Genomic DNA, 55,324 nt, shown 5'->3' with positions numbered 1-55,324 from the left:
CGCGCTGTTGCAGGTCATCGAGCACGCGCAGCTGGTGATGCAGGTCCAGCGCACTGGTGGGCTCGTCGAGCAGCAGCAGTCGGGGCTCGCGGATCAGCGCCTGGGCGACGGCCACGCGCTGGCGCTGCCCGGTGGACAGCTGGGCCAGCGGGCGCTCGGCCAGTGTGTCGAGTTCGAGCTGGTGCAGCATGGTCCGGATGCGCTCGAGGGTCGCGGGGGCGTCGGCAGGACAGCCCCGGGTGCGCAGGGCCAGCAGCAGGGTCTCGAACACCGGCAGGCGGCTGGCGGTCGCGGTGTTGGGTGGCAGGTAATAGAGGTGGCGGGCAAGACGAGCCAGCGGCTGGTGGCGCAACGAGGCGCCGTCGAGCCGGATCTCGCCGCCGGCCGGCTGGTGGCCCGCGATGCTGCGCAGGAGCGTGGACTTGCCGGCCCCGTTGGGGCCGATCAGGGCGGTGATCTCGCCGCCACGGGCCTCGAGCGGGCCGACGCCGTCGAGCACCGGGCGGCCGTCGCGACGGCAGTACAGGGCGTCGACCTGCAGGCTCATCCCCAGGGCTCCGTGCGGCTGCGCAGGATCAGCGAGACGAAGAACGGCAGGCCGATCAGCGCCGTGATGAGGCCGATCGGCACCACCAGGCCGGGGACCACGGACTTGGCCAGCGTCGCGGTGACACTCATCAGCAAGGCCCCGCACAGGGTCGCCATGGGCAGGAACACCCGCTGGTCCTCGCCCACCAGCAGCCGGGCGATATGCGGGCCGACCAGGCCGACGAAGCCGATGGTGCCGACGCAGGCCACCGTGGCCGCGGCCAGCAGCGAGGCGCCCAGCAGGGCGCGCAGGCGCAGCGTCTGGGTATCGATGCCCAGCGAGTGGGCATGGGCCTCGCCCAGGCCGAGGGCGGTGAGCTGCCAGCGTCCGCGCGCGAAGCCGATGCCGCAGACCGCAAGCACCACGGCGACCAGCGCCACCGCGGGCCAGTCGGCACGGCTCAGGCTGCCCAGCGACCAGAAGGTCAGCTGCTGCAAGGCCTCGGCGGAAGCGACGAACTGCAGCAGCCCCAGCAGGGCGTTGAAGAAGAACATGATGGCGATGCCCAGCAGCACCAGCCCCTGGACGCCGACGCCGCGCCAGCGGTTGACGGCCCACAGGGTCAGGGCCGCGGCCATGGCCATCAGGAAGGCGTTGCCGGCGATCAGCCAGGGGCCCACCAGCGGCACCAGTTGCACGCCCAGCACCAGGCTCAGCGCGGCGCCGACGCTGGCGGCGGAGGCGATACCCAGCGTGAAGGGATCGGCCAGCGGATTGTTGAGCAGCGTCTGCATCTCGGCGCCGGCCATGGCCAGGCTGGCCCCGGTCAGCACCGCCATCAGCGCCACCGGCAGGCGCACCTCCCAGACGATGGCGCGCAGCGTGGGCACGGCCCGGTCCGGGGTCAGCAGCGCGCTCAGCACGTCGTCGAGCGGGTAGCCGCCGGGCCCGGTGGCCACTTCCACCAGCAGGGCGAGCAGCGTCAGCCCGGCCATGCCGGCCAGCAGGCGCCGCTGGCGACGCCGCCGCGCGTGGTAGCGCGCGACGCTGTCGTGCGTATCGGCACTGGCGCTCGGCGAAGTGGCTCTCATGACGGGGCGCTCCGCGGGCCGATCATGCGTCGAGGGCCTCCATCAGGCGGGTGATCTTGGCCAGGGTTTCCTGATACTCGGCTTCCTCGTCGGAGTCCGCGACCAGCCCGCCGCCGCCCCAGATGTGCAGCCGATCGCCGTCGGCCACCACCGTGCGGATGGCGATCGAGGTATCCATGTGACCGCGCACGTCCACGTAGCCGAGACTGCCGCAATAGACGCTGCGCTGGCCGGGCTCGAGTTCGTCGATGATCTGCATGGCGCGAATCTTGGGGGCGCCGGTGATCGAACCGCCGGGGAAGGCGGCGGCCAGCAGGTCGAGCGCCGACCGGCCGGCGGCCAGTTCGCCCCGGACCACGCTGACCAGATGGTGCACGTTGGCGTAGCTCTCCAGCCCGCACAGCTGCGGGACCCGCACGCTGCCCGGCCGGCAGACCCGGCCCAGGTCGTTGCGCAGCAGGTCGACGATCATGACGTTCTCGGCGCGATCCTTGAGACTGCCGGTGAGCGCCTCGGCCTCCCGGCGATCCGCCTCGGGCGTGGCGCCCCGCGGCCGCGTGCCCTTGATGGGCCGCGTCTCGACCCGGCCGTCGCGCACGGCGATGAAGCGTTCCGGCGAGACCGACAGCAAGGCCTTGTCGTCCCAGGCCAGAAAGCCGCCGAAGGGCGTGGGCGTGGCCCGGCGCAGGCGCTGGTAGGCGTCCCACAGGCTGCCGCGGAAGGGCGCGCTGAAGCGCTGGGCCAGGTTGATCTGGTAGCAGTCCCCGGCGCGAATGTAGGCCTGCACGCGGCGGAAGCGCTCGCCGTAGGCGTCGCGGTCGAGTTCGGCGGCGAAGGGCGCGTCGAGAGCGAACGGCGCCGCGTCCGGGGACGCCCGGGTGAGCCAGTCGAGAACCTGGGCGCGGCGCGTGGCGCCGGCCACCAGCCAGGCGCGGTGCTGCTGATGGTCCTCGATGATCGCCCAGTCGTAGAGGCCCACGCGGCTCAACGGTAGGTCGGTAACAGGGCGGGCGCGGCCCTCGAGAGGGGCGAGGTGGCGGTTCAGATCATAGCTCCAGTAGCCGATCAGGCCGCCGAGGAAGGGCAGCTCGCTGTCGGGCACATCGCTCGGCAGCCGTTGCAGCAGTGCCTGCTGGGCGGCGAAGGGACTCTCGGGCAGGGGGCTGCCGTCATCCGCCGTGACCCGACCCGCGGCATCCACGCTCAGCGTGGTCAGCGGGTCGCTGGCCAGGATGTCGAAGCGCCCGCTCGGGGCCTCGGGCCTGCCGCTGTCCAGCAGCACCGCGCCGGGCCGGTGGCGCAGTGCGGCGAAGCGGGCCATGGGGGTGCCATGATAGGGCAGCGGGGTGATGTCGAGTCGGTCGGTCATGCGCGGCGGTCTGGCGTGGGAAGGGGCGTATTCTATCAGGCACCGGGGCGCGGCGTCGTTGATCGTGGAGCGCGCTTATTGTCGACAATGCTGTTGCAAGCCCCGGAGAGGTGACTCACCAAAGGTCTAACAGCCGGAAGCAAACGGGGTGTTGACGCTCATCGACGGGCTGACTAGAGTGCAAGACAATCCAGATTGTCGACAATGGCGAGCATGACATGCAGGACACTCCCGTTCCCGAAGTTCGCACCCTCGCCGAGCGCGTATTCAACCAGCTGCAGGATGCCATAGTGCGCGGCGAACTGGCACCCGGCACCAAGATCACCGAGCCGGGCCTGGCCAAGACCTACGGCATTTCGCGAGGGCCGCTGCGCGAGGCGATGCGCCGGCTCGAGACCCATCGGCTCATCGAGCGCGTCCCCCACGTCGGCGCGCGCGTGGTCAAGCTCACGATGCGCGAGCTGCTCGAGCTGTTCGATGTGCGCGAGGCCATGGAAAGCATGGCCGCGCGGCTGGCGGCGCGCCACATGACCGCCGAGGAGATCGCCGGGCTGCGCGAGGTGCTGGCGTTTCACGAGCGCCAGTCGGACCTGTCCCGCGGCGAGGCCTACTACCAGCGCGAGGGCGATCTCGACTTCCACTATCGCATCGTCCAGGGCAGCCACAACCGCATGCTGATGACCCTGCTCTGCGACGACCTCTACTACCTGGTGCGGCTGTATCGCACCCAGTTCAGTGCCAGTGGCGCGCGCCCGCGGCGGGCCTTCGTCGAGCACCATCGCATCGTCGACGCCATCGAGGCGGGCGACGAGGAGCTCGCCGAGCTGCTGATGCGCCGCCATGTCAGCGCCTCCCGCGAGAACGTGGCCAAGCGCTACGCCGCCGTGCTCGAGCAGGAAGCCGAACAACCGCCCGTGCCCCCCCTCCAGAGGAAGACACCATGACCCGACTCACCCCCGGGGCGCGCTTTCGCGCCGCCCTCGACGCGCAGCGCCCGTTGCCCATCGTCGGCACCATCAATGCCTATTCCGCGCTGATGGCGGAAAAGGTCGGCCATTCGGCGATCTACCTGTCCGGCGGCGGCGTGGCCAACGCCTCCTTCGGCCTGCCCGACCTGGGCATGACCACCATGAACGACGTGGTCGAGGACGCCCGGCGCATCACCGCCGCCACCGACGTGCCGCTGCTGGTGGATATCGACACCGGCTGGGGCGGGGCCTTCAACATCGCCCGCACCATCCGCGAGATGGGTCGAGCCGGCGTTGCTGCGGTCCATCTCGAGGACCAGGTGGCCCAGAAGCGCTGCGGGCACCGCCCCAACAAGGCGATCGTCTCTAGGCAGGAGATGGTCGACCGCATCAAGGCCGCCGCCGATGCGCGCCTGGATCCGGAGTTCTACCTGATCGCCCGTACCGATGCCTTCCAGAAGGAAGGGCTCGAGGCGGCCGTCGACCGCGCCAATGCCTGCATCGAGGCCGGCGCCGACGCGATCTTCGCCGAGGCCGTGCATTCCCTCGAGGATTACCGCGCCTTCTGTGAAGGGGTCGACGCCCCGATTCTCGCCAACATCACCGAATTCGGCGCCACGCCGCTGTTCACCCAGCAGGAGCTGGGCGAGGTGGGCTGCCGGATGGTGCTGTACCCGCTCTCGGCGTTCCGCGCCATGAACGCCGCGGCGCTCAAGGTCTATCGCAGCATCCACGAGCAGGGCCACCAGCACGACGTGGTCGAGCTGATGCAGACCCGCGATGAACTCTACGACTTCCTCGATTACCACGCCTTCGAGCGCAAGCTCGATGAGCTGTTCGACAAGGATCGCTAAGCGCTGCCCCGGGCGGTTGCCGGACATATCCGGCGCCCGGGCAGGGATTGTGTAAAGAGGCTGACAGCATAACAAGGCAAGGAGACACGTCATGGCAGAGACTGCGTCCAACACCGCCGGCCTGCGCGGCCAGAGCGCCGGCAGCACGGCGCTTTGCACCGTGGGCAAGAGCGGCTCGGGGCTGACCTATCGCGGCTACGATATTCACGACCTGGCCGAGCATGCCCGCTTCGAGGAGGTCGCCTACCTGCTGCTCAAGGGCAAGCTGCCCAATCAGGCCGAACTCGACGCCTACGTGGCGCGGCTCAAGGGGCTGCGCGGCCTGCCCGATGCGCTCAAGACGGTGCTCGAGCAGATTCCCGCCGACGCCCATCCGATGGACGTGATGCGCACCGGCTGCTCGATGCTCGGCAACCTCGAGACCGAGGAGAGCTTCGACGAGCAGCAGGACCAGAGCGACCGCATGCTGGCGGCGTTCCCGTCGATCATCAACTACTGGTACCGCTACTCCCACGACGGGGTGCGCATCGACACCGAGACCGACGACGAGTCGGTGGGCGGGCACTTCCTGCACCTGCTGCACGGCAAGCCGGCCTCCGAGCTGCATGCCCGGGTGATGAACGTCTCGCTGATCCTCTACGCCGAGCACGAGTTCAACGCCTCGACCTTCACCGCCCGGGTCTGTGCCTCGACGCTGTCCGACATCCACAGCTGCGTGACCGGGGCCATCGGTTCGCTGCGCGGGCCGCTGCACGGCGGTGCCAACGAGGCGGCCATGGCGATGATCGAGGACTGGCAGAGCCCCGACGAGGCCGAGCGCGAGATCCTCGGCATGCTCGAGCGCAAGGAGAAGATCATGGGCTTCGGGCACGCCATCTACCGCGAGTCCGACCCGCGCAATGCCATCATCAAGCACTGGTCGCAGCGGCTGGCCGAGGACGTCGGCGACACCCGGCTGTACCCGGTTTCCGAACGGGTCGAGGCCGTCATGTGGCGCGAGAAGAAGCTGTTCTGCAACGCCGACTTCTTCCACGCCAGCGCCTATCACTTCATGGGCATTCCCACCAAGCTGTTCACGCCGATCTTCGTCTGTTCGCGGCTGACCGGCTGGTGCGCGCACGTCTTCGAGCAGCGCGAGAACAACCGCATCATTCGCCCGAGCGCCGACTACACCGGGCCGGAGAAGCAGGAATGGTTGCCGATCGAGCAGCGTCAATAAGCGCCCCCCTCAACCGGCAGAGGAGATGGGCTTTCCCGGCGGCAAGGCTTCGCGAGGGCGCTGTAAACCCCTCCCTGGGCGCTACCTTTGCCATCCATGGCAAAGGACCCTCGCTTTGCCTTGGCCCCCGGCGCCCGTCATTCCGAGAGTTTGGAAACGAATTCCAATGCGGCTTCGCCCCCTCTACATCAAGGAACCACGATGAGCGCCAACGTTGAACAGAACCAGCGTCCGGACTACGACGCCGAACTCCAGCAGATCGCCGATTACGTGCTCGGCTACCGGATCGACAGCACCGAGGCTCTGGATACCGCCCGCAACTGCCTGATGGATACCCTGGGCTGCGGCCTGCTGGCCCTGCGCTTTCCCGAGTGCACCAAGCACCTGGGCCCGCTCGTCGAGGGCACGGTGGTGCCGCACGGCGCCCGCGTGCCGGGTACCTCGTTTCGTCTCGACCCGGCCAAGGCCGCCTGGGACATCGGCGCGATCATCCGCTGGCTGGACTACAATGACACCTGGCTGGCCGCCGAGTGGGGCCACCCCTCCGACAATCTGGGCGGCATCCTCGCCGTCGCCGATCATCTCTCGCAGCAGCGTGTCGCCCGGGGCAAGGCGCCGCTGACCATGCGCGAGGTGCTCGAGGCGATGATCATGGCCCACGAGATCCAGGGCGTGCTGGCGCTGGAGAACTCCTTCAACCGCGTGGGGCTGGACCACGTGGTGCTGGTCAAGGTGGCCTCCACCGCGGTGGTCGCCAAGCTGATGGGCGCCGATCGTGAACAGCTGCTCTCGGCGCTGTCGCATGCCTTCGTCGACGGCCAGAGCCTGCGCACCTACCGTCACGCGCCCAACGCCGGCTCGCGCAAGTCCTGGGCGGCGGGGGACGCCACCTCGCGGGCGGTGCGCCTGGCCGACATCGCCCTGCGCGGCGAGATGGGCATTCCCGGGGTGCTGTCCGCGCCGCAGTGGGGCTTCTACGACGTGCTGTTCTCCAAGACCAACAAGGACCAGGCGCTCAAGCCGGAGGACCAGCGCCGCTTCAACCTGCCCCAGGACTACGGCACCTACGTGATGGAGAACATCCTGTTCAAGATCTCCTTCCCCGCCGAGTTCCACTCCCAGACCGCCTGCGAGGCGGCGGTGCGGCTGCATCCCGAGGTCAGGGACCGGCTCGACGAGATCGACAAGATTGTCATCACCACCCACGAGTCGGCGATTCGCATCATCTCCAAGGAAGGGCACCTTGCGAACCCCGCCGACCGCGACCACTGCCTGCAGTACATGACCGCGGTGCCGCTGGCGTTCGGGTCGCTGACCGCCGAGCACTACGAGGACGCCTTCCACGAGGCGCACCCGATCATCGACGAGCTGCGCGGCAAGATGGTGATCGAGGAGGACCCGCGCTATACCCGCGAGTACCTGGAGGCCGACAAGCGCTCCATCGCCAACGCGGTACAGGTGTTCTTCAGCGACGGCAGCAAGACCGACAAGGTGGAAGTGGAGTATCCGGTGGGCCATCGCCGCCGCCGCGCGGAGGGCATCCCGCTGCTCGAGGCCAAGTTCCAGGCCAACCTGGCCACGCGCTTCCCGGCCGGGCGCTGCGAGCGGATCTTCGGCCTGTGCAAGGACCAGGCGCAGCTGGAGGCCACGCCGGTGCATGAGTTCATGGATCTGTTCGTGATCTGAGGAAACACTGACTAAATGCCTGCGCGGGTGCATCGCTTCGTTGCGCGGTGCTCGGAATCCTCACCTATACCCCATAGGCTCCGGTTCCTGTGCTCCGTGCGCCTTGCGCTGCACTCCGCTCGGCGATTTATTCAGCGCTTCCTGAATCGAAGCGAGGACTACAGGCTCAGCGGTTATCGCCGCCGCGCTCCAGGCGGTCGATCAGCGCATCGAGGTCGGCTTCGTCCATGGCCGGTTCGCCGGCGATGCGGTGGGATTCGTCGGCCCAGGCGCCGAGGTCGAGCAGCCGGCAGCGCTTGGAGCAGAATGGCCGGTAGGGGTTGTCGGCCGACCACACCACCAGGGTTCGGCACTGCGGGCAGGCGACTTCCAGCGGGCGTTGTCGGGTCGGGTTGCGGGTGTCGTCGCTCATGATGATCCTTCGTCGGTTGAAGAGGCGGCGGCCAGCGCCCGGTAGCGGGCGTCGAGTTCCGCCACCCGGCGCGCGAGTGCCTCGTGATCCCCCTGATTGTCGATGACATCGTCGGCCCTGGCCAGACGCTCGTCGCGTGGCATCTGCGCGGCGATGACGGCGCGGGCCTGGGCCTCGTCCACGTCGTCGCGGGCGGTGGTGCGGGCGACCTGCACGGTTTCCGGCACGTCCACCACCAGGCAGCGGTCGGCGAGGCGCGCCTGGCCGGACTCGAACAGCAGCGGCGAGACCAGCAGGTGGTAGGGCGCGCCGCCGGCCCGCAGGCGTTCCAGATGCGTCAGCAGGCGTTCGCGGATCCGCGGATGGGTCACGGACTCCAGCCAGGCACGCTCGTCGGGCTCGTCGAACACGATGGCGCGCAGGGCCCGACGGTCGAGGCGCCCTTCGGCGTCGAGTACCTCGGGGCCGAAGTGCTCGGCGATCTCGGCCAGCGCCGGGTCGCCGGGCTCGACGATCTCGCGGGCCACGTGGTCGGCATCCACCCAGGGGATGCCGAGCTCGGCGAAGGCGTTGGCCACGGCGCTCTTGCCGGCGCCGATGCCGCCGGTCACGCCGATGGTCAGCGGTGACGTCATGTCATGGGTCTCCTGAAGCCGGGAATACGTATCACGTCAGCAGCAGCGCCTGGTAGGCGGCCAGCAGCGGGGCACCGAAGAGCAGGGCGATCCAGCCGGCCAGCGCCAGGAAGGGGCCGAACGGCATCGGCTGGCCGCGCAGGCGCGGCACGGCGAGCTGGGCGAGGATGCCGACCACCGCACCCGCCCCGGCGGACAGGATCAGCAGCAGCGGCAGGGCCTGCCAGCCCAGCCAGGCACCCAGGGCGGCGAGCAGCTTGAAGTCACCATAGCCCATCCCTTCCTTGCCGGTGATCAGCTTGAAGCCCCAGTAGAAGAGCCAGAGGATGCCGTAGCCGAACATGGCGCCGAGCACCGCATCGCCGAGCATCAGCGGCTGGAACAGGAGCTGGTAGAGCAGACCCGCCCACAGCAGCGGCAGGGTCAGCACGTCCGGCAGCAGCTGGGTGCGCAGGTCGATGACCGCCAGCGTGAGCAGGGTCAGGCAGGCGCCGAGCAGGGCCAGGCCGGCCGGGTCGACCCCGTGAATCGCCGCGACCGCCACGGCCAGCGCCGCCCCGGCCAGTTCCACCAGCGGGTAACGCAGGCTGATCGGCAGTTGGCAATGGGCGCAGCGCCCGCGTCGCTTGAGATAGCCCAGCAGCGGGATGTTGTCGTGCCAGGCGATGGCGGTCCCGCAGCGCGGGCAGTGCGAGCCCGGGCGCCACAGGTTGAGGGGCGGCAGTTTCGCCACCTCCGGGTCGGGGTCGCGATCCAGGGCCGCGCAGGCCTCCTCGTGCCACTGGCGCATCAGCATCGGCGGCAGGCGCGCGATCACCACATTGACGAACGACCCGAGGCACAGGCCCAGCACCGCGACCAGCGGCCACAACAGCAGAGGCGGAAAATCGGCCGGCAAGGGAGACTCCTGTAATGGTCGGCGAGTATCGGCGCCAGACGGTACCACAGCCGCGCTTTTCTGGCATGGCAGCAGTCGAGGTGCGTCACGAGCGACGGCGAGACAGGGCGACCTTCATCGAGGCAGCGCGAGTTTAGCAGCGCTAAATGAGTGTGCCGAGATGAAGGTCAACGCCGTATCGTCGAGCGCAGTAGCACCGTTGCCTATATCGCGTTGCCCAATTCGAAGATCGGCAAGTACATCGACACCACCAGTCCGCCGACCAGCACCCCCAGCACCACGATGATGAAGGGTTCGAGCAGCGAGGTCAGGGCATCGACCCTGTTGTCGACCTCTTCCTCGTAGAAGTCGGCCACCTTGTTGAGCATGGTGTCCACCGAGCCGGCCTCCTCGCCGATGCTGACCATCTGCACCGCCATGGTCGGGAAGCGGCGGGAGTTGCGCATGGCGAAGTGCAGCTGCTGGCCGTTGGAGACGTCGTCGCGGATGCGCAGCACGGCGCGCTCGTAGACCTGGTTGCCGGTGGCGCCGGCGGCGGTTTCCAGCGACTCCACCAGCGGCACGCCGGCGGCGAAGGTCGTCGCCAGGGTGCGCGAGAAGCGCGCCACGGCGGACTTGTCGAGAATGTCGCCGACCACCGGCAGGCGCAGCGCCAGCGCGTGCAGCCGATAGGCGAAGGCCGGGGAGCGCCGGGCGGCCAGCCGTGCGGCGACGGCCGCCGCCAGCAGTGCGCCCAGTCCGGGCAGCCAGTAGGTCTGGGCCAGCTCGGACAGCGAGATGGTCATGCGGGTCATCGCCGGCAGCTCGGTACCGAAGCCGCGGAACAGGCTCTCGAACTGGGGCACCACCTTGATCAGCAGCAACGCGGTGACGCCGATGCCCACGGCGATGACCGCCGTGGGATAGTAGAGCGCCTTGCGGACCCGAGCCTTCAGGGACTCGACCTTCTCCTGGTAGGTGGCGACCCGGTCGAGCATGCGGTCCAGCGACCCGGACTGCTCGCCGGCCTCCACCATGTTGGTGAACAGGCGGTCGAAATGGCGCGGGTACTGGCGCAGCGCGTCCGAGAAGCTCGAGCCGGCCGCCACGTCGTCGGCCAGCTTCTGCACCAGGTTGCGCATCGCCGGGTTCTTGAGGCTTTCGATGACCACGCTGAACGCCTGCAGCACCGGCACGCCGGCACGGATCATGGTCGCCATCTGGCGCGAGAAGAGCATCACGTCGCGTGGCCTGATGCGCCCCACGCCGCCGAACAGGCTGCTCTTGCGGCGAATGGTCTTGACGATGATGCCCTGCCGGGCAAGCTCGCGCTCGACCTCGCCGCGATGGCCGGCGATCAGTTCGCCGTCGACCTTCCTGCCCTTGTTGTTCTTGCCGGTCCAGCGCCACCGGTAGAGTGGCGTGCGCTCGTGCGGCTTGCGTCCCTTGCGCGATTTGTCACGGCGAGAGCCGTACGTCGTTGTCGTGGCCATGGCTGGTTCCCTGCGTCCCGGGGGATGACTTGCGTTGCGTACCGTCAGGGCCGCCGTGGCGGCCGTTCGTCATCCCTCTGCGGGGACTGTTTTGCAATTCCTGTCTGTCAATCCTTGGTGACGCGGCTGATCTCTTCGAGGCTGGTGGTGCCGTCGAGTACCTTGCGCAGGCCGCTGTGCCGCAGGTCCGGGTAGCCCTGCCGGCGAGCGACGGCGGCGATGTCCAGGGCGCTGGCCTCGGCCAGGATCAGGCGGTCGATCTCGTCGTCGACCGGGACCACCTCGTAGATCCCGATCCGACCGTTGTAGCCCAGCGTGCACTGCTGGCAGCCCACCGGCCGATAGAGCCGGGCACCGGCGATCTCGGCCTCGGTGAAGCCGGCTTCGAGCAGCACCTGGCGGGGAATGTCGGCAGGCTCGCGGCAGTGGCGGCAGAGCTTGCGGGCCAGCCGCTGGGCGATGATCAGCGAGACCGAGCTGGCGATATTGTAGGGGGCCAGCCCCATGTTGCGCAGCCGGGTCAGGGTCTCGGCGGCGGAGTTGGTGTGCAGCGTCGACAGCACCAGGTGGCCGGTCTGCGCGGCCTTGACGGCGACCTCCGCGGTTTCCAGGTCGCGGATCTCGCCGACCATGATCACGTCCGGGTCCTGGCGCAGGAAGGCGCGCAGGGCGGTGGCGAAGTCCAGGCCGATCCGCGGCAGCACGTTGACCTGGTTGACCCCCGGCAGCTTGATCTCGACCGGGTCCTCGGCGGTGGAGATGTTGCGCTCGGCGGTGTTGAGCTGGTTGAGCCCGGTATAGAGCGTCACCGTCTTGCCGCTGCCGGTGGGGCCGGTGACCAGGATCATGCCCTGGGGCGCGGCCAGCGCGTTCTCGTACATCACCCGCTGCTCGGGCGTGAAGCCCAGGGCGTCGATGCCCAGCTTCGCCGAGGTGGGGTCCAGCAGGCGCAGGACGATCTTCTCGCCGTACACGGTGGGCAGCGAGTTGACGCGGAAGTCGATCGAACGGTTGCGCGACAGGCGCAGCTTGATGGCGCCGTCCTGGGGCAGCCGGCGCTCCGAGATGTCCAGCCGCGCCATGATCTTCAGGCGCGCGGCGATTTGCGTACGCAGGTTGAAGGGCGGCTGGGCGACCTCGAGCAGCATGCCGTCGATGCGATAGCGAATCCGGTAGGTGCTCTCGTAGGGCTCGAAGTGGATATCCGAGGCGCCGCGGCGGATGGCGTCGAGCAGGATCTTGTTGACGTACCTGACCACCGGGGCGTCGTCGCCGGCAGTGCTGGCGTCGAGGGTGCGCTCCTCGTCGAGCGGAATCGTCTCGGCCTCGAGCTCGTCGAGGCCGGTGGCATCGTCCAGCGCCTCGAGCATGCTGTCGGCGTTGCCCTGAGCCAGGTAGTTCTCGACGGCGGGCTCGAGCTGGTCGATGGGGGCCAGCACGCCGTCCACCGACAGGCCGGTGGCGAACTGCAGCTCGTCCAGCGCGGCCAGGGTGGAGGGGAAGGGCACCGCCACGGTAAGGCGATGCTCGACCCGCATCAGCGGCAGGATGTGGTGCTGGCGCAGGACGTTTTCGGGCATGCCCCGCGACGGCGGGAAGCGGTCGCGACGCAGGGCGTTGAGATCGATTACCGGCAGTCCGTATTCGCGGGCGGCCGCCTGGGTGGCGTCCCGCGCCGTGACCAGGCCGGTATCGATGATGTGCTTGAGCAGCGAGGTTTCATTGGCCCGGGCCTCTTCCTCCGCCCGGTGCATCGCCGCCTCGCTGATCCGCCCCTCGGCGATCAGCCGCCGGGAGAGGCCGCGCAGCCCGTCCGAATGCCCCGCCGAGGCGCGGGCCAGGGTGGAGTGGGTCGGCGCTGCGTCGTCCGCCGGGGCGTCCGGCGTGTCGACGGTATCGGGGGCGTAGGGGGGCTGGTAGGAAGACATGGCGTCGGGCGTTCTGCCTCTCGTTGCGGTCGCGTTCCTGCGCGGGGCACCGATCAGCCAGGATGCCGACCCGTGCCACCATGAAATACGGTACTCTCGGCAGGGCGTTTCTAGTGTAAAATAATGTAGTCTATTTCAACGCCGGTGGTGCAGGCCTGCCACCGCGCGCATGACGATTGTCAAGGTGAGCGGGGCCGTTGGCTCATGCCGCGTTGACGCGCGAGGGTCCACGAGGCCGTCCGGGCTGTGGTAGCGTCGGAGGGCGTCGGCAACGGGCCGACACGGTACGCATGGATTCGAGGGAGCTGGAAATGACGAAGACGATGACCCGGACGGCCCGGGCGCAGGGTGGCTTTACGCTGATCGAGTTGTTGATTGTGGTGGCGATTATTGGTGTCTTGGCAGCTATCGCAGTGCCACGTTATCAAGATTATGTTGAACGTTCTCAGCTATCTGCTGGTCTGGCGACCATAAGGGGTGTTGAAACTCAGGCAGAGGACTTGATTTTGCGTGGGCAAACTTTAAGTGTGGCAGATGGTGATACTGGAAATCTAGGCATTGCAGCCACCCAAGAGTATGGGCAGGTATCAGTTGTGAATGAATCATCCCAGACGCCATCGATTATTTATACGTTCAATTCTGATGCGGCTCTTGCAGAAAATAGTGCGATATGGGTTACACGTGACACTAATAATGGATGGTCGTGTTCTACCAGCTTGTCAGGGACTAACGTGGTCCCTGCTTCCTGTACTGGAGGAGCAACAGCGCCTACCGGTAAATAGTAGGCGATAAATATTAAGATGCACTTTAACCATTAGCAGGTGCGCATAAAGCGCACCTGCTTTCTTAATAAAGCGCCTTCTCCTCACTCACCACTTCCTTCAGCAGTTCCAGAAAAAGCTTATCCGCTTCCGAATAGGCCTCCGGATCATCCGGAATATGAATGCTGGTGGTGTCGCTGATCTCGTTGGCAATCTGCGCCAGGGCCGCCGGGCCGCTGTCCTGATCCAGGCGCTGGCGGGCGATGACGAGCGACTGCTCGAGGATCGCCGGGTCCTGCAGCAGCTTCTTGATGAAATCCCGCAGTTCGTTGATGACACGGACTTTCTGCATTTCCGAGCTGGCCATGTCGGTTTTCTCCCCGTCGACGAATAGCATTAGGCTTTGAACGAAAACTGCCTGCGCTCGGCAATACGGCGTTAAAAATCGGCTCAAAGTACTCATTTACAGCGCGTAAACTCCGCCTTTTCACCGATTTTTGCCTTGTCTTGCCTTCGCTCGCCGACTTTTCGTGCAAACCCTCGAGGCGAAAGATACCACGAGCCAGGCGATGCGTCAGGCCGGCGTGAGTGGCCGCAGGCTCAGGCGCGCCCCGGCCCGCGCCACACGCGCAGCTGGCCCAGCCAGGGCAGGGTCTCGCCGGCATGGCGCAGGCGCTCGGCCTGGTGGTTCAGGTCGTGCGGGGCGAGGCTCTCGTCGATGTACAGCGAGACGTCGATGCGGCTGTCCAGGTAGTGCAGATCCAGCGCCACGCGGGACTGCCAGCAGTCCAGCCGCCCCCAGGCCTGCTCCAGGGCGTCCTCCACGTCGGCCCTCAGCGGCAGGCCGTCGTCGGCATCGGGGCGGGCGTCGTGGGAGTCGTCCTCGGGGTCGACGTGGAAGGTGATGTCCTCCAGCCGCGGGTAGGCGGCGTAGAGCTCGCGGCAGACCTGGTTGCCGATCTCGTGGGCCTCGGAGACGGTCAGCCGCGGCGCCACCACCAGGTGCAGGTCGAGCAGCACCTGCTCGGCGACGGTGCGGGTGCGCAGCTGGTGCACGTCGCGCACGCCGGGCACCGCCATGGCCAGCTCGCGCATGCGCCGCTGGTCCGCCTCGGGCAGGGCGGTGTCGACCAGCTCGCGGCCCGCTTCCCAGAGCAGCTCGACGCCGATCTTGCCCACCAGCAGGCCGACCACTACCGCGGCGACGGCGTCCAGCCAGCCGGCGCCCAGCTGGCTGCCGATCAGGCCGACCAGCACCGCCACGGTGGACAGGGCGTCGCTGCGTGAATGCCAGGCGTTGGCCTCGAGCAGGCGTGAGCGAATGCGTCGCGCCGCCTTCAGGGTATAGCGGAAGATCCACTCTTTGCCGAGCAGGGCGACCACCGCCAGGCCGATGGCCCAGAAACCGGCCGGCGGCACCGGGGTGCCGGCCAGCAGCCGGCTGAGGCTGGCCCAGGCGATGCCGCCGGCGACGAACAGCAGCACGCTGCCCAGCAGCAGGGTGCCGAGTGTTTCGATGCGACCGTGGCCGTAGGGGTGATTGTGGTCGGGCTCCTGTCGTCCGAAGTGGGTGGCGATGACCACGAAGACGTCGGTCAGCAGGTCGGAGAAGGAGTGGATGCCGTCGGCGACCAGTGCGGCGGAACCCACGGCGAGACCGACGAGGATCTTGGCGATGCCCAGCAGGGTGTCCAGGATGGCGCCGATGATGGTGACGCGGTGGGCGAGACGGGTCTCTTCGGCACGAGTAAAGGCTTGTGTCATGCGGTGTTTTCCGGGAAGCGAGTTCAGTTGTACGTTATAGTTGCCGCCCGCACACTGGGATGCAAGGGAACGAACGCAATGGCTTCACTCGTGATGCCGCGGCTGTCGCTCAGCTCGTGGGCGCCGGTCTTCAAGGTACTGGCCGTACTGTGGATGGTACTGGCCGCCTTCATGGTCGTGCCGTGGCTGGTGCTGCTGGCCGAGGGGGACCCGGATGCTCACGCCTTCGCGCTGTCGATGGCGATCGTGCTGGCGACGGTGGCGAGCGTGCTGCTGCTGACCCGCCATGTGCCCATCGCCCTCAAGCCGCGCCAGATGTTCGTGCTGACCACGCTGAGCTGGCTGACGGTGAGCGGCTTCGCCAGCCTGCCGCTGGTGCTGGGGGCGCCGCAGCTGTCGTTCACCGATGCCGTCTTCGAGTCGGTGTCGGCGATCACCACCACGGGGTCGACCATCCTGGTGGGCATCGAACGCCTCTCCGACGGCCTCAAGCTGTGGCGGGGCATGATGCAGTGGCTCGGCGGCATCGGCATCATCGTCATGGCGATCGCCATCCTGCCGTTTCTCAAGGTCGGCGGCATGCGGCTGTTCCACACCGAGTCCTCGGACTGGTCCGACAAGGTGATGCCGCGCACCGGCAGCATCGCCAAGGCCACCATGAGCATCTACCTGGGGCTGACGGCACTGGCCGCCCTGTGCTACTGGCTGGCGGGCATGCTGCCGCTGGATGCGGTGGTGCTGGCGATGACCTCGCTGTCCACCGGCGGCTTCGCCAATTCCGACGCCTCCTTCAGCGCCTATGCCCACCAGCCGGTGCTGCTGTGGCTGGGCTCGCTGTTCATGCTCAGCGGCGCCTTGCCGTTCGTGCTCTACATCCGCGCGATGCGCGGCACGCCGGGCGTGCTGTGGCGCGATCAGCAGGTGCGCGGCATGCTGGTGCTGCTGGCGCTGGCGATCGGCGTGCTGACCGCCTATCGCGTGCTCGGTGGGCTGCCGGTCTTCGAGTCGCTGAGCCAGGTGACGTTCAATGTCGTCTCGGTGGTGACCACCACCGGGTACGCGTCCGACGATTACACCCAGTGGGGCGCGCTGGCGATCGTGGCGTTCTTCTACCTGACGTTCGTCGGCGGCTGCAGCGGTTCCACCAGCGGCGGCATGAAGATCTTCCGCTTCCAGATCGCGCTGCTGATGCTGCGCAACCAGCTGCGTTTCCTGATTCACAGCAACGGGGTGTTCGCCCAGCGCTACAACGACAGCATCCTCAGCGACGAGATCGGCCGTGGCGTGGTGGCGTTTTCCTTCTTCTTCTTCCTGACCGTGGCCGGGCTGGCGCTGGGCCTGTCGATGCTGGGGCTCGACCTGGTCACGGCGCTGTCGGGGGCGGCCACCGCGGTAGCCAACGTCGGTCCGGGGCTGGGCGACATCATCGGCCCGGCGGGCAACTTCTCCACGCTGCCCGACGCGGCCAAGTGGCTGCTGTGCGTGGGGATGCTGATGGGGCGGCTGGAGATCCTGACGGTGCTGGTGCTGCTGACGCCGATGTTCTGGCGGAAATGAGCGGCGAGTCGCGGGCGCCGAGCTGCGAGCTACATTCAGCCCGTAGCCCGTAGCCCGTAGTCCGTAGCCCGTAGCCTGTAGCCCGTAGCCCGCAGCCCGTAGCCCGTAGCCCGTAGCCCGTAGCCCGTAGCCCGTAGCCTGTAGCCCGTAGCCCGCAGCCCGTAGCCCGTAGCCCGTAGCCCGTAGCTATTCTTCGTTGATTCGCCCGGCGCGATTGAGCACGGGGTTGGCGTACTGCGCCAGCCACCATTCCCGCAGGGGCTCCGGTACCGTCGCCAGCCGTTCCTCGAAGCGCTGGCGGTCGGCCGCGGTGACCTCGCTGAGATCCACGAGGTCCGGGGCCAGGCCGCTGGCTTCGAGCGCCAGGTAGTGGCTGGGAAACAGGTGATAGCCTGCCAGCACCTGACGGTCGATCTCCCCGGCCACCGCGTCGGGGGTGGCAAAGCCGCCTTCCAGCGGGGTGCCGAAGGTCAGCTTGATGCGTCCCTTGTAGCCGGTGATGCCGGCGACGATGGAACGGATGTCCTCGAACTCCACTTTCTCGTAGCGGCCTTCGGTGTGTACCGCGTAGAGCTCGCGGGCCTTCTGCAGGTCGCAGGGGTCGTACTCGTAACTGATCGACACCGGCACCAGGCGCAGCTCGCGGATCGCCTCGGCGAAGTCGGCGTGCTTGTCTTCCTGGCGGCGGGCCATGGTCAGCATCTTGACGATGGCGCTGTCGGCGCGGTCGATGCCGTCCTTGGCGCGGCCCTCGCGCTGGGCCAGCCAGACCGGGTGGTTGTCGACGGTGATCGAGTGGCGGATATAGCTCGACAGGGTCTGGTAGGCGGCCAGCATGGCGCGCTTGCCCTTGGCGCTGCGCGGCACGATGAAGCTCTTGTTGAGCCGCATCAGGTCGGTGACGAACGGCTTCTGCAGCAGGTTGTCGCCGATGGCGATGCGCACCGTGTTGCGCCCGGCCTGGTAGAGCGCGTAGTTGACGAAGGCCGGGTCGAGGGCGATGTCGCGGTGATTGCCGATGAACAGGTAAGCCCGTTCGGGGTCCAGCTTGTCGATGCCCTCGACGGTGAAGGCATCGGTGGTGGTGGCCAGCATGCGCCGCATGTAGGCGGCGATGTGGGACTGGAAGTCGGCGACGCTGGCCACGCCGCGCATCTGTCGCTGCAGGGCGAAGGCGGCCAGCCGGCGGGCGAGCCAGGGCGCATGGCGCGACAGACGCGGCAGCCGGTAGCGGGTGATGGCGTCGAGGAACTCCCGGTTGTGGGCCAGGCGGTCGAGAACGCCGGCCACCTCGTCGTCGTGATAGGGGCGGATCTTTTCGAAGGCGTCGGGGGAAAGCAGTTGTGTCATGGTGTCGGTGTAGCGGGGGAGGCTTCGCCGCCCAGCCAGTCGATGAGTTGTTCGATGGAGCGGGCCAGCACCTGGGTCATCAGCAGGAAGTCGGTCTCCAGGCGCAGTTCCGGGTCGTCGCCGGTCTCGTTGGCGGCGGCTTCGTCGAGGACCGCATCGGCGAAGCGCAGCGATTTCAGCGCCAGGTCATCGTGCAGTACCAGCGACAGGGCGTCCTGAATGGTGAACGCCAGCCGGGTGGCCTGGCGGCCGCTTTCGAGCGCGGTCTGTATGTCCTCGCCGTCGAGGTCGACCTGGCGGCCGCGCAGCACGCTGTCGTCGCCGGTGGTCGACTTCAGTTCCACCTGGTCGCCGAGCTCCAGGCCGGCGGGCCGGGCCGACGGCTGCGAGAGCCATTCGGTCATGGCACGGGTGGGCGTCGACTTTGTGGCCAGCGGCGTGACCTTGAGCGAGCCCAGCGTCTGGCGCAGCAGGTCGAGGGCGTCCTCGGCACGGGCCCGGCTCGAGGCGTTGACGCCGATCAGCGCATTGCGCGTGTCCCACCACAGGTCGATGCGCTGGGTGCGCACGAAGGCGCGGGGCAGGAACTCCTCGTAGACCTGCTCCTTGAGGGCCTGCTTCTCCTGGCGGCGCAGCGGCCGGCCCTCGGCGGTCTCGCGTTCGGCGGCGCGGGCCTCGACCGCTTCGCGTACCACCGAGGCGGGCAGCAGGCGTTCCTGGCGGGCCACGGTCAAGAGGCGCTGCCCCTGGAGTTCATGCAGACGGCGGGAACCACCGTTGCCGGCCGGCGCCTGCCAGCCCAGGCGTTTGGCTTCGCTCTCGCCGAGCGGGCGAAAGGCCTGCTCATCGAGGGCCGCCAGCAGTTCATCGGCGGTCAGCGACGGCGCGTCGTGCAGGCGATACAGGTGCAAGTGCTTGAACCACATGGCGTCGTCCCGTTGCAAAGGAGACACATTATGGCGAATTGGTCTGGCGGGTACCAGTCGTCGCGTGGCGACGTCGTCCCCGGGAAACATGCGCCGGCAGTTTCAAACTACCGTTTGTTACCTGGATTGGGGGTGGCTAGAATCGGGTCATTTCTCTTTTTGTTGCTCAAGGATTGTCGGCTCATGGATAACCGCATCGCTCGTTCGACCCTTCGCGTGAGAGGCTTTCACCTCGACGGGTACGCTCATGTCAACAATGCCCGTTACCTGGAATTCCTCGAGGAGGGGCGCTGGGCCTATTTCGAGCAGCAGTTCGATCTGGCCGAGCTGTTCAACCAGGGGCTGGCGGCGGTGGCGGTCAACCTCAATATCAACTACCGACGGGCCGCGGTGATTCACGACGAGCTCGAGATACTCACCTCGCTGGCCGGGCTCAATCACCGCAGCGCGATCATCCATCAGGAGATCAATCGCGTCGCCGACGGCAAGCGCATCGCCGACGCCGACTTCACCTTCGTGCTGCTCGATACGCACACCGGGCGCACCATGGCCATCGAGGGCGAGTTGCGCGACACCCTGACCCCCTACGTGCTGAGCCCGGCGCCCGATCGCGCCTGATCCGGCGCTGCTTAACCGCCGGGCGGATGGTATAATCGCCCGATCATCGGCGTCCATCGGCTCGCCGGGGGCTCCGCGGTCTGTCGGGTCACGGGGACCGCTTGCTGGCTGTTCGGCCAGCGTTCATCAGTCGCAGTGCAAAGGATTTGACGACACATGGGTGACATCGCCAGAGAGATTCTGCCAGTCAATATCGAGGACGAGCTCAAGCAGTCGTATCTCGATTACGCGATGAGCGTGATCATCGGCCGTGCGCTGCCTGACGTGCGCGACGGGCTCAAGCCCGTTCACCGGCGTGTGCTGTATGCCATGCACGAGCTGGGCAACGACTGGAACAAGCCGTACAAGAAGTCCGCCCGTGTCGTCGGCGATGTCATCGGTAAGTACCACCCCCACGGCGACAGCGCGGTCTACGACACCATCGTGCGCATGGCCCAGGACTTCTCGATGCGCTACGTGCTGGTCGACGGTCAGGGCAACTTCGGCTCGATCGACGGCGACAGCGCGGCGGCGATGCGTTACACCGAGGTGCGCATGGCGCGGCTCTCCCACGAGCTGCTCGCCGACCTGGAGAAGGACACCGTCGACTGGGTCGACAACTACGACGGCACCGAGCGCATCCCCGACGTGCTGCCGACCCGCGTGCCGAACCTGCTAGTCAACGGCGGCTCGGGCATCGCGGTGGGCATGGCCACCAACATTCCGCCCCACAACATGACCGAGGTGATCGACGGCTGCCTGGCCCTGATCGACGACTACACGCTCTCGGTCGACGACCTGATGGAGTACATCCCCGGCCCCGATTTCCCCACCAGCGGCATCATCAACGGCCGGGCCGGCATCCTCGACGCCTACCGCACCGGGCGCGGGCGCATCTACGTGCGGGCGCGCCACACCATCGAGCATGACGACAAGAGCGGCCGCGACCACATCGTCATCACCGAGCTGCCCTATCAGGTCAACAAGGCGCGGCTGATCGAGAAGATCGCCGAGCTGGTCAAGGACAAGCGCATCGAGGGCATCGCCGAGCTGCGCGACGAGTCCGACAAGGAAGGCCTGCGCGTGGTGATCGAGGTCAAGCGCGGCGAGTCCGGCGAGGTGGTGGTCAACAACCTGTTCGCCCATACCCAGCTCGAGACGGTATTCGGCATCAACATGGTGGCGCTGGACAACGGTCAGCCCAAGACCCTCAACCTCAAGGAGATGCTCGAGGCCTTCGTGCGTCACCGCCGCGAGGTGGTCACCCGGCGCACGCTCTTCGAGCTCAAGAAGGCTCGCGAGCGGGGCCATATCCTCGAGGGCCTGACGGTCGCGATTTCCAACATCGACGAGGTCATCGAGCTGATCAAGGCGTCGCCGTCGGCGGCCGAGGCCAAGGACAAGCTGATCGAGCGCTCCTGGCGGCCGGGGCAGGTGCTCGACATGCTGTCCCGCGCGGGGGCCGAGTCCTGCCGGCCCGAGACGCTGGAGGAGGGCTTCGGGCTTTCCGACGACCGCAGCGAATACCGCCTGTCGCCGGCCCAGGCCCAGGCGATCCTCGAGCTGCGCCTGCATCGCCTGACCGGGCTCGAGACCGAGAAGCTGCTCAACGAATACTCGGGCATCCTCGAGCGGATCGCCGAGCTGTCCGCCATCCTGGCCTCCGCGGATCGCCTGCTGGAGGTGATCCGCGAGGAGCTGATCGCGGTGCGCGACCAGTACGGCGATGCGCGCAAGACCGAGATCCAGACCAGCCGGCTCGACCTGACCATCGAGGACCTGATCAGCGAAGAGGACATGGTGGTCACCATCTCGCGCTCGGGTTATGCCAAGAGCCAGCCGATCAGCGACTACCGGGCCCAGCGCCGCGGCGGGCGCGGCAAGTCGGCGACCAGCATGAAGAACGAGGACGTCATCGAGCATCTGCTGGTGGCCTCGACCCACGACACCGTGCTGCTGTTCTCCAACAAGGGCAAGGTCTACTGGCTCAAGGTCTACGAGATTCCCGCCGCCAGCCGCGGCTCGCGGGGCAAGCCGCTGGTCAACCTGCTGCCGCTGGACGACGACGAGGCGATCAACGCCATGCTGCCGGTGCGCGAGTACCGCGAGGACAGCTACATCTTCTTCGCCACCGCCCGGGGCACCGTCAAGCGCACCTCGCTCGAGCAGTTCTCGCGGCCGCGCAGCGTCGGCCTGATCGCCATCGACCTCGACGAGGGCGATCGCCTGGTCGGGGCGGCCATCACCGGCGGGACGGATCACGTCATGCTGCTGTCCTCCAACGGCAAGGCGATCCGCTTCGACGAAGGCGACGTGCGGGCCATGGGGCGTACCGCCCGCGGCGTGCGCGGCATGCGCCTGTCCGACGACGCCGAGGTGATCAGCCTGATCATTCCGCGCTCGACCCGCATCGACAGCGAGGAGAGCGCCGCCGAGGATACGGGTGCCGGCGATGGCGCGGCGGCGCCCGAGGCGGAGCAGGCCTACATCCTCACCGCCTCCGAGCACGGCTACGGCAAGCGCACCCGGCTGGAGGAGTTCCCGCTGCGCGGTCGCGGCGGCCAGGGGGTCATCGCCATGCAGACCAGCAACCGCAATGGCGACCTGGTCTCGGCGATCCAGGTGCATGGCAGCGACGAGATGATGCTGATCACCGATCGCGGCACCCTGGTGCGTACCCGGGTCGAGGAAGTCTCGGTGACCTCGCGCAACACCCAGGGCGTGATGCTGATCCGCCTGGGCGAGGCCGAGGCGCTGGTCAAGACGGTGCGCGTCGACGAGCCCAGCGACGATGAGGAGGGCGTCGACGAGACGGTCGAGGACGGGGCGGCCGAGTCGGGCACCCCGGATGTCGCCGAGTGAGCGCCTGATCCCCCGCGACCGCCGCGATCACGGCGGTCGCCTTTCACGGACTTGTGAGACGCAACGCTGATGACACGCCATTACAACTTCTGTGCCGGGCCGGCCGCGCTGCCGACCCCGGTCCTGCAACGCGCCCAGGAAGAGCTGCTCGACTACCACGGTCGCGGCCTGTCGGTGATGGAGATGAGCCATCGCAGCGCCGACTTCACGGCGATCGCCGAGGCCGCCGAGGCCACCCTGCGCGAGCTGCTGGCGATCCCCGACAACTACCGGGTGCTGTTCCTGCAGGGCGGGGCCTCCTCGCAGTTCGCCATGGTCCCCTACAACCTGCTGGGCCGCGGCGGCACGCCCAACTACCTGTACACCGGCATCTGGGGCAAGAAGGCGATCGCCGAGGCCCGTCACGTCGCCGGCGCGCACATTGCTGCGTCGAGCGAGGACAACGGCCTGCGCGAGGTGCCGCGTCCCGAGGCCATCGCCCTGTCGTCGGACGCCGCCTACCTGCACTACACCGACAACGAGACCATCGGCGGCCTGGCCTTCGACTACATCCCCGAGGTCGAGGTGCCGCTGGTCTGCGACATGTCCTCGTCGATCCTCTCGGCGCCGCTGGATGTCTCGCGGTTCGGGATCATCTACGCCGGCGCCCAGAAGAACATCGGCCCGGCCGGGCTGACGCTGGTGATCGTGCGCGACGACCTGCTCGACCGAGCCCGGCCCGACACCCCGACCATGTTCAACTACCGGGTCATGGCGGAGCATGGCTCGATGTACAACACGCCGCCGACCTATGCGTGGTACCTGGCGGGCCTGGTGTTCGACTGGCTCAAGCAGGACATCGGCGGGCTGGAAGCGATGGACGCCATCAATGCGCGCAAGGCCGAGAAGCTCTACGGCGCCATCGACGCCAGCGGCTTCTACAGCAATCCGATCGCGCCGCGCAATCGCTCGCGGATGAACGTGCCGTTCGTGCTGGCCGACGACGCGCTCAACGCCGACTTCCTGCGCGAGTCAGAAGCGGCGGGGCTGCTCAACCTCAAGGGGCATCGCAGCGTCGGCGGCATGCGGGCCAGCCTCTACAACGCCGTGCCCGAGGCGGCGGTGGATGCACTGGTGGCCTTCATGGCCGATTTCGAACGGCGTCACGGCTGAGCGCGAGGGAGACGATGAGCGACATACCGACCAACCTGGATGAACTGCGCCAACGCATCGACCAGATCGACGGCGAGATCCTGCGGCTGATCAGCGAGCGGGCCGAGTGCGCCCAGCAGGTGGCGCGGGTCAAGCTGGCCGATGATCCCGGGGCGGTGTTCTACCGGCCGGAGCGCGAGGCCCAGGTGCTGCGGCGCATCATGGCGCTCAATCAGGGGCCGCTGGATGCCGAGGAGATGGGGCGGCTGTTCCGCGAGATCATGTCGGCCTGCCTGGCGCTGGAGCAGCCGGTCAAGGTGGCCTATCTCGGTCCCGAGGGCACCTTCACCCAGCAGGCGGCGCTCAAGCATTTCGGCGAGAGTGCCGTGAGCCTGCCGATGGCGGCGATCGACGAGGTGTTCCGCGAGGTCGAGGCCGGCGCCGTCAACTACGGCGTGGTGCCGGTGGAGAATTCCACCGAGGGGGTGGTCAACCATACCCTCGATTCCTTCATGGACTCGTCGATGCACATCTGCGGCGAGGTAGTGCTGCGCATTCACCATCACCTGCTGGTGGCGCCCACCACGCGGCGCGACAAGATCTCGCGGATCTACTCGCATCCGCAGTCGTTCGCCCAGTGCCGCAAGTGGCTCGACGCCCACTACCCGCATGCCGAGCGGGTACCGGTGTCCTCCAACGCCGAGGCGGCGCGGCTGATCAAGAGCGAATGGCACAGCGCGGCCATCGCCGGCGACATGGCCGCCAAGCTCTACGAGCTGGAAAGGATCGCCGAGAAGATCGAGGACCGGCCCGACAACTCCACGCGCTTTTTGATCATCGGCCACGAGTCGGTGCCGATGTGCGGCGACGACAAGACCTCGCTGGTGGTGGCGATGCGCAACCAGCCCGGTGCCCTGCACGACCTGCTCGAGCCGTTCCATCGTCACCAGATCGACCTGACGCGACTGGAGACGCGGCCGTCCCGTTCCGGCGTGTGGAACTACGTGTTCTTCATCGACTTCAAGGGGCATGTCGATCAGCCGGAAGTGGCCGCGGTGCTCGACGAAGTCAGTCTGCGCTCGGCGGAAATGAAGGTGCTGGGCTCCTACCCGCAGGGTGTGCTGTAGATGACGGACGCGCAGGCGCCCCGGGTACTGATCGTCGGGCTGGGCATGATCGGCGGCTCGCTGGCCGCGGCGCTCAAGGCCGGCGGCTTCGCCGGCCGCGTCGTGGCCTGCGACCGGGACCCGGACGAGATCGACCGCGGGCTGTCGCTCGGGGTCATCGATGCCGGCGGCACCGAGGTGGCAGATTGGGTCGCCGACAGCCAGCTCATCGTGCTGGCCGTGCCGGTGCTGGCGATGGAGTCGGTGCTGGCACGGCTGGCGCCGCTGCTCGACGGTCAGGTGATTACCGATGTAGGCAGCACCAAGCTGGCGATCCGCGCCGCCGCCGAGCGGGTCTTCGGCACGTTGCCGCCGCGCTTCATTCCGGGGCACCCGATCGCCGGATCCGAGAAGAGTGGCGTGGCGGCGGCCAATCCCGATCTCTATCGTCACCACAAGGTGATCCTGACGCCCGGGCCGGACAGCGATCCCGCGGCCCTGGCGCAGGTGCGGGCCATGTGGCAGGCCTGTGGTGCCGAGGTGGTGGACATGGCGATCGAGCGCCATGACCAGGTCCTGGCGCGCACCAGTCATCTGCCGCACCTGCTGGCCTTCTCGCTGGTCGACACCCTGGCGCGGCAGGATGAACGCCTCGAGATCTTCCGCTACGCGGCGGGCGGTTTTCGCGACTTCACGCGCATCGCCGGCAGCGACCCGGTGATGTGGCGGGACATCTTCACCGCCAACAAGGACGCGGTGCTCGCCGCGCTGGACGATTTCGAGGCCGGCGTGGCCCGTCTGCGCCAGGCGATCGTCGCGGGTGACGACGATGCCATGCTGGCGACGCTGGACCGGGCCAGCCATGCCCGACACTATTTCGATACGCTATTGAACAAGACGAGATATCAGGCGATGGAACAACGCAATATCCGTTACCGGGTCAGTCCCGGCGGCGGCGTTCTTGGCACGATCCGAGTGCCCGGGGACAAGTCGATCTCGCACCGCTCGATCATGCTGGGTGCGCTCGCTGACGGGGTTACCGAGGTTTCGGGCTTTCTGGAAGGCGAGGACAGCCTGGCCACGCTGCAGGCCTTCCGCGAGATGGGCGTGGCCATCGAGGGGCCGCACCAGGGGCGCGTGACCATCCACGGGGTCGGCCTCCACGGTCTCAAGGCGCCCGCCGGGCCGCTCTACGTCGGCAATGCGGGTACCGCCATGCGGCTGTTCGCCGGGTTGCTGGCCGGCCAGGCCTTCGATACCGAGCTGACCGGCGACGAGTCGCTGACCAAGCGTCCGATGGGGCGGGTCGCCGATCCGCTGCGCGAGATGGGTGCGGTGATCGAGACCGCCGAGGGCGGACGGCCGCCGCTGACGATCCGCGGCGGGCAGCGCCTGAAGGGCATCGATTACGACATGCCGATGGCCAGCGCCCAGGTGAAGTCCTGCCTGCTGCTGGCCGGGCTCTATGCCGAGGGCACCACGCGGGTGCGTGAGCCGGCGCCGACCCGGGACCACACCGAGCGCATGCTGGGCGGTTTCGGTTACCCGGTGCATCGCGACGGCGATCTGGCCTGGCTCGAGGGTGGCGGCCGGCTGACGGCGGCGCCAATCGATGTGCCGGCCGACATCTCCTCGGCGGCCTTCTTCCTGGTGGCGGCGGCGATCACCCCGGGCGCCGACCTGACGCTCGAGCATGTCGGCATCAACCCGACGCGGATCGGCGTGATCAACATCCTCCAGGCGATGGGCGCGGATATCCGCATCGACAACGAGCGCGAGGTGGGCGGCGAGCGCGTGGCCGATCTGCGCGTGCGCCATGCGCCGCTCAAGGCCATCACCATCCCCGAGGACCAGGTGCCGCTGGCCATCGACGAGTTCCCGGCGCTGTTCATCGCCGCCGCCAACGCCGAGGGCGTGACGCGGCTGCGCGGAGCCGCCGAGCTGCGGGTCAAGGAGTCCGACCGTCTCAAGGCCATGGCCGATGGCCTTTCCGTGCTGGGGGTCGAGAACACCCTGCACGAGGACGGCATCGATATCGTCGGCCACGGCGGCGAGGCGTCCAATTACGGCGGCGGGCGCATCGACAGCCTCGGCGACCACCGCATCGCCATGGCCTTCGCCATCGCCGCGCTGCGGGCCCGCGAACCCATCGTCATCGATGACTGCAAGAACGTCGCCACGTCCTTCCCCGGGTTCGTCGATCTGGCACGTCGTGTCGGTCTGACGCTCGACGAGGAGGCGTCATGACGGCGGACGGGTCTCTGTTGGCGGTGCTGGCCATCGACGGGCCCGGCGGGGCCGGCAAGGGCACGGTGAGCCGGCTGGTCGCCGAGCGCCTGGGCTGGCACCTGCTGGATTCCGGTGCGCTGTACCGGCTGACCGCGCAGGCCGCGCTCAAGCACGGGGTGGCGCTCGACGACGCGGACGCCCTGGCGCGGCTGGCGGGCTCTCTGGATGTGGCCTTTCTCGCCGAGGCGGGCGAGGCCCGGGTGCTGCTCGAGGGCGAGGATGTGACCCGGGCGATCCGCACCGAGACCATGGGCGAGAACGCCTCGCGCGTGGCGGCGGTGCCCGCGGTGCGCGAGGCGCTGCTGGCGCGCCAGCGCGAGTTCCGCCAGGCGCCGGGGCTGGTGGCCGACGGACGCGACATGGGCACGGTGGTCTTCCCCGAGGCACCGCTCAAGATCTTCCTCACCGCCTCCGCCGAGGAGCGGGCACGACGGCGCTACCGTCAGTTGCAGGACGCGGGTGTGGATGCTAGTCTATCGAGTCTTTTGGAAGAGATTCAGGCTCGGGACGCGCGCGACATGCAGCGCAGTGTGGCCCCGCTGAGACCGGCGCACGACGCCGTCGAGCTGGACACCACCGAGCTGACGATACCGGATGTGGTGGATCACATTCTGCGGCTGATTGAAGACCGGGGCCTCATGTCCCAGCTTTGACGAGTCCCGATGCGATAACGCTTCCGGCGCCCCCGGCCCGACGTGATGACGTGGCCCGGCAACCTGAGAGTGATGCCGAGAGCCGGACCAGGTCGAACCAGCGCCAACGTCCCCGGGGATATGTAGAGAAGGCCCGCACTCGCTGGTGGTGCGGAGAGGGCGAAAACCGCCATCAACGTTGATCACGTAGGATGCTCATGAGCGAAAGCTTTGCTGAACTGTTCGAACAGTCACTTCAAGACATCAACATGGAACCCGGTGCCATCGTCATGGCGACCGTGGTGGACATCGAGGGTGACTGGATCACCGTCAACGCCGGTCTGAAATCCGAAGGACAGATCCCCGCCGCCCAGTTCCGCGACGAGAACGGCGAGCTGACCATCGGCGTCGGCGACGAAGTCAAGGTCGCCCTGGAAGCCGTCGAGGACGGTTTCGGCGAGACCCGCCTGTCCCGCGAGAAGGCCAAGCGCGCCGAAGCGTGGAAAGAGCTGGAAGCGGCCTTCGAGAAGGACGAGATCGTCAAGGGCGTGATCAACGGCAAGGTCAAGGGCGGTTTCACGGTCGACGTGTCCTCCATCCGTGCCTTCCTGCCGGGTTCCCTGGTCGACGTCCGTCCGGTGCGCGACACCACGCACCTGGAGAACAAGGAACTCGACTTCAAGGTCATCAAGCTCGACCCGAAGCGCAACAACGTGGTCGTTTCCCGCCGTGCCGTTCTCGAAGCCGAGAACAGCGCCGAGCGTGAAGCCCTGCTGGCGACCCTCCAGGAAGGTCAGCAGATCCAGGGTATCGTCAAGAACCTCACCGACTACGGTGCGTTCGTCGATCTGGGCGGCGTCGATGGCCTGCTGCACATCACCGACATGGCGTGGAAGCGCATCAAGCACCCGTCCGAGATCGTGGCCGTGGGCGACGAGATCAACGTCAAGGTGCTGAAGTTCGACCGCGAGCGCAACCGCGTCTCGCTGGGCCTCAAGCAGCTGGGCGAGGATCCCTGGGTCAACATCAAGGATCGTTACCCGGAAGGCACCAAGGTCAACGCCCGCGTCACCAACCTCACCGACTACGGCTGCTTCGCCGAGCTTGAAGAGGGTGTCGAGGGTCTGGTCCACGTCTCCGAGATGGACTGGACCAACAAGAACATCCATCCGTCCAAGGTCGTTCAGGTCGGCGACGAAGTTCAGGTCATGGTGCTGGATATCGACGAGGAGCGTCGTCGTATCTCCCTGGGTATCAAGCAGTGCACCACCAACCCGTGGGAAGACTTCAACGCGCGCTACAACAAGGGCGACCGCGTTTCCGGCACCATCAAGTCGATCACCGACTTCGGTATCTTCATCGGCCTGGAAGGCGGCATCGACGGCCTGGTTCACCTGTCCGACATCTCCTGGTCCGAGACCGGCGAGGAAGCGGTGCGCCAGTTCAAGAAGGGCGACGAGGCGGAAGCCGTCATCCTGTCCATCGACCCGGAGCGTGAGCGCATCTCGCTGGGCATCAAGCAGCTCGAGACCGACCCGGTTTCCGAGTTCCTGGCCGTCAACGACAAGGGCTCGATCGTCACCGGTCGCGTCGTCGAGGTCGACGCCAAGGAAGCCCACGTGGAGCTGGCGACCGACGTCATCGGCATCCTCAAGGCCTCCGAGATCAGCGCCGATCGCGTCGAGGATGCACGCAACGTGCTCAACGAAGGCGACAGCGTCGAAGCCCGGATCGTCGGCGTGGATCGCAAGAACCGCGCGATCAACCTGTCGGTCAAGGCCAAGGACCAGGCGGACACCCGCCGCAACATGAGCCGCCTGCGCGAGCAGGAAGTCGAGACCGGTGGTCCGACCACCATCGGCGACCTGATCAAGCAGCAGATGGGTCAGGACTGAGCGCCTGACGCCATTCCGGCGTGCTGATCGAAACCGCGGCCCTCGGGCCGCGGTTTTTGTTTGTGGGGCGCTGGCGGGTCGGGCGCCGCTCAGCGGGACTCGGGCAGGTGCGACTCCAGGGCGCTCAGCAGGCCGCGCAGCAGCGAGAGCTCCTTGCGGCTGGGCTGGGCCCGGGCGAACAGGGCATGCAGGTGCTCGCTGGTGCGGGCATGCGGCTGATTGAGGAAGCCGCTGGCGCTCATGACCCGCTCGAGATGGGCGTGGAAGTGCTGCAGCTGGGCCTGGTCGGGCAGGGGGCCGCGGCCGGGCTGCGGCGCCGTGCGGCCCGCCTGCCGACGCCAGGCGCGATAGACGTCGTAGGCCAGCACCTGCACGGCCTGGGACAGGTTGAGCACGCCGTAGTCGGGATTGGCGGGGATGCTGACCTGATGCGTGCAGTGACGAATCTCGTCGTTGGTCAGGCCGAAGCGCTCGCGCCCGAAGACCAGCGCCACCGGCCCCTGGGCGGCGTGCGCGATGACCTCGCCGGCCATGGCGTCGGGTTCGTCGTAGTGGGGCAGCGGCAGGCTGCGCAGCCGGGCGCTGGCGCCGATGACTTGCACGCAGTCGCCGACCGCCGCTTCCAGGCTGTCGACGACCCGCGCCGCGGCCACCACGTCGTCGGCCCCGGCGGCCAGGCGAGTCGCCTCGTCGTCGGGAAAGGCGCGCGGGTTGACCAGCGTCAGCTGCGTCAGGCCCATGGTCTTCATGGCGCGGGCCGCCTGGCCGATATTGCCGGGATGGAAGGTCTGGACGAGGACGATACGAATATTGTCGAGCATGGGACCGGGTTTCATGGCGCAAAAGCCGCCAGTGTACGCCAGCCGTCCCGGCGGCACGAGGGGTGGCTTGTCGCTGCCCGGGCGGCTCGCTAGACTGCTGGGCCTTTCAGGGGAGACGACATGACACAATCCGCGCAACTCGTGCCTCGCGAGCTGCTCTTCTACTGCCGGGCCGGCTTCGAGCGGGACCTGAGTGCCGAGATTCAGGACAAGGCCGCCGCCCTGGGCTGGGCGGGTTATCCCGTCGCCGAGCCGGGCGCTGCCCAGGTGCGCTTCGTGACGCTCGACGAAGAGCCGGCCAACGCCCTGCATCGCCAGTTGCCGCTGGAGGCGCTGGTGTTTGCGCGCCAGTCGCTGGTGGCGCTGCCGGTGCTCGAGGCGCTGTCCCGCGAGGATCGCCTGACGCCGATCATCGAGCAGGTGATGGCCAGCGGCTGGAGCTTCGAGTCGCTGTGGCAGGAAACCCCCGACAGCAACGAGGCCAAGGCGCTGGCCGGGTTGACCAAGGCCCTGCAGCGCCCGCTCGAGGCCGCTCTGCGCAAGCGGGGCGCGTTGCGCCGCAAGGCCCAGGGGCGGCGCCTGCACCTGTTCTGGAGTGCCGGTGACCGGGTCCAGGTGGCGATGAGCTTTCCCGGCAACCGCAGCGAGCAGCCCGGCGGCATCCGGCGCCTGCGTTTCCCGCGGGAGGCGCCCAGCCGCTCGACCCTGAAACTCGAGGAGGCCTGGCACGTCTTCGTGCCGCGCGATGAATGGCCGGAGCGTCTGCATGAGGGCATGCAGGCGGCCGATCTGGGGGCGGCGCCGGGCGGCTGGACCTATCAGCTGGTGCGGCGCGGGATGCACACCTATGCCATCGATAACGGGCCGATGGATCGCCATCTGATGGCCACCGGCCTGGTCGAGCATCTGCGCGAGGACGGCTTCACCTGGGAGCCGCCGTACCGGCTCGACTGGCTGGTCTGTGATATCGTCGACAAGCCCATGCGGGTGATCGACATGGTGGAACGCTGGCTGATCCGGCGCTGGTGCCACGAGGCGGTGTTCAATCTCAAGCTGCCGATGAAGCAGCGCTGGGCCGAGGTGGAGCGCTGCCTGTCACGCCTGGCCGCGTCGCTGGAACGGGCCGGCGTGCAGGCCGAGATCGCCTGCAAGCAGCTCTATCATGACCGCGAGGAAGTCACGGTGCATGTCAGGCTGGACTGACCCGCCGGGGTTCCCGGTCGTTCGCTATGGAGGAGTGATGGACGCAACACCCGATTTCGATGCCGAGCTCGACACCAGCGGGCTCTACTGCCCCGAGCCGGTCATGCTGATGCACAACAAGGTGCGTGACATGCAGCCCGGCGAGGTCCTCAAGGTGGTCGCCACCGACCCGGCGACCACCCGCGACATTCCCAAGTTCTGCAATTTCCTCGGGCACGAGCTGGTAACGCAGGACACCGGCGGCGAGACCTACCTCTACTTCATTCGGCTGGGGGGATGAGGCGGGCCTGACTACCCGTCCTGGCCGACCATGCAGGCCAGCGCCTCCAGCGTGTCCGGGTCCTCCTGGCGGATGCGGTTGGCGATCGCCCGCTGGAAGAAGTACACCACCGCGTGGCGGCTGTGGCCGGCGTACAGGCAGGCATCGCCGGCCACCACCGGTGTCGATTCCACGCGGCTCTCGTCGACCAGCAGCGCCTCGACCTCGCCGTTGCTGTAGAGCCGCCAGCCGAACACCAGCTTGAGCTGCCAGCTCGCCTGGCTGTCGTCGAGGCACAGCGCATGCGTGCCCAGCGTTTCGGGCAGCTGCTGGAGCAGGGTGGTTTCCGCGCTGTCCTCGTAGTCGAAGTAGGCGGCGGCATGCTCGAGTTCGAGCACCTTGTGCTCGGGTGCGGAGAGGAAGACGTCCTCGGTTTCCGGATCGCGATAGCCGACGAAATGGCCGTGCTCGGGATCGTCGAGTTCGTGGCAGGGAGTCAGGGCCTCCATCCAGGGCACCATGCCCACCACTTCGCCATCCTCGCGCAGCCCCCAGGCAAGAATCGGCATCCCGTACAGGGTGTCCGGGTCCGAGGCTAGGTGGTAGACCATTTCCAGGCCATCCAGCTCGGGCGCCAGGCGGATCAGGCGGCGTCTAGCCCTCAACCGATGGCGGGCGGTGTCCAGATCGATGACCTGGGCGGAACGGGGAGACGTCGAGCTACCCATGGCTACCCTCCTCAGCGGCAATGTGTCGGCCTGGGCCACGCCTCACTATTAGCACAGCCCGACGGCGAAATTAAGCCCCGTCGGTCATCGACGGGGCGGAGGCGCTCGGTGTGGTGCAGTCCTTGCGCAAGGCGTCGATCCGTGCCGCGTGGCGGGTGAGGGCGGCGTGAAACCGGGGCCAGGGCGCGGCGGGGTTGTCGAGCGACAGCCAGCGTCGGCGATAGCGAGTGATGGCCGGCCGGGTTTCCGGGTAGGCATCGAGCAGGGCGTTCACGGCCGTCAGCCAGCGCCTGCCCTGTTCGGTCAGCCGGTCGAGATAGGCCCGGCCCCGCTGTACCGCCGGCGAGGCCAGCGCTTCGTTCAGGGAGGCGGCGCCGGCCGGGGGGCAGGTGGCTTGGGCCAGCCGCCCATCCAGCGCTTCGAGACGCTGCGTGGCCAGCAACAGACCGCGTAAAACCTCGGCGGTGAAGGGCGCCTGGCGCAGGGCCTTGAGATGCCCCTCCAGGTCGGCCGAGGTTGGCGTCCAGCGAGGGTCGAACTGATGCACCACCATCCGGCGCAGATAATCCAGTGCGACCAGGGCGCTTTGCAGGTCGCCGTCGGGCGGCAGTGGCGAGCTGGCGCGCGAGAAGGTGCCGACCCACTCTTCGGCATCGAACAGGGCGTTCCAGCTCAACCGCGGCAGCTGGCGGGTCTTGCGTTCCAGCAGGTGGCCGAGGCGTCGGCGATCCTCGGCGGCGAGCGCCTGTGCGGCCGGGCCGTTCCAGCAGGCCTGCAGGCGCCGCCAGAGCGTCAGCTCGTAGAGCCAGTGCTGGCTGGCCGGCGCCACCTTGCCCAGCTGACTGTTGCGCCGGGCGACCAGCTTGACGATGTCGCAGCGACGCAGGGCGTACACGTCCAGCAGGCCTTCGCGGGTGTCCTCGATGGAGAACAGGCGGGCATCGCGCTCGGGAAAGGCGCCGATGTTGGGCGGCGAGGCGTTGGCCGGCGAAGGGAGGTCCAGTGCCTGTGTGATGGCGTCCTGCCAGGCGGCGAGCCGTTGTTCGGCGGCCGGGTCGCCGCACCCGCTCATGCTCAACAGGACCAGGCCGAGCAGGACACGGCCCAGCGGGTGCCCGGCCGTGCGGCGCTCAAGGACCATGCGCATCGGCCCGGCGAGGCAGGCGGCTGATGACATGCAGGCGCCACCCCAGCAGTGCGGCGGCGACACTCAGCCCGGCCGTCAGGCCGAGCCAGTAGCCCCGGACACCCAGCGGTGCGAGCCCCGGCCAGTGTCCGCCGGCCAGCAGCCAGCCGCCCCCCAGCCCCACCAGCCAGTAGGCGACGAGCGTGATGGCCATGATGATGCGGGTATCCTTGTAGCCGCGCAGCGCACCGGCCAGGGTCACTTGCAGGGCGTCCGAGACCTGATAGATCAGCGCCAGGCCGATCAGCGACAGGGCCAGTGACTGCACCCCGGGATTAGGCGTGTAGAGCGCAACCACCGGACCGGCGGTCAGCCACATCAGCAGATCGTTGAGCAGCGCCGCGACAATGCCTACTCCCAGGCCGACGAGGGTGACGAAGCGGGCGCGCTCGGGCTCGCCGCGCCCCAGGGTGTTGCCGACGCGTACCGTCAGCGCCATGGCCAGCGACAGCGGCAGCATGAACAGGATCGAGGTGTAGTTGAGCGCGACCTGATGCGCGGCTACCGTGACTTCGCCGAGCCGCGCGACCAGCAGTGCGATCAGGGTGAACAGCGTGACCTCGACGAAGATCGCCACACCGATCGGCAGCCCCACCTGGAGCAGTTCGGCCAGCTGGCGGCGCTGCGGCGGGCACAGGGTCCGCCATAGTCGTACCGGGGCGAGAACCCGGCTGCGGCGAGTGTAGGCGAACATCGTCAGACACATCGTCCACATGGCGATGGCCGTGGCCACGCCGCACCCCCGGGCGCCGAGGGCGGGCAGCCCGGCCAGTCGAGCGGGCGTGGCGCCGCCCAGCACGGCCTCGATGCCGGCGCCGCCGTAGATCAGCACATAGTTGCTGGGGATGTTGACGGCCAGCCCCACCAGGCTGATCCAGAGGGTCGGGCGGGTGTGGTTCATGCCGTCGGCAAAGGCACGCAGGGCCTGATAGAGCGCCACGCCGGGCATGCCGATGGCGACCATGCGCAGGTAGTCGGCGGACAGCGCCGCGACCCCTTCGGGAACCCCGAGCAGCGTGAACACCGGCGCGACGCCGAACACCAGTGCCAGGCCGGCCAGCACGCCGAATACCAGCGCCAGCCACAGGGCCTGATGCACGGGAGCGCGAACCGCCGGTATGCGGTCGGCGCCCACCAGCTGGGCGACGATCGGGGTCAGGCCCATCAACGCGCCGGTCATGAACAGCATCAGCGGCAGCCACAGGCTGGAGCCCACCGACACCGCCGCCAGGTCGCGCGCGCTGGCCCGGCCGGCCATGATCACGTCGGCGACGCTCATGCCCGACTGGGCCAGCTGGGCTCCACAGATCGGCAGTGCCAGCCGCAGCAGGGCACGGGACTCCTGAAACGTGGATTGCCAGCGTTCATGCCGGGCCGGATACGCCATGTCGAGCCTGTCTCTCAGCGGAAAGGAAAGAGCCGCCAGTCTAGGCAACCGGCGCCGGGATGTCTGCCTGTGCGATGCGCATTTTCGCACCGCGCGGGGCGCCGTATAATGCGCCGCCATGAGCGACCAACCCCTGCATCCCCATGGCGTCGCGGACCTTATCGCCCTGTTCGATGGTCTGTTCGCCGATACCTGCCGGACCCGGCTGATCCGTGGCGGCGACGAGCCCCTCTACCTGCCCGCCGATGCCGAGTGCGCCTGGCATCGGGTGATCTTCGCCCGGGGCTTCTTTGCCAGCGCCCTCCACGAGGTCAGCCACTGGTGTATCGCCGGCGAGCGTCGCCGTCGCCTGGAGGACTACGGTTACTGGTACCTGCCCGACGGCCGCGACGCTCGCCAGCAGGCGGCCTTCGAAACCGTGGAGGTGGCGCCCCAGGCGCTCGAGCTGCTGTTTACCCGGGCCTGCCGTCGTCGCTTTCACGTCAGCGTCGACAACCTCGGTGACGTGGTGGTGGACCGCGAGGCCTTCCGGGAGCGGGTCGAGGCACGCGCGGCCCGCTACGAGGCGCAGGGACTGCCGCGGCGCGCGGCGAGCTTTCGGGCGGCGCTGGACGCCCGTTACGGACAGGGCGCCGATGTGGCGGCGGCCGTTACCGCCGGTCGTGAGGTGCTCGGCGGCGTGCCGGCATGAGGCGAATGCGAGGCAAGTCGATGGTCTAACACCATGACCGAACGGTATTTCCCGGCCATGGCCCCAGCTTGGCAAGATAGCGCGCTTTGTCACGTCGAGGGAGCGAAAGCCGCATGGTTCGATACTACCTGGGAAAGATGCGGGGCGCGCCGGCCGTCAGGCCGCGTCCGCCATGGCGCGATGCGCTGTGGTCCTGGCTGGGCGCCTTCCTGGGCATGGCGGGGGTGGGGGCGATCAGCGAGCAGTCGTTCTCGGTGCAGCCGCTGCTGATGATCGGCTCGTTCGGTGCCACCTCGGTCCTGCTCTATGCCGCCCCCGAGAGCCCGCTGGCCCAGCCGCGCAACGTGCTGGGCGGCAATGTCCTCTCCGCGTTGATCGGCGTTGCCTGCTGGCAGTGGCTGGGCGACACCTGGCTGGCCGGCGCGGTGGCGGTGTCCACCGCGATCCTGGTGATGCAGCTCACCCATACCCTGCATCCGCCCGGCGGGGCCACGGCGCTGATCGCGGTGATCGGCTCCGACGCGCTGCATGCCCTGACCTGGCAGTACGCCTTCGTGCCCGTCGGTGCGGGCTGTCTGCTGATGCTGGGCGTCGCCGTGCTGGTCAACAATCTGGCACGGCACCGCCGCTATCCGCATCATTGGTGGTAGCCCCGCCGCCGCTCACTAGGCTTTGCCTGAAAACTGGCTGCGCTCGGTCATGCGGCGTTGAAAATCAGCTCAAAAATGCTCATTTACACCCCGTAAACTCCGCTTTTTCGCTGATTTTCGCCTTGCCTGATCTTCGCTCGCCGACTTTTCGGACAAACCCTAGACGCTGTCGATCAGACGCTGATGCAGGTAGAGCATGACCTGCACCTCATGGTCGGCGCGCAGCGGCTCGAGGCCGAGTTCACCGAACAGGTCATTGCGCGCCCGCTCCCATTCGCCCGGTTGCAGGTCGGGGTAGAGACTCGCCACCGGCGCCAGCTCCACGAAGGGATCGACGCCGAAGGTGTCGAAAATCCGTGACAGTGCCGCCTCGTCGTCGCTGATGCCCGTGGTGTAGAGCGTGGTGCTGAAGTGATCACCCTCGAGTTCCTTGAGCACATCGAGCGGGCTGACGCCGAAGGTGCGCAGCTCGTCCAGGCTGTAGTCGCCGAGCGCGGCCAGCTCCTCGCCGAGCCAGTCGTCGTCGGGCTGAATCAGGGTGTGCTTGATCTGGCCGTCGGGCAGTGCCCAGGCGATGGCCAGCGGCAGGGCGTCTTCCTCGCCGGTCTCGACGGCGATGAAGCCGGGAAAGTCGCTCATCGGGCGGTCTCCTCGAGCTGAAAGAAACGGCGGGCGGTGGCGGTGGTCTTGCGGGCGACCGTCAGCGCCGCGTCGCCGCGCCAGTGGGCGATCTCCGCGACGATCCACGGCAGCAGCGCCGGTTCATGGCGGCGCGCCCGCGGCTTGGCGGGCAGGTTGCGCGGCAGCAGATAGGGGCAGTCGGTCTCGACCATCAGCCGGTTCAGCGGGATGTCGGCGAGCAGCTCGCGCAGGTGATGGCCGCGCCGCTCGTCGCACAGCCAGCCGGTCAGCCCCACGTGCAGGTCGAGATCCAGATAGCCATGCAGCACGTCACGCTCGCCGGTGAAGCAGTGCACCACCGCATCGCGGATATCGTCGCGCCAGGCCGTGAGCATCTCGAGCATGCGCCGGCCGGCGTCGCGTTCGTGAAGAAACAGCGGCAGCCCGTTCTCGGCGGCCAGCGTGAGCTGCGCCTCGAAGGCCCGCTCCTGCTCGGCGGGTGTCGAGAAGTTACGGTTGAAGTCGAGGCCGCATTCGCCGACGGCGACCACTGCCGGATGGCGATGGAGTTCGGCAAAGGCCGCGGCCAGTTCGGCGTTCCACTGGCTGGCTTCATGCGGGTGAATGCCGGCGGTGGCATACAGCCCGGAGTGGCGTTCCGCGAGTTCGATCGCCTGGCGGGCGTGACGCAGGTCGGTGCCGGTGACGATCAGCGTCTCGACACCGGCCGCCCGGGCGCGCTCGATCACTGCCTCGCCGTCGCGATCGAAGCTGTCGTGGGTGAGGTTGGCGCCGATGTCCACCAGCGGGGCCGGTGCCCGGAAGCGCAGCGCTTCCGGCAGGGGAGAATCGTCGCGGATATCGGGCGAATCAGACATGCGCCGCTCCTTGAATCATGGTGGCGCGCATTGTAACGCGATGACCGGTCCCGCCACAGCGCTGACCGGGTGCGTTACACTGGGCGTTTCTGACATCCCCCGAAGTGAGGTAGTGCGTGACACTGCTACGTCTGGAACAGTTGCATCTGGCCTACGGGCCGCATGTGCTGCTCGACGGTGCCGACCTGGTCCTGGAAAAGGGCGAGCGTCTGGCGCTGGTCGGCCGCAACGGCACCGGCAAGTCGACCCTGCTCAAGCTGATCAGTGGCGAGATTCTTCCCGATGACGGCCAGGTCTGGCGAGCTCCCGGGCTGCGCGTCGGCGTGCTGGCCCAGGACCTGCCCGCGGCCAGCGGCGAGACGATCTTCGATGTGGTGGCCCAGGGGTTGCCCCGGGCCGGGGCGCTGCTGGCCGAGTACCATCACCTGGTGCAGTCGGCCGACCCGGACATGGCACGGCTGGCGCAGCTGCAGACCGAGCTCGAGTCGATCGACGGCTGGTCGTTTCATCAGCGCATCGACACCGTGCTGACGCGCCTGGGCCTGCCCGAGGATGCGCCCATGTCCGAGCTGTCGGGCGGCTGGCGGCGGCGTGTGGCGCTGGCCCGGGCGCTGGTCGCCGAGCCCGATCTGCTGCTGCTCGACGAGCCCACCAACCATCTCGATCTGGATACCATCACCTGGCTCGAGGAACAGCTGGCCGCCTTCCCCGGCGCCGTGCTGTTCATCACCCACGACCGGGCCTTCCTGTCGCGCCTGGCCACCAACATTCTGGAGCTCGATCGCGGGCGGCTGGGGCGCTATCCGGGCGACTACGCGCGCTATCAGGCGCAGAAGACCCACGAGCTGGAGGTCGAGGCGCGCGAGAACGCCGAGTTCGACAAGAAGCTGGCCCAGGAGGAAGCCTGGATTCGTCAGGGCATCAAGGCCCGCCGGACCCGCAACGAGGGGCGTGTGCGTGCGCTCGAGCAGATGCGCCGGGACCGGGCCGAGCGGCGCGAGCGCCAGGGGCGGGCGACGATCCGCGTCGATACCGGCGAGCGCAGCGGCAAGCGGGTCGTCGAGCTGACCGGCGTCAGCCAGCGCTACGGTGACGACTGGATCATCCGTGATCTGAATCTGGAGATTCAGCGCGGCGACCGGGTCGGGCTGATCGGGCGCAACGGGGCGGGCAAGACCACGCTGCTCAAGATTCTGCTCGGTGAGCTCGAGCCCACCGAAGGTCGGGTGCGCCTGGGCACCAATCTGCAGGTGGCCTACTTCGATCAGCTGCGTGCCGGCCTGGAACTCGAGAAGAGCGTCTACGACAACGTCGCCCAGGGGCGTGATCGGGTGACGATCGGCGGCAAGGATCGCCACGTCATCAGCTACCTGCAGGATTTCCTGTTCACCCCCGAGCGCGCCCGCCAGCCGGTCAAGGCGCTGTCGGGCGGCGAGTCCAACCGGCTGCTGCTGGCCAAGCTGTTCACCCAGCCGGCCAACGTGCTGGTGCTCGACGAGCCGACCAACGATCTTGATGTCGAGACGCTGGAACTGCTCGAGGAACTGCTGCTGGACTTCCCGGGCACGCTGCTGCTGGTCTCCCACGACCGGGAATTCATGGACAACGTGGTGACCGACGTGCTGGCCTTTGAGGGCGACGGCAGGGTCAAGGCCTATGTCGGCGGCTACAGTGACTGGATCCGCCAGGGCGGCAAGTTGCCGCCGGCACCCTGGGTCTTCGATACCGCCCGGCGTACGGCCGAGCCCGCCAGTGCGGCGGTACCTTCCACCGAAGCCGCTGCACCCGAGACGCCCGCTCGCCCCGCAAGGCGCCCGGCCAAGCTGTCCTACAAGCTGCAACGGGAGCTGGATGCGCTGCCGGCCACCATCGAGGCGTTGGAAGCGGACATTGCCGACTTCGAAGCCAAGGTGGGGGACCCGGGGTTCTATCAGCAGGAGGCGACCGCGGTGACCGCGACGCTGGAGGCGATGACCGCCAAGCAGGCGGAGCTCGATGCGGCGATGGAACGCTGGATGGAACTCGAGGCGATGGCCGACGGCGAATCCTGAGGCGGCGGCCCCGGCGGCTGTCGCCGGGGCCCGAGGATCACTCTTCGGTATCCTCGCCTTCCTTGCCGACGCGCACGGCCAGCACATCGCACTCGGCGCCGTGCAGAACGCCGGTGGAAGTGGAGCCCAGCAGCAGCGCGAAGCCGTGACGGCCGTGGGAGCCGACCACGATCAGATCTACCTCGTTCTCCTTGGAGAAGCGATGGATTTCGGTGTCCGGCATGCCCACCACCACATGCTGATCCTCGCGGGGTACATCGTGAGGATCGGCAATCTCGGCCAGGCGGCTCTTGGCGTGTTCATCGAGCTGATCCTGGATGCTGGTCAGGTCCATGGGGATGTCGCCGCCGTAGGCGAAGCCCAGCGGCTCGAGCGTGTGAATCACCGACAGCTTGGCGTTGTTGCGGCGCGCGATGGGAATGGCGCGCTCGAGAACCCTGTGGGAATCCTTGGTGAGATCCACCGCCACCAGGACGTGATGGTATTCATTGCTCATGGGAAAGCCCCCCTAGTCGACAAGTCGTGGATTCACTGTACGGCGTCATTTTTCGCTTCACAACGACCCATATCAACGTTTTAGGAGATTTCGATGACCTTCTGGCTGGTCCTGGGGCTGACGCTGCTGGCGATGCTGTCGCCGGTGGTGTGGCTGCGCCCCTCGCCACGCGACCGGCGGCTCGTCGGGTTGCGCGAGGCGGCGCGCGCGGCGGGGGTATCGGTGCATTTCGGCAAGCCGCCGCTGCATGCGCCGGAGGGCGGTCTGGTCGCCTATCGCTGGCGCTACCCGCAGACGCGACCCGGGCCGCGCTTCGTCGCCGTGCGCGACTCTCATGCCAGCGAGGCGCTCAAGCCGTGCGGCGAGGGCTGGCGCTGGCGGATCGAGCCGTTGCGGCCATTCTCGGCGCAGCAGGGGCGGGCGTTCGACGAGACATTGGCGCAACTGCCGGGGGACGCCCTGGTGCTGGAGTCGACCCGGGACTTTCTGTGGCTGTGGTGGCGGGAGTCACAGGGGGCGCAGACGTTCGACACACTGGCGTCGCCCGTGGCGACGCTGCGCGATGCGCTGGCCGGCGACGAGGCGCGTCGGGGGCCGCCCGACGCGCCGCGCTAGGACGGCGGTCGCCTGAAACGGCCGTCGCGGGTCTCAGCAGTCGTCGCTGCTCGGCTTGCGTGTCTGCAGGCGCAGGCCGTTCTTCTCGATGCGGGTCAGCAGGTCATCCAGCAGCGCCAGTTCGTCCTCGCTGATGCCGGCGAGCATCTCGGTGCGCGCCTGGCTGACGATGGCATCGATCTGCTCCAGCAACGGCGTCGCCTGGGGCGTGAGGAAGACTCGCTTGGTACGACGATCATTGGGGCAGGGGCGGCGTTCGATCAGGCCCTGGTCGGATAGCTGGTCCAGCGTGCGCACCAGCGAGGGCGCCTCGACGCCGATGGTCCGGGCCAGGTCGCACTGCGGCTGGCCGTCACCCATCTGCCAGAGATGGTAGAGCGTCACCCAGCGCGTCTGGGTCAAATCCAGCGGCGCCAGCCGTTCGTCGAGAATGGCGCGCCAGAGGCGCGGCAGGCGTGTGAGCTTGAATCCGATAGTTTCAGGCATTGGAGTTGTCGTTTCGCAGGCTAATTTCATGCTTGATTTTCCGGGTACTGCCGGGTAATGCAACCCCCCCGGAGCGATTCAGTGTCAGTCCGCGCCGGGAATCAGCTGGCGCAGGTCGAGCCCCGGCACGCCTGCCGGGGAGCGGATACGGCCGTCGGCCCGGTCGGCCCGGCGTGCCTCCTCGGCGACCGAGAAGCGAATGACCCCCAGGCGCTGCCCGGTGGCGGTCATCACGTCGATCCGCCAGTGGCCGGCGGACGCCTCGGGAAAGTGCTGCTTGTGGGTCCAGGCGCGATACCCCCCGTCACGGCCGCCGTGAATGATCAGCGGGATGCGGTCGATGACCTCTCCCTCATGACGCCAGACATGGTAGACCTTCTCGCGGAGCCCGCGCGGGGCGCGAATGGCGGTGTAGGCGTAAAGCCCGCGTTGCTGCAGGTTGGCTTCGGTCAGCGCCATGGACTCCACGGGGCGGCGCTGCCCGGCATCGAAGCCGGGAGACAGGGCGCTGCCGGTGATCCACAGGGTCGCCGGCGGGATCCAGGCACGTCCGGCCCAGGCGCCGGCGCCCAGCAGCATGGCCAGCCCCAGCATCGCCAGCCAGCGCAGCAGGCCGCGCGGCTGCAGCAGGTGCACCAGACTCGGCAGGCTGAACACCATGGTGGCCAGCACGGCGAGCAGCAGCGTTTCCCCGGTGGTCAGATGCAGCATGATGGGCAGCGTCACCAGGATCACCAGAAAGACACACAGGGCGTGAAAGGCGAAATACAGCCAGCGGTGGCGCTCAGCGAGACGAAAGTAGAGCGGGTCGAGGATCGACAGCACCCCGCAGCCGACCATAGCGAGGGTGAACAGGGCCTGACCGCTGCGCCACACCGTGGTGGCCAGCAGGAAGGGCAGGGTGAAGAACAGCGTCTCCTGATGAATCATCTGCGCGATGAAGGTGGTCACGCCGCGGGGCAGGGTCGGGTAGCCTCGGCGTGCCAGCAGCCGGCCAATGAGGCTTTCCGACAGCAGCAGCACCCAGGCCAGCAGCAGTCCCAGCGCCAGGAAGGCCCCCAGGGACTGCTGCCGATCGACCAGAAAGAAACTCAGCGCGCCGATCAGAAAGGCGATGGGCGGCCAGAGCCAGGCATAGGGACGCAGATGACGCACCGCCTGTTCGGTGAACTGATGCAGGCGCAGTAGACGTGAGGGCGCGGCTGGGTTCATGGCGGGGTCGGCGTGTTCGGGTCATCATGCATGAGGCGCGCATCCTAGCAGGTGTGGCCAGGCGTCGGGAGTCGCCCGATGGCGACGCTCGCGCCGTCATCACGGCCGAGGCTTGACGGGGTGGTGGCGGGTACTCCAAGCTAGGACGTATTCAAACGCTTGTATGAATGCATTTCCTTCCAACCGCGGAGATCGGTCCATGCTTTATCAAGGCAGTGCGTTATCGGTGACGACGGATGGCGACGGCATCGCCACCCTGACGTTCGATCGGGAGGGCGAGTCGGTCAACACCCTTTCCAGCCGGGTGATCGGCGAGCTGCAGGACGCCGTTGGTGCCATCGAGGCGGCGCCGAACCTGACCGGGTTGATCCTGGCCAGCGCCAAGTCGGCCTTCATCGTCGGCGCCGACATCACCGAGTTTCACGCCCTGTTCGCCAAGGGCGAGGACTATCTGGTCGAGATGAACCAGACCGTGCATGCGCTGTTCAACCGGCTGGAAGACCTGCCGTTTCCGACCGTCTCGGCGATCAACGGCCTGGCGCTCGGCGGTGGCTTCGAGGTCACCCTGACCACCGATTTCCGGGTCATGGCGGAGAAGGCCGAGGTCGGCCTGCCCGAGACCCGGCTGGGTATCCTGCCGGGCTGGGGCGGCTGCGTGCGGCTGCCGCGTCTGGTGGGCGCCGACAATGCCATCGAGTGGATCGCCGGCGGCACCCAGAACAAGGCTGCCGAGGCGCTGCGCATCGGCGCGGTGGATGCCGTGCTGCCTGCCGAGGAGTTGCTGGAAGCCGCCCGCGATATCCTGCAGCGTGCCAATCGCGGCGAACTCGACCACCAGGCACGGCGGGCGATGAAGACCGGCCCGCTCGGGCTCAACGGCGTCGAGCAGATGATGGCCTTCGAGACGGCCAAGGGCTATGTGGCCGGCAAGGCCGGACGGCACTATCCGGCGCCGGTCGAGGCCGTCAAGGTGGTCCAGAAGGGGGCCGGCGAGTCCCGGGAGCGCGCCCAGGCCATCGAGGCCAAGGCCTTCGCCAAGCTGGCACTGACCGATGTCTGCTACAACCTTGTAGGGCTGTTCCTCAACGATCAGCAGGTCAAGAAGAAGGCCGGCGCCTATGAGAAGCAGGCACCCGAACTGAACCACACCGCGGTGCTGGGCGCGGGGATCATGGGGGGCGGCATCGCCTACCAGAGCGCGTCGAAGGGCGTGCCGATCCTGATGAAGGACATCCGCGAGGAGGCGATTCAGCTGGGGCTCAAGGAAGCCCGCAAGCTGTTCGTCAAGCAGGTCGAGCGCGGCAAGCTGAACACGGCGACCATGGCGGAACGCCTCACCGGCATCCGGCCGACGCTCTCCTACGGCGATTTCGGCACGGTGGACCTGGTGGTCGAGGCGGTGGTCGAGAACCCCGACGTGAAGACGGCCGTGCTCGCCGAGGTCGAGGCGGCGGTCGGCGAGGACACGATCCTGGCCAGCAACACCTCCACCATTTCCATCTCGCGCCTGGCGAAGGCCCTGAAGCGGCCCGAGAAATTCTGCGGCATGCACTTCTTCAACCCGGTGCACCGCATGCCGCTGGTCGAGGTGATCCGCGGCGAACATACCGGTGACGAAGCGGTCGCCGCCACGGTGGCCTATGCCCGGCGCATGGGCAAGACGCCGATCGTGGTCAACGATTGCCCGGGCTTTCTGGTCAACCGGGTGCTGTTCCCCTACTTCGGGGGCTTTGAGCGTCTTCTGCAGCAGGGCGCCGACTATGAGCGCGTCGACAAGGTGATGGAAGGCTTCGGCTGGCCGATGGGCCCGGCCTATCTGCTCGACGTGGTGGGGCTCGATACCGCGCGGCACGCCGCTGACGTGCTTGCCGACGGCTTCCCCGACCGCATGGCCCAGCAGGACGAGTCCGTCGTCGCGCGGCTGGTCGACGACGGTCGCCTCGGCCAGAAGAATTCGCGGGGTTTCTATCGCTACGAGGAAGATCGCAAGGGCAAGCCGCGCAAGGTCCGCGACGACGAGGCGCGCTCCTTGGTCGCCGAGAGCGCGCAGGCCACCCGCGAGCTGGATGACGAGGCCGTCATCGCGCACCTGATGGTGCCGCTGTGCCTGGAGACGGTGCGCTGTCTGGAGGACGGCATCGTCGGCACGCCGGCCGAGGCCGATACGGCGCTGATCTACGGCATCGGTTTCCCGCCGTTCCGTGGCGGGGCGCTGCGCTACATCGACGCCATGGGCCTGGAGGCCTTCGTGGCGCTGGCCGATCGTCTCGCCGAGGAGCACGGTCCGCTGTATCGCCCCACCGAGCGGCTGCGCGAGATGGCCGCCAACGGCGAGCGTTTCTATCCGGCCACCGGCGAATCCGCCGCACGCTGAACCACCACTTTCAGGAGAGTTGTCATCATGTCCTTGAACCCTCGCGATATCGTGGTGGTCGATGCCGTTCGCACCGCCATGGCCAAGGCCAAGCACGGCGCCTTTCGCCACGTCCGGGCGGAGACGCTGTCCGCCGAGGTGATGCAGGCCCTGTTCGACCGCAACGACCGGCTCGATCCGGCCGCCGTGGACGACGTGATCTGGGGCTGCGTCAACCAGACCCTGGAACAGGGCTACAACATCGCCCGCAACGCGGCGATTCTTACCGACATGCCGCGCACGGTGCCGGGTCAGACCATCAACCGCCTCTGCGGCTCCTCGATGAGCGCCCTGCATATCGCCGCCGCCAACATTCGGGCGGGCATGGGCGATTTCTACGTCATCGGCGGCGTCGAGCACATGGAGCACGTGTCGATGATGCACGGGGTCGACATCAACCCCGGTGCCAGCCGGCATGTCGCCAAGGCAGCGATGATGATGGGCCTGACCGCCGAGCTGCTGGGCAAGATGCACGGCATCACCCGGGAGGAGCAGGATCGCTTCGGGGTACGCTCCCATCAGCGGGCGCTGCTCGCCAACGAGAAGGGCTACTTCGACAACGAGATCATCGGCGTCGAGGGCCACGATGCCCAGGGGCGACGCTGCCGGGTACAGCACGACGAGGTGGTGCGCGCCGACGCCAACTTGGACGACATGGCCAAGCTCAAGCCGGCGTTCGACCCGCGCAACGGCACGGTGACCGCCGGTACGTCCTCGGCGCTGTCGGTGGGCGCCTCGGCGCTGGCAGTGATGAGCTACGAGCGGGCACGGGCGCTGGGCGTCGAGCCGCTGGCGCGCGTGCGTTCCACCGGCGTGGCGGGCTGCGATGCCTCGATCATGGGCTACGGTCCCGTGCCGGCCACCCACAAGGCGCTTCAGGCGGCGGGCCTGACGATCGATGACATCCAGACCGTCGAGCTCAACGAGGCGTTCGCGGCCCAGTCGCTGCCGGTGCTCAAGGATCTCAAGCTGATCGACCGTCTCGATGACGCCGTCAACCTGCATGGCGGGGCCATCGCGCTCGGCCATCCGCTGGGCTGCTCCGGGGCGCGTATCTGCACCACGCTGCTCAACGTGATGCGCCAGCAGGACACCACGCTGGGCCTGGCGACCATGTGCATCGGCATGGGGCAGGGCGTGGCCACGGTGTTCGAACGCATCGGCTGAGCCCCGATACCCCATGAGGTGAAATGACGACGGCGTCGGGTCAGGCGCCGTCGCTTTTTGGGTGAGATGGTGTCAGTCGTACTGTGCGTTGTAGGTGGCGTAGCAGGGCGCTGACGCCGGCAGGTCCTCGCAGTCGCGATCCTCGGCGTCCAGAGCATCCAGCACCGCCTGGCGCAGCACCGGCACGTGGGAGTGTTCCAGATCCCGTGCCGCGCTCAGCAGTGTCAGGCGACCCTGGCGGGCCAGGCGCATCAGCGGCAGCAGGCAGTCCGGGTCGCGCTCGATTTCGTCGCGATAGCGGTCGGCGAAGGTGTCGTCGTCGATCTCGTCGCGATGCTTCTGGCGGCGCAGTGCCGAAGAGGGCGACGCCTCCCGGTACCACTGGGTCAGTGCCAGGGCGTCGCGGCGCTTGCCGCGGGGCCACAGGCGATCGACCAGCACCCGAGCACCGTCGTCGTCGTCGGCCTCGGCATAGATACGCTTGCAGCGGATGTCGTGACGCATGGGGATTCTCCTGTCGGTATTCTGGAGCCTAGCGCTCTCGATTCGTCTCATCCAGCGATCCGGGGCGGTGCCATCGGGTATACTCGCCGGGTTCCGCAAAGGTCGGCAGCAACTCGGGCAGATAGGCACCGGCCTGCTCTTCGGAAATTCCCAGCCGGATCGTCTCGCCTTGCTGGTCGGCCCCCATAGCGCGCTTGGCTTCATCCTGCAGCTTGAGGATCTGCCGCGCATAGGGCAGCAATCGCCCGCCGGCCGGGGTCAGCAGCACGCTGCGGCTGGTCCGTTCGAACAGGCTCTCGCCCATCCGGTCCTCCAGGCGCTTGATCTGCAGACTCACCGCCGACTGGGTGCGGCAGAGGATCTTTCCTGCCGCGCTGAACCCCTCGCATTCCGCCACAGTCACGAAGGCTCGCAGCAAGTCGGTATCCATGGTCTATAAGGCTCCAAAATCAATCTTATCTTAATCATTCATTTTTATTATGGAGTCGGCGGCTCTAGCCTGTCCAGGCGTTATCGAAAGCCAGAGGAGCTTACCGCATGCACGCCAACGCCGCCGAACCCGGGGACACCACGTCGGCCCTGCAGGGCATCGTCGATCTTCAGCGTTACCCCATCACCCAGCTGTCGGGCGAAACCGGCCAGGCGCTGATCGATGCCTGCCGTCGGCAGCTTGCCGAGGACGGCTGCGTCGTTCTCGAGCGGTTCGTGCCGGAAGAGGCGCTGGCGCGTCTCGAGCGCGAGACGGAGCGCCTGTCCCCCGAGGCGCACTACAACCAGAACGAGACCAATCCCTACAACTCGTCGGGTGATCCGAGCCTGCCGGATTCGCATCCGCGCAACCGCTTCGACGACCGTACCAACGGCTTCGTCGCCGGCGATCGCATCGATGACTCGACGATCATCCGTCAGATCTACCGTCATCCGGACTTCCAGCGCTTCATCGCCACCGTGGTCGGCGTCGACGAGATTCACCAGTACGCCGACCCGCTCGCCGACCTGGTGGTCAACGTGCTGCGTGAGGGCTGCCAGCATCCTTGGCACTACGACACCAACGAGTTCATCGTCACCATGATGACCCGCCAGTCGGAAGGCGGCGGCCGCTTCGAATACGCGCCCGGCATCCGCAGCCCCGAGGGCGAGAACTTCGAGGGCGTGCAGGACGTGCTGGACGGCGACCGCAGCCGCCTGAAATCGCTCGACCTGAAACCGGGCGACCTGCAGATCTTCTTCGGCCGCTATTCGCTGCACCGGGTGACCCCGGTGGAAGGCGAGCGCGAGCGGCACACGGTGATCTTCGCCTACGCCAAGGAACCGGGCTTCATCGGCCAGCCGGAACGCGCCCAGCGCATCTTCGGGCGCATGGCGCCGGTTCACGAGCGCATGCTCAGTGAAGGCCGTACCCGGCGCAGCGACAGCCTCGCCGACTGAATTTCCGTCACGTCATGGCCCGGCGTCGCGTGACGCCGGGCCCAGCAAGGACTCTTTCATGAATTCCATCGAATCCGATCGTCTGACCGACAGCGAACCGGATCAGATTCCGGTCATTCCCTCCGCGCCGATGGCCAACGGCGACAGCATCCCCACCGCCTTCGACCCCAAGCAGCTGCGGGCCGGCCGTCTCGAGCGCCTGCGCGCCATGATGGCCGAGCAGGGCTATGCCGCCGTGGTGCTGTTCGATCCCTACAACCAGCGCTACGCCACCGGCTCGCGCAACATGTTCGGCTACTTCCTGCGCAACTCCACGCGCTACATCTACGTGCCGCTGGAAGGGCCGGTGATCCTCTTCGAATACCCCGGCAGCGCCCACGTCTCGACCTGGCTCGAGACCATCGACGAGTCGCGCACCTCCAAGGTGGTGTGGTCGGCGGTCAACCAGCGCGACAACCTCTCCGCCGACCCGTTCGGCGTCGAGATCGCCGAGCTGATCGAGGAACACGGCAAGGGCAACAGGAAGGTCGGCCTGGACCGTTGCGCGCTGAACCTGGCCCGCTCGCTGGAGGCGCAGGGGCTCGAGGTGTTCGACTGCATGCAGGACACCCTGCACTGCCGGCGCATCAAGACCCCCGAGGAGGTCGCCTGCCTGGCCCAGTCGATGGCCGGCAGCGAGGCCGCCGTGGCCGAGGTGGAAGCGGCGATCAAGCCGGGTATCACCGAGAACCAGCTGTTCGCGATCCTCTACGGCAACGTGATCGAGCAGGGCGGCGAGTTCATCGAGACGCGCCTGCTGTCGTCCGGGCCGCGCACCAACCCCTGGTTCAACGAGGCCAGCAGCCGGGTGATCCGTGCCGGGGAGCTGGTGGCGCTGGATACCGATACCATCGGCTGCCACGGCTACTATTCCGACTTCTCGCGCACCTTCCACGTCGGCCCCGGCCGGCCCACCGGCTACCAGCAGAGCCTCTACCGGATGGCCTACGAGCAGGTCCACCACAACATGGCGATCCTCAAGCCGGGCATGAGCTACCGCGAGATCGCCGAGCGCGCCTGGAAGATTCCCGAGCGCTTCCTCGACCGCCGCTACCCGTCGATCATCCACGGCGTGGGCATGCACGGCGAGACACCGCTGGTCGCCCACCACATGGACTTCGACCGCTTCTCCAAGGACGGCATCCTCGAGCCGGGCATGGTCGTCTCGGTGGAGAGCTACATCGGCGAAGTCGGCGCCGCCGACGGGGTCAAGCTCGAGGAGGAAGTGCTGGTCACCGAGACCGGCATCGAGAAGCTTTCGCGCTATCCGTTCGATGAGGCCCTGCTTGGAAGAGAGCTTTAAGAGATTCTTTCCAAACGCTCGGAATGAACGATGGGCGCCGGGGGCAAGGCGAAGCGAGGGTCCTTTGCCATGGCCGGAAAGTGTTCCTTTCCATTCCGGCATTCCCGCCATCCATGGCGGTCAGATGGCAAAGGTAGCGCCCATGGAAGGGTTTACAGCGCCCTCGCGAAGGCTTGCCCCCGGGAAAGCCCATCCCGTTCTCCGGTTATGAAAGGTGTTCCAGGCCCCTACCCCTGACTGACGACCATATTCGCGAGAAAAGAGACGCTATGACAGACGTATACCACTGGATCGCCGGCGAGCGCCTGGCGGGCGAGCGCACCATCGACGTGATCAACCCGGCCACCGCCGAGCCGGTACGCCGCCTGGCGATGGCCGACACCGCCACCGTGCAGCGCGCCATCGACGCCGCCCGCGAGGCCCAGCCCGCCTGGCGTGACCTGCCGCCGGCCAAGCGCGCCCAGGTGATGTATCGCTTCAAGACCCTGCTCGAGCGCGACGCCGACGAGATCTGCGCGCTGATCAGCGAGGAGCACGGCAAGGTGCTCGAGGACGCCATGGGCGAACTCAAGCGCGGCATCGAGAACGTCGAGTACGCCTGCGGCGTGCCGGAGCTGCTCAAGGGCGAGTATTCCCACAACGCCGGGCCGGCCATCGACACCTGGTCCAACCACCAGCCGCTGGGTGTCGTCGCCGGCATCACGCCGTTCAATTTCCCGGCCATGGTGCCGCTGTGGATGTACCCGATGGCGCTGGCCTGCGGCAACGCCTTCATCCTCAAGCCCTCCGAACAGGTGCCCTCGGCTGCCGTGAAGATGGCCGAGCTGCTCGACGAGGCCGGGCTGCCCCGCGGGCTGTTCAGCGTGGTCCACGGCAACCGCGAGGCCGTCGAGGCGCTGATCGAGGCGCCCGAGGTGCGGGCGCTGTCGTTCGTCGGCTCCACCCCGGTGGCGCGCAGGATCTACGAGGGCGGCACTCGGCAGGGCAAACGCGTGCAGGCCCTCGGCGGCGCCAAGAACCACGCCGTGGTCCTGCCCGACGCCGATCTGGACAACGCCGCCAACACGCTGATCGGTGCGGCGTTCGGCAGTGCCGGCGAGCGCTGCATGGCGATCTCCGTGGCGGTGTGCGTGGGTGACGCCACCGCCGACGCCCTGATCGAGCGCCTGGCGCCTCAGGCTCGCCAACTGAAGATCGGCGCGGGCACCGAGAAGGGCCTCGACATGGGCGCGCTGATCAACGCCGGCCAGCGCGACAAGGTCGCCGGCTACATCGAGCAGGGCGCCGCCGCTGGTGCCGAGCTGGTGGTCGACGGCCGCGAGCATCCGCTGGTGGAAGGCTCGCCGGGCTACTTCCTCGGCGCCACGCTGTTCGATCGCGTCACGACGGACATGAGCATCTACCGCGACGAGATCTTCGGCCCGGTACTGTGCGTGGTGCGTGTCGAGACCTTCGAGGACGCCATCGCCCTGATCAACGCCCACCAGTACGGCAATGGCACCTGCGTGTTCACCCGCGACGGCGAGGCCGGACGCCGCTTCGCCGATGCCATCGAGGTCGGCATGGTCGGCATCAACGTGCCGCTGCCGGTACCGGTCGCCTTCCATAGCTTCGGCGGCTGGAAGGACTCGCTGTTCGGCGACCTGCACGCCTACGGCCCCGACGCCGTGCGCTTCTACACCCGCCGCAAGGCCATCTCCCAACGCTGGCCCAGGCGCAGCGCCCAGGAAAGCGCCCAGTTCAACTTCCCCTCGTAAGCCCCACCACCGGCTGAGCCCACGCCCGCGCCGCCAGACGGCGCGGGCGTTCTTGTGTGTACGTCTTTCGTGTAACGCCATGTCACTCGGCGCTGATTCGCGATAGGTTAAGTCTGTTTAGAGATTGCCGATACAACCTGATGACACAGACGGTGGAGTGCTCAGTGCTTCGCCTGGCGGTAGCGTGGGGAAGCGGTAGTGGGGCAGGGGATCGTGTTGGTTCAAGGTGACTGAGCCGACAAAAGCAGCAGGCACGCGAATTCTGCATAACGCGCCGAACTTTTCTTAGTGTTTCTTAAAATCAAAAACTTATGAGCAAGAAGGTTGGCTAGATAAGATTGTTGAACGCGCCTGCTCATTCAATTGGTAAAGCGAGCGTGCTATCTAATACCTGTTAAAGTCTCAGGGGCGTTGAGTATGTACTTGGCGAACATTTTGGGTCTTCTTGTCGTTGGCTTCAGCGGTAATGCATACGCGCGGGGCGGAGTTGGCGGTGATCCAAGCGTACTATTCGGGGTGGTGATTCTGTTCGGTATTGGCGGCCTAGGAATGTGGCTCCATAAAACCTACCCAAATCTATTTCCAACTCTTGGTGGGTTGGTCATCTTGCTCATGGTTAGTCAGTTCCTTGCTGTCATTCTAATTGCGCTGGGAATTGTCGCGCAGAGCCATATCGTACACGCAATGGTAACCATTGCATTGGCGTTCGTTTTTGGGCCAGCAGTGTGGTCTAAAATTCAGGGCAAACCGTGAACTACTTTAACAAGGCGATTAAATTCGTTCTGGCCCGATGGGCCTCCACCGGGCGCCCTTGTCAGGGCGCCGTTTATTGCTGGCGTTAGATTTGATATGGAACGATTGCTGAATTATCTAGATGGACCATACAAGCAAGTTTTGGTCGACTTCACCAGCTCTCAGTGGATGGTGGAAGCAGATATCCCGACAGAGCCAGGGTGGTATTCGTTGTCTACCGATGCGCCACTGGAAGTGCTCGTCAAGTGTTCGCTCTGGCAAGAAACCTATAATCGCTTAAAAGACGGTGTCGAAGTTCCTGTGAAGAATTACGACATATCGAAAAGAGCAGCAAGGTACGAAGCGCAGAGGCCCGTCTACTGGAATCTACAGCATGTTTATTCTGGTTTAGCTTCATCGCTCAGGGCTCGTGCCCGCGAGCATACGTTTGCTGATCCTGGGACAGCAGGACTGGCTTTGGCTAGATATCCGCAACTCCACCAATTCACGTGGAAATTCCATTATTTGGAACTGCGGAATCTTTCAATAGTCGATGAAGTTTCAGGTTCGTTCATCCTCAAGCTAGGCGAGCAGGTATGGCGGACGAAATTCGGCTGGCCAATCTTGTGTTCAGCCTAAAATCTAATAAGGCCATTAAGGTTGCTCCGGGCCGATGGCCCTCCGCCGGAGGCCCTTGTCAGGGCGCCTCTTATGGCTGGCGTTATACATAGAAGGGTCGGTGCCTCCGCATATAGTGCTGATCCTCGCCAACTGTCCGCTCGACGGGTTGAATCCACCACTCCTGCCACCATCTTCCAGAGACAAGCCGACGCAATGTCGTCACTCGGTTAACCGTTTCACCACATTCCATGGGAGGCTCCTATGCCCTTTGCACCGTCCAGCATGCACGTCGAAAGCCCCGCCTTTGCGCCGAACGGGGCGATGCCCAGGCGCCATTCGGCGGAGGGCGAGGATCTGTCCCCGGCCCTGAGCTGGAAGGACGCGCCGGCGGGTACCCAGGGCTTTGCGGTGATCTGCCACGACCCGGATGCGCCGCTGGTCAAGGATGGCAGCTATGGCTATGTGCACTGGCTGCTCTACAACCTGCCGGCGGACGTCACCTCACTGGAGGAGGGCACGACGCTGGGTACCGCGGGTGTCAACGATGGCGGCGCCATCGGCTACGGCGGCCCCATGCCGCCGGAAGGCCACGGGATGCACCAGTACTATTTCTGGGTGCTGGCGCTGGATACCCTCACTGAGCTGCCCGAGGGGCTGACGCAGCCGGAGCTGCTCGCCAAGCTGGAGCCGCATATTCTCGGCATGAGTCGGTTGGTCGGTACGTACCGTCGCGACTAGTCTTTACCTGAAAACTGTCTGCGCTCGGCCATACGGCGTTAAAAATCAGCTCAAAGTGCTCATTTACACTCGTAAACTCCGCTTTTTCGCTGATTTTTGCCTTGTCTGGCCTTCGCTCGCCGACTTTTCAGGCAAAGCCTGACCCCTGTGCGGTTTGCATGCCGCTGAGACATGAACACGGCGCCTTCCCTCGGAAGGCGCCGTGTTTCGTTTTGTGGCCCCGAATGGCGCCTCGCCGGTACTGTAATGACCCCCCGGGTTCCCTGCCCGCTGGCGGCGTCGAGCGGGCGTTTGCCACCCCTCTTGCGGTGCAAAAGGCTGACTATACTGGCAAAGGACGGGGGGGCGTCGACTACGCTGAATATGAGGCTCCAGCGATGGAGCGTTCAATGGCAATCGAGGAGGTGTGGCATGCTCACTCATGTGTGGGGACTGCTGTCCCATCCCAGCCGCGAGTGGCGGCAGATTCACGACGAACGCGAGACCATCACCCATCTCTACGGGCACCATGTGCTGATCATGGCGCTGGTTCCCGTGATCTGCGCGTTCATAGGCACCACCCAGGTGGGCTGGGACTTCGGCGGTGGCCACACCATCCAGCTCAACTACCTGGATGCCTTTTCCGCGGGGATTGCCTTCTATCTGGCGATACTCATCGCCGTGGGCTTTATGGGGGCGGTCATCCACTGGCTGGCGCGGCGCTATCCCAATCGGCCGAGCCGCCGGCGCTGCATTATCTTCGCCGGCTATGTCGCCACGCCGATGTTCCTTGGCGGCGTGGTGGCTCTCTATCCGCTGGTCTGGCTGTGCGCGCTCGCCGTGATCGTCGGGCTCTGCTACAGCGCCTACCTGCTCTACGTCGGCATCCCCACCTTCCTCGACATCAGCAACGAGGAAGGCTTCATCGTCACCGGCTCCACGCTGGGCATCGGGGTGCTGGTGCTGGAGGCGCTGCTGGGGGTCACCGTGCTGCTGTGGGGCTACGGCGCCCAGCTGCTGGGTATCCAGCTCTGACCCACCCCCTGGGCGCGTCCTGATCGAAAGTCAGGGCGCGCCCAGCAGGGCCAGCAGGTCCGAGGCGGGGCGTGATTCCAGCGTAGCGACCGTCTCGTGAAGAGTTCGCGCCCGCCGCTCGCCGAGCACCGGATCGGCGAGTGCATGAAACTTGGCGGTGAGTTCCGCCTCGTCGAGTGGGTTGGTGGGGTTGCCCCGGGCCTCGCACGGCTCGCTCTCGAGAACCCGCCCGTCGCTCAGATGCAGACGCGCGCTGGCCCAGCGTTCGGCCGGGAAGCGGGCGTTGAAGGTGTCGCATTCCTCGATATGTACCCGCGACGCCAGGTCGTGGACGCGCGGCGACTCGAGCGCCGCGGTGATGCCGTGTACATCCACGGTGCCGAAGCAAGCGGC

The 55,324-nt window shown here is 67.1% G+C and carries 52 protein-coding genes (2 of these 52 only partly in view); 28 read left to right on the top strand and 24 right to left on the bottom strand.

Annotated elements, in window-relative coordinates:
- The 3 genes in view from ACTCB7_RS02930 to pabB are tightly spaced (at most 22 nt apart) and all read right to left on the bottom strand, a layout consistent with a single transcriptional unit that may run on beyond the window.
- On the bottom strand, window positions 1–547 hold the 5' portion of the coding sequence (locus tag ACTCB7_RS02930) for an ABC transporter ATP-binding protein (protein ID WP_224421283.1). 254 nt of this gene lie to the left of the window's left edge; the window shows 547 of its 801 coding nt (coding positions 1–547); its start codon is at window positions 545–547; its stop codon lies beyond the left edge, outside the window.
- The gene (locus ACTCB7_RS02925) at window positions 544–1,620 is read right to left on the bottom strand and encodes a FecCD family ABC transporter permease (protein WP_224414639.1); all 1,077 of its coding nucleotides are present in this window, start codon (window positions 1,618–1,620) and stop codon (window positions 544–546) included. Before ACTCB7_RS02925 ends, ACTCB7_RS02930 begins: the two co-directional genes overlap by 4 nt.
- A gap of 22 nt (window positions 1,621–1,642) precedes the next feature.
- Window positions 1,643–2,989 carry an aminodeoxychorismate synthase component I gene (gene pabB / locus ACTCB7_RS02920; protein ID WP_463005501.1) on the bottom strand — a complete coding sequence of 449 codons (1,347 nt, stop codon included), beginning with the start codon at window positions 2,987–2,989 and terminating at the stop codon, window positions 1,643–1,645.
- A gap of 218 nt (window positions 2,990–3,207) precedes the next feature.
- On the opposite strand from pabB, the gene ACTCB7_RS02915 reads away from it, so the two are divergent.
- The 4 genes from ACTCB7_RS02915 (at window position 3,208) to prpD (ending at window position 7,716) form a co-directional block, all read left to right on the top strand.
- Window positions 3,208–3,933 (top strand): GntR family transcriptional regulator, encoded by a 726-nt coding sequence (locus ACTCB7_RS02915; RefSeq protein WP_163648973.1) that lies wholly within the window; start codon window positions 3,208–3,210, stop codon window positions 3,931–3,933.
- A complete protein-coding gene (gene prpB, locus ACTCB7_RS02910; RefSeq protein WP_163648972.1) occupies window positions 3,930–4,811 on the top strand; it encodes a methylisocitrate lyase in 882 nt (293 codons plus the stop codon). The genes ACTCB7_RS02915 and prpB overlap by 4 nt, the downstream gene beginning before the upstream one ends.
- Window positions 4,812–4,902: 91 nt before the next feature.
- Entirely contained in the window at window positions 4,903–6,030 is a 1,128-nt protein-coding gene (gene prpC, locus ACTCB7_RS02905; RefSeq protein ID WP_463005500.1) for a bifunctional 2-methylcitrate synthase/citrate synthase, read from the top strand.
- 201 nt (window positions 6,031–6,231) lie between these two features.
- Window positions 6,232–7,716 (top strand): 2-methylcitrate dehydratase, encoded by a 1,485-nt coding sequence (prpD, locus tag ACTCB7_RS02900; RefSeq protein ID WP_463005499.1) that lies wholly within the window; start codon window positions 6,232–6,234, stop codon window positions 7,714–7,716.
- A 166-nt stretch (window positions 7,717–7,882) separates the two neighbouring features.
- Here the strand turns inward: prpD and yacG are convergent, their stop codons facing one another.
- The 5 genes from yacG to pilB form a co-directional block, all read right to left on the bottom strand.
- Window positions 7,883–8,128 carry a DNA gyrase inhibitor YacG gene (gene yacG, locus ACTCB7_RS02895; RefSeq protein ID WP_463005498.1) on the bottom strand — a complete coding sequence of 82 codons (246 nt, stop codon included), beginning with the start codon at window positions 8,126–8,128 and terminating at the stop codon, window positions 7,883–7,885.
- Window positions 8,125–8,763, bottom strand: coding sequence for a dephospho-CoA kinase (gene coaE / locus ACTCB7_RS02890; RefSeq protein ID WP_463005497.1), 639 nt, complete (start codon window positions 8,761–8,763; stop codon window positions 8,125–8,127). The genes yacG and coaE overlap by 4 nt, the downstream gene beginning before the upstream one ends.
- Window positions 8,764–8,794: 31 nt before the next feature.
- Entirely contained in the window at window positions 8,795–9,661 is an 867-nt protein-coding gene (locus tag ACTCB7_RS02885; RefSeq protein ID WP_463005496.1) for a prepilin peptidase, read from the bottom strand.
- A 203-nt stretch (window positions 9,662–9,864) separates the two neighbouring features.
- Window positions 9,865–11,133, bottom strand: coding sequence for a type II secretion system F family protein (locus ACTCB7_RS02880; protein ID WP_463005495.1), 1,269 nt, complete (start codon window positions 11,131–11,133; stop codon window positions 9,865–9,867).
- Between the two features lie 107 nt (window positions 11,134–11,240).
- Window positions 11,241–13,061, bottom strand: a complete 1,821-nt coding sequence (pilB, locus tag ACTCB7_RS02875) for a type IV-A pilus assembly ATPase PilB (RefSeq protein ID WP_463005494.1) — start codon at window positions 13,059–13,061, stop codon at window positions 11,241–11,243.
- A 311-nt stretch (window positions 13,062–13,372) separates the two neighbouring features.
- Between pilB and ACTCB7_RS02870 the strand changes: the two genes are divergently transcribed.
- Window positions 13,373–13,843, top strand: a complete 471-nt coding sequence (locus tag ACTCB7_RS02870; protein WP_463005493.1) for a pilin — start codon at window positions 13,373–13,375, stop codon at window positions 13,841–13,843.
- A gap of 64 nt (window positions 13,844–13,907) precedes the next feature.
- Here the strand turns inward: ACTCB7_RS02870 and ACTCB7_RS02865 are convergent, their stop codons facing one another.
- Both ACTCB7_RS02865 and ACTCB7_RS02860 read right to left on the bottom strand, forming a co-directional pair.
- Window positions 13,908–14,189 (bottom strand): hypothetical protein, encoded by a 282-nt coding sequence (locus ACTCB7_RS02865; RefSeq protein ID WP_463005492.1) that lies wholly within the window; start codon window positions 14,187–14,189, stop codon window positions 13,908–13,910.
- A gap of 233 nt (window positions 14,190–14,422) precedes the next feature.
- Window positions 14,423–15,586 (bottom strand): cation diffusion facilitator family transporter, encoded by a 1,164-nt coding sequence (locus ACTCB7_RS02860; protein ID WP_463005491.1) that lies wholly within the window; start codon window positions 15,584–15,586, stop codon window positions 14,423–14,425.
- Between the two features lie 78 nt (window positions 15,587–15,664).
- Between ACTCB7_RS02860 and ACTCB7_RS02855 the strand changes: the two genes are divergently transcribed.
- The gene (locus tag ACTCB7_RS02855; protein WP_463005490.1) at window positions 15,665–17,143 is read left to right on the top strand and encodes a TrkH family potassium uptake protein; all 1,479 of its coding nucleotides are present in this window, start codon (window positions 15,665–15,667) and stop codon (window positions 17,141–17,143) included.
- Window positions 17,144–17,329: 186 nt separating this feature from the next.
- Here ACTCB7_RS02855 and ACTCB7_RS02850 read toward each other — a convergent pair whose 3' ends face one another.
- The gene (locus ACTCB7_RS02850; protein ID WP_463005489.1) at window positions 17,330–18,493 is read right to left on the bottom strand and encodes a 1-acyl-sn-glycerol-3-phosphate acyltransferase; all 1,164 of its coding nucleotides are present in this window, start codon (window positions 18,491–18,493) and stop codon (window positions 17,330–17,332) included.
- On the bottom strand, window positions 18,490–19,419 hold the full coding sequence (locus ACTCB7_RS02845; protein WP_463005488.1) for a recombination-associated protein RdgC: 930 nt from the start codon (window positions 19,417–19,419) through the stop codon (window positions 18,490–18,492). The genes ACTCB7_RS02850 and ACTCB7_RS02845 overlap by 4 nt, the downstream gene beginning before the upstream one ends.
- 183 nt (window positions 19,420–19,602) lie before the next feature.
- Between ACTCB7_RS02845 and ACTCB7_RS02840 the strand changes: the two genes are divergently transcribed.
- The 7 genes from ACTCB7_RS02840 (at window position 19,603) to rpsA (ending at window position 29,931) form a co-directional block, all read left to right on the top strand.
- Window positions 19,603–20,037: an acyl-CoA thioesterase gene (locus tag ACTCB7_RS02840; protein WP_463005487.1), complete on the top strand. Its 435-nt coding sequence runs from the start codon at window positions 19,603–19,605 to the stop codon at window positions 20,035–20,037.
- 156 nt (window positions 20,038–20,193) lie between these two features.
- Window positions 20,194–22,878: a DNA gyrase subunit A gene (gyrA, locus tag ACTCB7_RS02835; protein WP_463005486.1), complete on the top strand. Its 2,685-nt coding sequence runs from the start codon at window positions 20,194–20,196 to the stop codon at window positions 22,876–22,878.
- A gap of 69 nt (window positions 22,879–22,947) precedes the next feature.
- Complete coding sequence (gene serC, locus ACTCB7_RS02830; protein WP_463005485.1) at window positions 22,948–24,030, top strand: 3-phosphoserine/phosphohydroxythreonine transaminase; 1,083 nt, start codon at window positions 22,948–22,950, stop codon at window positions 24,028–24,030.
- 14 nt (window positions 24,031–24,044) lie between these two features.
- Window positions 24,045–25,136, top strand: a complete 1,092-nt coding sequence (pheA, locus tag ACTCB7_RS02825; protein WP_463005484.1) for a prephenate dehydratase — start codon at window positions 24,045–24,047, stop codon at window positions 25,134–25,136.
- Entirely contained in the window at window positions 25,137–27,362 is a 2,226-nt protein-coding gene (locus ACTCB7_RS02820) for a bifunctional prephenate dehydrogenase/3-phosphoshikimate 1-carboxyvinyltransferase (protein WP_463005483.1), read from the top strand.
- Complete coding sequence (gene cmk, locus ACTCB7_RS02815; RefSeq protein ID WP_463005482.1) at window positions 27,359–28,057, top strand: (d)CMP kinase; 699 nt, start codon at window positions 27,359–27,361, stop codon at window positions 28,055–28,057. The genes ACTCB7_RS02820 and cmk overlap by 4 nt, the downstream gene beginning before the upstream one ends.
- A 197-nt stretch (window positions 28,058–28,254) precedes the next feature.
- Window positions 28,255–29,931, top strand: coding sequence for a 30S ribosomal protein S1 (gene rpsA, locus ACTCB7_RS02810; RefSeq protein ID WP_163648947.1), 1,677 nt, complete (start codon window positions 28,255–28,257; stop codon window positions 29,929–29,931).
- Window positions 29,932–30,020: 89 nt separating this feature from the next.
- Here the strand turns inward: rpsA and ACTCB7_RS02805 are convergent, their stop codons facing one another.
- Entirely contained in the window at window positions 30,021–30,752 is a 732-nt protein-coding gene (locus ACTCB7_RS02805; RefSeq protein ID WP_463005481.1) for an RNA methyltransferase, read from the bottom strand.
- A 120-nt stretch (window positions 30,753–30,872) separates the two neighbouring features.
- Between ACTCB7_RS02805 and rlmM the strand changes: the two genes are divergently transcribed.
- On the top strand, window positions 30,873–31,955 hold the full coding sequence (gene rlmM, locus ACTCB7_RS02800; protein ID WP_163648943.1) for a 23S rRNA (cytidine(2498)-2'-O)-methyltransferase RlmM: 1,083 nt from the start codon (window positions 30,873–30,875) through the stop codon (window positions 31,953–31,955).
- Between the two features lie 37 nt (window positions 31,956–31,992).
- A complete protein-coding gene (gene tusA, locus ACTCB7_RS02795) occupies window positions 31,993–32,235 on the top strand; it encodes a sulfurtransferase TusA (protein WP_163648941.1) in 243 nt (80 codons plus the stop codon).
- A gap of 11 nt (window positions 32,236–32,246) precedes the next feature.
- Here the strand turns inward: tusA and ACTCB7_RS02790 are convergent, their stop codons facing one another.
- From ACTCB7_RS02790 to ACTCB7_RS02780, 3 genes are all read right to left on the bottom strand, one after another.
- Entirely contained in the window at window positions 32,247–32,942 is a 696-nt protein-coding gene (locus ACTCB7_RS02790) for a hypothetical protein (RefSeq protein WP_463005480.1), read from the bottom strand.
- 70 nt (window positions 32,943–33,012) lie between these two features.
- A complete protein-coding gene (locus ACTCB7_RS02785; RefSeq protein ID WP_463005479.1) occupies window positions 33,013–34,119 on the bottom strand; it encodes a DUF3080 family protein in 1,107 nt (368 codons plus the stop codon).
- Window positions 34,073–35,515, bottom strand: coding sequence for an MATE family efflux transporter (locus ACTCB7_RS02780; protein WP_463005478.1), 1,443 nt, complete (start codon window positions 35,513–35,515; stop codon window positions 34,073–34,075). Before ACTCB7_RS02780 ends, ACTCB7_RS02785 begins: the two co-directional genes overlap by 47 nt.
- Window positions 35,516–35,633: 118 nt before the next feature.
- Here ACTCB7_RS02780 and ACTCB7_RS02775 point away from each other — a divergent pair, with 118 nt between their 5' ends.
- Together ACTCB7_RS02775 and ACTCB7_RS02770 are read left to right on the top strand one after the other, a co-directional pair.
- Window positions 35,634–36,206: an elongation factor P hydroxylase gene (locus ACTCB7_RS02775; RefSeq protein ID WP_463005477.1), complete on the top strand. Its 573-nt coding sequence runs from the start codon at window positions 35,634–35,636 to the stop codon at window positions 36,204–36,206.
- Window positions 36,207–36,319: 113 nt separating this feature from the next.
- Window positions 36,320–36,856, top strand: a complete 537-nt coding sequence (locus tag ACTCB7_RS02770; RefSeq protein WP_224421264.1) for an HPP family protein — start codon at window positions 36,320–36,322, stop codon at window positions 36,854–36,856.
- Between the two features lie 159 nt (window positions 36,857–37,015).
- Here ACTCB7_RS02770 and ACTCB7_RS02765 read toward each other — a convergent pair whose 3' ends face one another.
- Together ACTCB7_RS02765 and ACTCB7_RS02760 are read right to left on the bottom strand one after the other, a co-directional pair.
- Window positions 37,016–37,495 (bottom strand): hypothetical protein, encoded by a 480-nt coding sequence (locus ACTCB7_RS02765; RefSeq protein ID WP_463005476.1) that lies wholly within the window; start codon window positions 37,493–37,495, stop codon window positions 37,016–37,018.
- Complete coding sequence (locus tag ACTCB7_RS02760) at window positions 37,492–38,355, bottom strand: TatD family hydrolase (protein ID WP_463005475.1); 864 nt, start codon at window positions 38,353–38,355, stop codon at window positions 37,492–37,494. Before ACTCB7_RS02760 ends, ACTCB7_RS02765 begins: the two co-directional genes overlap by 4 nt.
- 116 nt (window positions 38,356–38,471) lie before the next feature.
- Between ACTCB7_RS02760 and abc-f the strand changes: the two genes are divergently transcribed.
- Entirely contained in the window at window positions 38,472–40,406 is a 1,935-nt protein-coding gene (gene abc-f / locus ACTCB7_RS02755) for a ribosomal protection-like ABC-F family protein (protein WP_463005474.1), read from the top strand.
- Window positions 40,407–40,443: 37 nt separating this feature from the next.
- On the opposite strand, the gene ACTCB7_RS02750 is transcribed toward abc-f, so the two are convergent.
- Complete coding sequence (locus tag ACTCB7_RS02750; protein WP_463005473.1) at window positions 40,444–40,902, bottom strand: universal stress protein; 459 nt, start codon at window positions 40,900–40,902, stop codon at window positions 40,444–40,446.
- Between the two features lie 93 nt (window positions 40,903–40,995).
- Here ACTCB7_RS02750 and ACTCB7_RS02745 point away from each other — a divergent pair, with 93 nt between their 5' ends.
- Window positions 40,996–41,517, top strand: a complete 522-nt coding sequence (locus ACTCB7_RS02745) for a preprotein translocase subunit YajC (protein WP_463005472.1) — start codon at window positions 40,996–40,998, stop codon at window positions 41,515–41,517.
- 33 nt (window positions 41,518–41,550) lie between these two features.
- Here ACTCB7_RS02745 and slyA read toward each other — a convergent pair whose 3' ends face one another.
- The gene (gene slyA / locus ACTCB7_RS02740; protein ID WP_463005471.1) at window positions 41,551–42,003 is read right to left on the bottom strand and encodes a transcriptional regulator SlyA; all 453 of its coding nucleotides are present in this window, start codon (window positions 42,001–42,003) and stop codon (window positions 41,551–41,553) included.
- 84 nt (window positions 42,004–42,087) lie between these two features.
- On the bottom strand, window positions 42,088–43,215 hold the full coding sequence (locus tag ACTCB7_RS02735) for a DUF5924 family protein (RefSeq protein WP_463005470.1): 1,128 nt from the start codon (window positions 43,213–43,215) through the stop codon (window positions 42,088–42,090).
- Window positions 43,216–43,414: 199 nt separating this feature from the next.
- On the opposite strand from ACTCB7_RS02735, the gene fadB reads away from it, so the two are divergent.
- Window positions 43,415–45,589: a fatty acid oxidation complex subunit alpha FadB gene (gene fadB / locus ACTCB7_RS02730; protein ID WP_463005469.1), complete on the top strand. Its 2,175-nt coding sequence runs from the start codon at window positions 43,415–43,417 to the stop codon at window positions 45,587–45,589.
- A gap of 27 nt (window positions 45,590–45,616) precedes the next feature.
- Window positions 45,617–46,795 (top strand): acetyl-CoA C-acyltransferase FadA, encoded by a 1,179-nt coding sequence (fadA, locus tag ACTCB7_RS02725; RefSeq protein WP_463005468.1) that lies wholly within the window; start codon window positions 45,617–45,619, stop codon window positions 46,793–46,795.
- 72 nt (window positions 46,796–46,867) lie between these two features.
- On the opposite strand, the gene ACTCB7_RS02720 is transcribed toward fadA, so the two are convergent.
- Window positions 46,868–47,299: a DUF488 domain-containing protein gene (locus ACTCB7_RS02720; protein ID WP_463005467.1), complete on the bottom strand. Its 432-nt coding sequence runs from the start codon at window positions 47,297–47,299 to the stop codon at window positions 46,868–46,870.
- 28 nt (window positions 47,300–47,327) lie between these two features.
- Entirely contained in the window at window positions 47,328–47,729 is a 402-nt protein-coding gene (locus ACTCB7_RS02715; RefSeq protein WP_463005466.1) for a LysR family transcriptional regulator, read from the bottom strand.
- A 107-nt stretch (window positions 47,730–47,836) separates the two neighbouring features.
- Here ACTCB7_RS02715 and ACTCB7_RS02710 point away from each other — a divergent pair, with 107 nt between their 5' ends.
- From ACTCB7_RS02710 to ACTCB7_RS02680, 7 genes are all read left to right on the top strand, one after another.
- Window positions 47,837–48,727 carry a HalD/BesD family halogenase gene (locus tag ACTCB7_RS02710; protein WP_463005465.1) on the top strand — a complete coding sequence of 297 codons (891 nt, stop codon included), beginning with the start codon at window positions 47,837–47,839 and terminating at the stop codon, window positions 48,725–48,727.
- Window positions 48,728–48,785: 58 nt separating this feature from the next.
- Window positions 48,786–50,069 carry a M24 family metallopeptidase gene (locus ACTCB7_RS02705; RefSeq protein ID WP_463005464.1) on the top strand — a complete coding sequence of 428 codons (1,284 nt, stop codon included), beginning with the start codon at window positions 48,786–48,788 and terminating at the stop codon, window positions 50,067–50,069.
- A gap of 269 nt (window positions 50,070–50,338) precedes the next feature.
- The gene (locus ACTCB7_RS02700; protein WP_463005463.1) at window positions 50,339–51,826 is read left to right on the top strand and encodes a CoA-acylating methylmalonate-semialdehyde dehydrogenase; all 1,488 of its coding nucleotides are present in this window, start codon (window positions 50,339–50,341) and stop codon (window positions 51,824–51,826) included.
- A gap of 417 nt (window positions 51,827–52,243) precedes the next feature.
- Entirely contained in the window at window positions 52,244–52,579 is a 336-nt protein-coding gene (locus ACTCB7_RS02695) for a hypothetical protein (protein WP_163648894.1), read from the top strand.
- Between the two features lie 96 nt (window positions 52,580–52,675).
- A complete protein-coding gene (locus tag ACTCB7_RS02690; RefSeq protein ID WP_463005462.1) occupies window positions 52,676–53,197 on the top strand; it encodes a hypothetical protein in 522 nt (173 codons plus the stop codon).
- 243 nt (window positions 53,198–53,440) lie between these two features.
- Entirely contained in the window at window positions 53,441–53,917 is a 477-nt protein-coding gene (locus ACTCB7_RS02685; RefSeq protein WP_163650482.1) for a YbhB/YbcL family Raf kinase inhibitor-like protein, read from the top strand.
- A 411-nt stretch (window positions 53,918–54,328) separates the two neighbouring features.
- Window positions 54,329–54,931: a Yip1 family protein gene (locus ACTCB7_RS02680; RefSeq protein ID WP_463005461.1), complete on the top strand. Its 603-nt coding sequence runs from the start codon at window positions 54,329–54,331 to the stop codon at window positions 54,929–54,931.
- Between the two features lie 30 nt (window positions 54,932–54,961).
- Here ACTCB7_RS02680 and ACTCB7_RS02675 read toward each other — a convergent pair whose 3' ends face one another.
- Window positions 54,962–55,324: the 3' end of an MmgE/PrpD family protein gene (locus tag ACTCB7_RS02675; protein WP_463005460.1), read on the bottom strand. The gene runs 939 nt beyond the window's last position; only the last 363 of its 1,302 coding nucleotides appear in the window; its start codon lies beyond the right edge, outside the window; the stop codon is at window positions 54,962–54,964.

Source organism: Modicisalibacter sp. (genome assembly GCF_055145905.1).
Note: the sequence above shows the minus strand (reverse complement) of the source record. Positions and strands in the feature narration are given on the sequence as shown.

Bases quoted from the DNA above. Each gene is read 5' to 3' on its own strand.
- ACTCB7_RS02925 (WP_224414639.1), bottom strand. From the start codon at position 1,620: ATGAGAGCCACTTCGCCGAGCGCCAGTGCCGATACGCACGACAGCGTC.
- pabB (WP_463005501.1), bottom strand. From the start codon at position 2,989: ATGACCGACCGACTCGACATCACCCCGCTGCCCTATCATGGCACCCCC.
- ACTCB7_RS02915 (WP_163648973.1), top strand. From the start codon at position 3,208: ATGCAGGACACTCCCGTTCCCGAAGTTCGCACCCTCGCCGAGCGCGTA.
- prpB (WP_163648972.1), top strand. From the start codon at position 3,930: ATGACCCGACTCACCCCCGGGGCGCGCTTTCGCGCCGCCCTCGACGCG.
- prpC (WP_463005500.1), top strand. From the start codon at position 4,903: ATGGCAGAGACTGCGTCCAACACCGCCGGCCTGCGCGGCCAGAGCGCC.
- prpD (WP_463005499.1), top strand. From the start codon at position 6,232: ATGAGCGCCAACGTTGAACAGAACCAGCGTCCGGACTACGACGCCGAA.
- yacG (WP_463005498.1), bottom strand. From the start codon at position 8,128: ATGAGCGACGACACCCGCAACCCGACCCGACAACGCCCGCTGGAAGTC.
- coaE (WP_463005497.1), bottom strand. From the start codon at position 8,763: ATGACGTCACCGCTGACCATCGGCGTGACCGGCGGCATCGGCGCCGGC.
- ACTCB7_RS02880 (WP_463005495.1), bottom strand. From the start codon at position 11,133: ATGGCCACGACAACGACGTACGGCTCTCGCCGTGACAAATCGCGCAAG.
- pilB (WP_463005494.1), bottom strand. From the start codon at position 13,061: ATGTCTTCCTACCAGCCCCCCTACGCCCCCGATACCGTCGACACGCCG.
- ACTCB7_RS02870 (WP_463005493.1), top strand. From the start codon at position 13,373: ATGACGAAGACGATGACCCGGACGGCCCGGGCGCAGGGTGGCTTTACG.
- ACTCB7_RS02865 (WP_463005492.1), bottom strand. From the start codon at position 14,189: ATGGCCAGCTCGGAAATGCAGAAAGTCCGTGTCATCAACGAACTGCGG.
- ACTCB7_RS02860 (WP_463005491.1), bottom strand. From the start codon at position 15,586: ATGACACAAGCCTTTACTCGTGCCGAAGAGACCCGTCTCGCCCACCGC.
- ACTCB7_RS02855 (WP_463005490.1), top strand. From the start codon at position 15,665: ATGGCTTCACTCGTGATGCCGCGGCTGTCGCTCAGCTCGTGGGCGCCG.
- ACTCB7_RS02850 (WP_463005489.1), bottom strand. From the start codon at position 18,493: ATGACACAACTGCTTTCCCCCGACGCCTTCGAAAAGATCCGCCCCTAT.
- ACTCB7_RS02845 (WP_463005488.1), bottom strand. From the start codon at position 19,419: ATGTGGTTCAAGCACTTGCACCTGTATCGCCTGCACGACGCGCCGTCG.
- ACTCB7_RS02840 (WP_463005487.1), top strand. From the start codon at position 19,603: ATGGATAACCGCATCGCTCGTTCGACCCTTCGCGTGAGAGGCTTTCAC.
- gyrA (WP_463005486.1), top strand. From the start codon at position 20,194: ATGGGTGACATCGCCAGAGAGATTCTGCCAGTCAATATCGAGGACGAG.
- serC (WP_463005485.1), top strand. From the start codon at position 22,948: ATGACACGCCATTACAACTTCTGTGCCGGGCCGGCCGCGCTGCCGACC.
- pheA (WP_463005484.1), top strand. From the start codon at position 24,045: ATGAGCGACATACCGACCAACCTGGATGAACTGCGCCAACGCATCGAC.
- ACTCB7_RS02820 (WP_463005483.1), top strand. From the start codon at position 25,137: ATGACGGACGCGCAGGCGCCCCGGGTACTGATCGTCGGGCTGGGCATG.
- cmk (WP_463005482.1), top strand. From the start codon at position 27,359: ATGACGGCGGACGGGTCTCTGTTGGCGGTGCTGGCCATCGACGGGCCC.
- rpsA (WP_163648947.1), top strand. From the start codon at position 28,255: ATGAGCGAAAGCTTTGCTGAACTGTTCGAACAGTCACTTCAAGACATC.
- ACTCB7_RS02805 (WP_463005481.1), bottom strand. From the start codon at position 30,752: ATGCTCGACAATATTCGTATCGTCCTCGTCCAGACCTTCCATCCCGGC.
- rlmM (WP_163648943.1), top strand. From the start codon at position 30,873: ATGACACAATCCGCGCAACTCGTGCCTCGCGAGCTGCTCTTCTACTGC.
- tusA (WP_163648941.1), top strand. From the start codon at position 31,993: ATGGACGCAACACCCGATTTCGATGCCGAGCTCGACACCAGCGGGCTC.
- ACTCB7_RS02790 (WP_463005480.1), bottom strand. From the start codon at position 32,942: ATGGGTAGCTCGACGTCTCCCCGTTCCGCCCAGGTCATCGATCTGGAC.
- ACTCB7_RS02785 (WP_463005479.1), bottom strand. From the start codon at position 34,119: ATGTCATCAGCCGCCTGCCTCGCCGGGCCGATGCGCATGGTCCTTGAG.
- ACTCB7_RS02780 (WP_463005478.1), bottom strand. From the start codon at position 35,515: ATGGCGTATCCGGCCCGGCATGAACGCTGGCAATCCACGTTTCAGGAG.
- ACTCB7_RS02775 (WP_463005477.1), top strand. From the start codon at position 35,634: ATGAGCGACCAACCCCTGCATCCCCATGGCGTCGCGGACCTTATCGCC.
- ACTCB7_RS02770 (WP_224421264.1), top strand. From the start codon at position 36,320: ATGGTTCGATACTACCTGGGAAAGATGCGGGGCGCGCCGGCCGTCAGG.
- ACTCB7_RS02765 (WP_463005476.1), bottom strand. From the start codon at position 37,495: ATGAGCGACTTTCCCGGCTTCATCGCCGTCGAGACCGGCGAGGAAGAC.
- ACTCB7_RS02760 (WP_463005475.1), bottom strand. From the start codon at position 38,355: ATGTCTGATTCGCCCGATATCCGCGACGATTCTCCCCTGCCGGAAGCG.
- ACTCB7_RS02750 (WP_463005473.1), bottom strand. From the start codon at position 40,902: ATGAGCAATGAATACCATCACGTCCTGGTGGCGGTGGATCTCACCAAG.
- ACTCB7_RS02745 (WP_463005472.1), top strand. From the start codon at position 40,996: ATGACCTTCTGGCTGGTCCTGGGGCTGACGCTGCTGGCGATGCTGTCG.
- slyA (WP_463005471.1), bottom strand. From the start codon at position 42,003: ATGCCTGAAACTATCGGATTCAAGCTCACACGCCTGCCGCGCCTCTGG.
- ACTCB7_RS02735 (WP_463005470.1), bottom strand. From the start codon at position 43,215: ATGAACCCAGCCGCGCCCTCACGTCTACTGCGCCTGCATCAGTTCACC.
- fadB (WP_463005469.1), top strand. From the start codon at position 43,415: ATGCTTTATCAAGGCAGTGCGTTATCGGTGACGACGGATGGCGACGGC.
- fadA (WP_463005468.1), top strand. From the start codon at position 45,617: ATGTCCTTGAACCCTCGCGATATCGTGGTGGTCGATGCCGTTCGCACC.
- ACTCB7_RS02720 (WP_463005467.1), bottom strand. From the start codon at position 47,299: ATGCGTCACGACATCCGCTGCAAGCGTATCTATGCCGAGGCCGACGAC.
- ACTCB7_RS02715 (WP_463005466.1), bottom strand. From the start codon at position 47,729: ATGGATACCGACTTGCTGCGAGCCTTCGTGACTGTGGCGGAATGCGAG.
- ACTCB7_RS02710 (WP_463005465.1), top strand. From the start codon at position 47,837: ATGCACGCCAACGCCGCCGAACCCGGGGACACCACGTCGGCCCTGCAG.
- ACTCB7_RS02705 (WP_463005464.1), top strand. From the start codon at position 48,786: ATGAATTCCATCGAATCCGATCGTCTGACCGACAGCGAACCGGATCAG.
- ACTCB7_RS02700 (WP_463005463.1), top strand. From the start codon at position 50,339: ATGACAGACGTATACCACTGGATCGCCGGCGAGCGCCTGGCGGGCGAG.
- ACTCB7_RS02695 (WP_163648894.1), top strand. From the start codon at position 52,244: ATGTACTTGGCGAACATTTTGGGTCTTCTTGTCGTTGGCTTCAGCGGT.
- ACTCB7_RS02690 (WP_463005462.1), top strand. From the start codon at position 52,676: ATGGAACGATTGCTGAATTATCTAGATGGACCATACAAGCAAGTTTTG.
- ACTCB7_RS02685 (WP_163650482.1), top strand. From the start codon at position 53,441: ATGCCCTTTGCACCGTCCAGCATGCACGTCGAAAGCCCCGCCTTTGCG.
- ACTCB7_RS02680 (WP_463005461.1), top strand. From the start codon at position 54,329: ATGCTCACTCATGTGTGGGGACTGCTGTCCCATCCCAGCCGCGAGTGG.